We start from the raw sequence: 57,671 nt of genomic DNA on the forward strand, positions 1-57,671 counted from the left end.
CTTGAGCTAACAGTTCCTACTGCCAAGCCTGTAGTGGACTTTCACCACCTAGCATTTGCGCATGCTGGGCGCACAAAAAAGAGGGTCTGGAAAGTAACACTCACCAAACCCTCTTATTTTTTAGAAATTAACTACACGACCGTAGCCTGCAATATATCGTTTCCAATATCCGCTTGAAATATTATCGTATTTTACGCCATTATTCTGTGCATTAATCATTTTGCCACTTCCAACATAAATACCAACATGTGCGATACCACTACCATAACTAAAGAACACCAAATCGCCTTCTTTTAGCTGATTCGCTTTAATTTTAGTTGATGCACTGTATTGTTGCTTCGCTGTACGTGGAATAACTTTATTGATGGACTGTTTGAAAACATAACTTGTATAGCCAGAACAGTCAAATGAAGTTGGGCCAGTTGCGCCCCATTTATATTTTTTCCCTAAATGTTTTTTTGCCTCGGTGTTCAGTGCCGTAAACGATTGCGCTTTGTATGGTGCTAAGCATTTCCCTGATACATAGCCCACCTTGCCTTTGTAAGTAACACGGTACCAATTATTTTTTGTTTTAGCATTGAATGTAACAGTTGTTCCTGCTTTATAATATCCAATAATCGCATATTTCACACTATCCCCAGTTCGAATATTGCTCTCCACAGTTGTCGTCATCTTGTAAGTTGTTGCCGCTTCCCCAGACTTCGGTAATATAAAAACACTTACTGCCAGAACGATTACAAGTAACAAAGCCATACATTTGGTTCTACACTTAAACGTCAAAACATGCACTCCCTTTTCCCCATTTACAACCCATCATACCAGATGCACATTACAGAGAAAATACAATATCGCGACAGTCCCTTTAAATCCAAAAGTTATTTTTCATCAAATTCTAATCTAACTCACAGCAAATTTTTTTCTCCGAAGTTTATTATATATTCATAAGCTAACAACAAGCAATAAATTTTCATACTTTCCCTTAAGAATGAAAATCCCAAACTCCCTTTTTGACCACCGCGGTTACTCCCTTTTCCGCGGTGGTTTTTATTTATGTTTTTTTAGGTCTTCAACCAATTCCCAACCCAGAAGTTGCCACCACGCCTCAGCGTTTGTCGCTTCGCTGAAAGCACAAACTAGCTTTTCCGTGATGTTTTGCGTTTACTTTTCACGAACGATATCTAATTTCTAATTTTTTGTTAAAAATTTTTAATAATAACTTGAAACCGATTACAAAAGATGTTATATTGGAGCTAATAAATTTTTGAATTACATATATCCTTTATGGATTGTTACCGTTTACTCGGGCATAACCTAAATGGATTTGAAGTGGCTTTTTTGATGCCTCCTCGAATTTGTTTGGGTTTCTTTTTTTGAGTAGTGCACCAGTTTTCAACAGTTTCCCTCAACTGTCGAGATAAAATTTTAACAAAAAGGAGCAAAAAGATGAAAAAGCAGATGTTAAAGATTTTAATGTTGGTTTGTAGTTTGTTGCTAGTGGTTGGTTGTAGTAATACGAGCGCTGATACGAAGGACAAGGATACCGCGGCAAAAGATGGAACAGTTACATTTTACGTTGTGAGACACGGAAAAACGATGCTTAACACGACAGATCGTGTGCAAGGTTGGTCTGATGCAGTGCTGACTCCTGCTGGTGAAGAAGTTGTTACAGATGCAGGAAAAGGCTTGAAAGATGTCAAGTTTGGCTCAGCTTACAGTAGTGATAGCGGCCGAGCAATCCAGACGGCTGATATTATTTTGAAAGAAAATAAGAAATCTGACGGTGTGAAACTAAAGACTGATCCGCGCTTCCGTGAGTTTAATTTTGGCACATATGAAGGCGATTTAAACCACAACATGTGGACCGATATTGCAAAAAGCCAGGGCAAAACATTGGAGCAATGGCAAAGTGAAGGCGTCTCACCAAAGAATTTTGCGAACAGCGTAGCCAAGTTGGATAAAGAACGCGTGAAAGACAACACCAACTGGCCGGCCGAAGATTATGCAACAATTACCGCACGATTACAAGATGGCATTAATGAAGTGGCGAAAAAAGAAAGCAAAAAAGGAGATCACAATGTACTCCTAGTATCCCATGGTTTGAGCATTGGCGCTCTACTTGACAGCATTTCACCAGGCTACAAACTACCAGATGGCGGTTTAAAAAATGCGAGTGTCACAAAAATCGAATACAAAGATGGCAAATTCACAATTGGAGATGTTAACGACTTAAGTTATGTCGAAAATGGCGCGAAAGAAAAATAAACCCCAAATAGACTTGGTTCTCACAATGCAATTACGAGCGCCGAGTCTATTTTTCATTAAATTCTAATCTGTATCACAGCTAAATTTCGCCAACGACCGTTATTATATAGTTATAAGCTAACAAATTAAATTTTTATTCTTTCCCCTGAGAATAAAATCCCAAACTCCCTTTTTGACCACCGCGGTTACTCCCTTTTCCGCGGTGGTTTTTATTTGTAGTTTTTTAAGCCTTTAACTAATTCCCAACACAGGAATATTCGCCTTACCTCAGCGATGCGACAAATGCTTAGATGCTAGGCAAAGCTAAGTGTTTATAATATTACACTTTATTCTGTTGCTCCGTTTTATTCCACCACGCTTCTTTTACGAGCTTTTCAATGATATTTTCTTTAAATCTTTTTTTGAGAACTTTAGCTGGAACTCCACCGACGATAGCATATGGCGGGACATCTTTGGTTACTACAGCGCCGGCTGCAAGTATAGCTCCATCACCGATATGTACGCCTTGCATAACGATAACGTTACCGCCTACCCAGACATCATTTCCTATTACTGGCGGATTCTGAAAGTTGTCCCATTCCTCGTTATTATAAGTAAATGGTGATGTTGATACTTTGTCTATTGGATGCTCATTTAAGCCGATTTGGCAGTATGGGGCAATGGAGCAATATTTTCCGATAGTTCCTGAGGCAATAATCGTTCCTTTATTGACATAAGAATAGTCTCCAATACTGACATTGTTACCGATAATGACATCTTTATTAATCCAGCACTCCTTTCCCAACTTCACATTCACGCCAATTTGACTGGAATTAATTTTGTTTTTTGGAAATCTTTTTCTACATTTAATCAAATTTATATATCCTAGTAGGCCTAGTGGCATGTATTGCTTCAAATTCATATAGTAGCTCCCCCAGTATTTTTACACACAATGAGTACGTCTATTCCTATAGATATTATAACGGAGCTTTATTTTCAACACAAATAGGGTTATTAAATATTTTAGACTCCTTTTGTGTTTATATGTGGATTCACAAAAAAACTGAGCTCGATTTTACATTGAGCTCAGTTCTATTTATTTAAACCAACCACTTATTCCATCCACGACATAATTCCAAATTCCTGTGAAAAAGTCGCCAATACTGTATAACATGAGCATAAACCAGTTTGCTTCATCAACATTGTCTTTCGTAACGACATTGATTGTATCAGTTTTTTTGCCATCTACATAGCCTAAAGTGTCACCATCTTTTAGTTGAACTGTCATGATGCCTACCTTTGTGTCTTTTTTCACCGGTGCATCTATTGTTTTTTCGTCCAACATCACTTTTTCAACTAGTTTTGGTTCTGTTGTTGTTTTTGGAACGACAATCTTCACAGCATCTTTTGTGATTAGATTAACGCTGTCTTCTTTGCCTTTGTTAACCGCGATTGTTTCTTTCACCGCTGTATCTGCTTTACGGACTTCCATTACTTTAAAATTATTAAAAGCATAGTCGAGCATTTTATTGGTTTCATTAAAACGCGTTTTGTCATGTGCGCTCGTGCCACCATTGGCATGCATGACTACTGTAATCACTCGCATACCATCTTGAACAGCTGTTGCCGTGAGACATTGTCCTGCATAATCAGTCGTTCCTGTTTTCAAACCATCCACGCCTGCTCTTGCATAGATCAAGCCAGGTAATAACCAATTCCAGTTCGTCATATCGATTTGATCGCTAGTTCCTTCACGGAATTTCTTTTTCGCGATACTCGATGTTTTCAGAACATCTGGATAGTCTTGAATAATGTGCTGTGCTAATTTTGCCATGCCGCGCGCCGTCATTTTGTTCTCATCCGTTGCGCTCCCGACAGAGAATTTACCTTTTAAATCGGAATTATTAAGACCGGTTGCATTGACAAATTGATGTTCACCAAGCTTTAAATCATCTGCTTTTTTGTTCATCATGTCGACAAACTTAGCCTCAGATCCAGCCATTTTCTCAGCGACTGCTATAGCCGCTCCGTTTGCGGAATAAATCGCGATAGCCTGATAGAGTTCTTCAACAGAGTACTCTTCTCCACGTCTTAGTGGCACATTCGATAGTGAACGATCTTGTGAAATCTCGTATGCATAATCAGAAATTTTGACTTTGTCGTCCCATTTCAGCTTACCATTTGCTACGGCTTCCGAAATTAAGTATTCATTCATCATTTTGGTCATTGACGCAATCCCCATTAACTGGTCTGCATTTTTACCGTATAAAATTTTTCCTGTGCCTTCTTCAATTGTAATTGCTGCATTTGCATTGACTGCTGGTGGCGCTACTGCCGCATCTGCCGTCATCGGGCCATGTACTAAACTACTCATTGCCAAAGTTGCCGCTAAAAAGACGACTCCTAATTTCGAAAAAATTCTCACCTTACCGCTCCTTCACGCTCTTTTTTATTATTTAACATTCAAGATTAATCTCCCTTAACCTCTTGAAAGATGATTTACAAGTCATAGACACTTCACTATTCTATCATGAATTAAATAGCGAGTGTAAAATCTTTAGAAATTATTTAACTATTGGGAGCAAAATGTGGGACGGATGTTCTGCATCATGAAAAACGGTTTGATTAGCAATAACACTCTCGGTCGTATCAATAAAGCTAGCTCCAGTATTTGGATTAGCATCAAAACGAGGAAAGTTGCTTGAGGATATCTCAACACGAATAGCGTGCCCTTTTAAAAATACATTACTCGTCGACCATAAATTAATAGTATATTTATGCAACCCGTTTTGTACATTATTACCATGTTGTTTAGAAGCACGGATAATGCCCTCTGTAAGGTTATAGGCCATTCCATCTGGCATAACATCGATTAATTTAGCTGTGAAATCTGTATTTATAGCATCCGTTTTAGCCCATAATACGACTTCCACAGGACCTGTAACCTCGATTTCTTCGCTAAGGGGCGCTGTTGTGTAGCATAAAATGTCCTCTCTCTGCTCTAAATCACGTTGATCACGTGGACCGTCAGCTTGAATAGCTTTATGAAGCGTTCCACCGCCGTGAGATGGAACTGGGTTTTCCGGATCATAAGCAAAATTATCACTTTTTTCAGTTGCTTTAGGACGTTTAAAATCCGCTGTGCCATCGCCATCCATCGTATTCGCCCTACCTTCACTATGGAAATATAATGGTGTGAAATTTGTGTTTTCCAGTGGCCAGTTTTTAGCTCCCTGCCATTTATTAATTCCCATCGTAAAAATTTGAATCGGAGCTGTATGTGGCAGTTCCTCACCTTTTAGCCAGTGATTAAACCATTCAAGGTGGCGCGCATGCATACTAGCCTCTCCCCAAGAATCAGCTGCTGTTCCAAAATTCCGGTCCCCAATCATCGAGATGAAATTGCCATGCGTCCATGGGCCAATCACGAGTTTATCTCCTAAGCCTTGGCGGTGACCTCCTAAGAAGTTCGCAATCGTCTTATCTAAGAAGCAATCATACCACCCCCCAATGTGTAAACCAGGTGTTTTCACTCTGTCGTAATTATCCTTTACACTTGTATTTTTCCAATGCGGATGATCTAGTGGGTAGTCGAGAATCTCTGTGAAATATGGCATAGCTCCAGTATCTTTAATTGGTGGCCAAGCATTAATCGGCTTAAATTTATACCATTCCTCCAAATTATCGAGATCCTTCTCTAATTGCTGAAACGCTTTTTCTTGCTCTTTTGGATCAGTAATATGTCGCGTAATTAAATCTGGCAAAATAGACTCGATGCTCCAAGAAGCCCATGCACCAAGCTCAAGGGTACCATCGTGATCATTAAAAACATCTGTCATATTATTCTGTGACATAGTCGGAACAATTACTTTTAAGCTTGGTGGCTCTGCCATCGCAGCTAATAATTGCGTATAGCCATAATAGGATAATCCAAACATACCCACTTTCCCATTTGCTTGCGGTAGTTTTGCAGCCCATTCTACAGTATCATAGCCATCATTTGCCTCATTGATGTAGGGCACAAACTCCCCTTCTGAACTGAAACGTCCTCGCACGTCCTGCACAACAACAATATAACCATTCTCAGCTAATACATCTGGTCGTAAGAAATGCAACCCAAAAATCTTGCTATATGGAAGTCTTGTTAGTAAGACTGGAAATTCGCCGTCCGCTTCTGGTCTGTAGACATCTGCATACAATGTCACGCCGTCTCTCATTTTTGCTGGGACATCTTTCTCGATCTTAATTTTACAATGTTTCACGTGAAACAGCCTCCTTCTCTATCTATCATTGTTTCGTATTCTGCCTTAAGAGTCAAGAAAAGCGCGCAACAAAAACCAGTGTACTCCTGATTTGGGCGACAGAAATACACTGGTATATTGTTAATTAAGAAAAAAGCGCAACACTAGTTGTCATAATCATGATGGTAATTAATTTGTAACTCTCGTTAATCAAAATCAACCTGAATGGCTTCATTTCAAACATATAATTCTTGATTGCAGATAGAATTGCAATACCCGCAACCAATAGACCTCCCAAATAAATGTTTAAGTCTAAATGAATTAAAACAAAGCTCACGACTACAGCTACAGCCATTTCGGCAATAAGTGTTACAATCATTGGCGTTATCGGTGATGATTTTTGAACTGTTTCTGAATTAATTCCTACAGCCTCCATCCATACCTTCCCAAAAAGTACAGAATACCACAATGCTCCAACGGCAAAGGCTACTAATCCAGCTAATAATGCAATAATGATGTTCATGTATATCCCCCTTCATGTAATAACTATATTAGCATGTTGGGGCGAATTTAACATCATTAATTTATTGGTAAAGCTATTCATGTTCATGCAAAATCAAATCAAGTGGTACTGGTCCAGCAATTCCAATGAATACAAAATCGGTTGTCTCAGTGTTCTTCATCCCATGTTTCTCACCAGGTCTTGCTACGCACACCATTCCTTTTGAAATTTCAACAGATTCGCCACACTCGGGATAGTAGGTGCCTGAATCTCCATCAATACAAATCCAAATATCATCTGCTTGTTCATGGGAATGAAAATATAATTCTTGACCCGGCTTCAAACACCATACAGCACCGACTGTTTGTCCTGTTTCGTAAAAAATATTTTTCTTAGCTTGGTTATTATCGAAAGACTTGATTTCATTTACATCAAAAATACGATTTTGGTAATCTTGTACTTTCTTCGCAAACATCATATGAAGCATCTCCTCTCGAATTTGTGATTATATTCACAAATATTATTTTACACTTGAGGAGCGGATAAATCTTTGTTTCTTTAAGCTAATTTTATGCTACTTTTTTATTTAAATGGAATAAAAAAGTTTATATATTTGCTCACAAGATTGTTTCCAGTGACTAGATTACCTCTGCCTTTCGTTTATAATGACTGACTATCCTTTGTGTCCTCCAACCATTGAAGCACGCCTCAACCCAGTTGCGCCGACTGCTAGGCTACTCGCATGCATCAAAGACTGAAAACCATAACGATCGCGTATCTTGTCGATCGTTCGCTCTAGCTGCTCTTGATTTACCGTTTGAACAGCATTCTCAAATAAGTTCAGTTGAGTACCATCTTTGTAGCGAATTTTACCCAATTGGATAGATAGACTACGAATAGGCTCATTTGCTACATGTTTACGAAATAGATACAATATATACGTATTTATCTTCTTGCTACTATCAGTTGGATGAATTTTCAATTGGGTTCCGAAGCCTTTTAGTGGGCTGTGGCGGCTATAGCCTATAGAAATATGAATAACGGATGTTTCTGCGTGCTCGCGTCGCAACCGCATCGCTATATCCTCTACCATTTCACGGATGACTATTTCGACCTCCTTGTGATTATGGTAATCGCGCTCTAATATTTGGCTCTTCCCGTAGCTCTTTGATAATGGCACGTATTTCTCCGCCAAGTCTGTGTAATCAATACCATTCGCATGATAAAAAAGCTCCTCCCCAACAATTCCCATCGCGTGGCGTAAATAATTTGGTTCTGTGTGTGCTAAATCATATACCGTATAAATGCCTAGGCGGTTCAACTGCACTTCCGTTCTTCTTCCAATTCCCCACATTTCTGTCATTGGCTTTACTTGCCATAGCTTATTTGGAACATCCTTGTAGCGCCATTCCGCAATGCCGCTTGGTTGATGTTTCGCTTCGACATCTAGTGCTACTTTTGCGAGCAGTGGGTTTTCTCCAATTCCGATGGTGACATGTAATCGTAGTTCCTCTAAAATGTCTTGCTGTATTCGTTTCGCGATAGTCATTGTGTCACCAAATAAGCTATGTGAATAGGATACATCCAAAATAGCCTCATCAATAGAATAAATGAGCAAGTGTTCCGGACCTACATACCGCTTGAATATCGAAATAATCATTTCATTGACTTGCAAATAAAGCTTCATTCTTGGTTCTGCGACAACAATTCGCGTATCTTCTGGGATTTCATAGCGCCTCGATCCCGTTTTTATATTAAATGTATCTTTCATTTTCTGAGTTGCTGCGAGAACTAGACCGCCTTGGCTTTCTTGATTACTCATAACAACTAAATAGGCTTCTAATGGGTTTAGCCGCCTTTTCACACATTCAACTGATGCGAAAAAAACTCTTCACATCAATGCATAAAATGTCACGTTTTGGGGCATGTTCATAATCAATTAGCTGTACCATTTCTCAATCCGCCTTTCTTCTACGTGGCGAATATTGGCCAGTTCTACCGCCTGAATCCCGCTACTCGTTCGAATATAGATACTGTCTCCCTCGATGCCAATTAATTGTCCAACGATATCTGATTGTGCGTCAATTCCCACTGCTTGATACTCCTGGATAGCAAGCATGACATGATGCGAAGTTGCGTGAGTTAAGGTAGATTGAATAGTCGCCTCGTCCATTGCCACTTTCCAATGTGGAATTCGATTAGATTGCTCCATATGCGCAGTGTGCTCACTCAATATGAAACCGCCCCATTTCTTTAGTCCTCGATCTTTGTAGGCCATGATAAATCGCCTCCCGTTTATTGACTGGATGAAAACTCGCTACTATTTTCTCCATCATTATATATAACAGTATACAAACATACGTTCTGTTTAGCAAGTCACTAAAGAACTATTTCAAATCAAGAACGAATAGGCTAGCGAATTTCCAATTTAAAACATCAAAAAAGCACATCCTAGTTCAATAAATAGCTGGGATGTGCTTCTAAATCTTATTTTAGTTTCAGTTTTGCCAATGCTTCTGCCATTGGGTTATTGAAGGGTTCTTCTTCTTTTTTGTTTTGTTTCTTCATGTAATTTGCAACTTCGCTTTTGGAGACATTTTTATTTTTTTCATTGCCTCGACGAGCGTTGAATGCCGAAAGTTTTTCGCGGTGCCCACAGGAACATGTGAAGATTTGTTTATCGCCTTCTCCGCGTAATTCCATACGTTTATGGCATTTTGGACAGCGGGCATTGGTTGTTCTAGCGACGGACTCACGATGCCCACATTCGCGGTCTTGACACACGAGCATTGTGCCTTTTTTGCCTTTGACTTTGAGCATGAGTTTGCCGCAATCCGGACATTTTGTAGATGTGATATTATCGTGCTTAAATTTCTTATCGTTTTGCTTGATCTCTGTCACAGCTTTTTTTGCGTAATCGCGCATTTCATTCGTAAATGTATTTTTATCTAGCTGGCCTTTTGCAATTTTAGATAGTTTTTGTTCCCAAATTGCCGTTAGTTCTGGTGATTTTAGGTCAGCTGGAACGAGCTCTAGTAATTGGCGACCTTTTGATGTGATCATGATATCTTTGCCTTGCTTCTCTAGAGAAAAACTGTTGAAAAGTTTCTCAATAATATCAGCACGTGTTGCAACGGTACCGAGTCCGCCTGTTTCTCCGAGTGTTTTCGCCAATTCCTTCTTACCGCTGGATAGACTTGGGTTTTCCATGGCAGATAGTAGCGTCGCCTCATTGTATCTAGCTGGTGGCTTCGTTTTGCCAGTTGTTAGCTGAATATCGCGAACTTTTAGCTGCTCACCTTTTTTCAGTTTGGTCACTGTATCCGTATCGTTGTCTTCATTGTAAACAGCTTTCCAACCAAGTGATTTCACGACTTTGCCTTTAAGTCCAAATGTTTCACTGCCAATTTTGGCCTGAACAGCGGTTTCTTCGTACACAAATGGCGTGGAGAGCACAGCTAAAAAGCGCTTCACTACAAGGTCATAAATTTTGCGTTCACGGTCGTTGAGATCTGATAAGCTAGGCATTTCCTCTGTCGGGATAATCGCGTGATGATCGCTTACCTTGCTGTTATCAACGAATGATTTATTGGCTTTGATTGGTTTTGATGCCACGGCGCGCGCAGGTTTTGCGTAAGGCCCTACACCACACGCTTCAACGCGTTCTTTCAACGTTGGCACGATATCCTCAGAAATAAAACGCGAATCAGTACGCGGATACGTCAAAATTTTATGACGCTCATACAGGGCTTGCATGATATTTAATGTTTCTTTAGCGGAAAAATCAAAGCGTTTATTAGCATCACGTTGCAGTTCTGTCAAATCGTATAAGCCTGGTGCATGCGTTTTCTTCTCCTTAACTGCTACATCTGTAATTACAGCTTCCTTGCCACTCAAACTCCGCGCAATTTTCTCAGCTTCAGCCTCATCGAAAGTTTGGCCCTTACTCCAAGAAAAACTGCCTTGCTCGGTTACCGCGGTTAATTGATAAAATTCTTTCGGTTTAAATTGGCGAATATCATCTTCGCGCTGTGCAATCATAGCAAGCGTTGGCGTTTGCACACGTCCACATGAAAGTTGCGCGTTATATTTTGTCGTTAATGCACGCGTGGCATTGATTCCAACTACCCAGTCAGCTTCAGAACGCGCTTCCGCTGAGCGATATAGGTTTTCGTAGGCTTTTCCTGGTTGAAGACGGTTAAACCCTTCACGAATCGCTTTATCAGTCACAGATGAAATCCAAAGACGTTTAATCGGCTTTCTCACTTTGGCATAGTCGATAATCCACCGAGCTACGAGTTCACCTTCACGTCCCGCGTCTGTCGCGATGACGATAGAATCAACGTCTTTGCGCATCATCAGACTTTTCACAGTTTCGTATTGCTTTCGTGTTTGTTTGATTGGTACGAGCTTCATCTTTTGCGGAAGCATCGGCAAATCTTCCATATTCCACGATTTATATTTGGCATCATAATTTTCTGGATCAGCGAGCGTGATTAAGTGCCCCAGCGCCCAAGTTACAATATATTTCGAACCTTCAAGGTAGCCACTCTTGCCCTGCTTACAGCCAAGAACACGCGCGATATCTTTCCCAACAGAAGGCTTCTCTGCTAAAACTACTGTTTTTGTCATTTTAAAATTCCTTTCTGGATTGCGAGATATGTTTATTTTAACACAGAAATGGATTACATGTTTACTTCATCAAGCCTTCAACAAAACCCGAACAAAAGCCAATTCAAAGCTCCTGTCCGGGTACATCCTTACTTATTCTTTTTTATCCTCATCTTTGTCCTTTTTCGAGCGTTTTCCTAACCAGAATGCGAGAAGTACGAGCAGAATCAGTGCTAACGCGCCACCTGCAATGTACCACCATGTATAGTCTTTTTCAAGATCTATTGCCTTATCATTTAGTTTCTTCGCATCGTCGCCCTTAATAGTGAATTCTTCATCCCATTTCCATGTATGATCCCCTGATGTTGCTACCATTTTCAAACGATATTTTCCGGCTTTGAGCGGCTGATTTTCCCAATCAATTGCATAATTAAAATTGGAATTTGGCGCCATTCTCAAATTATCGCGTTTTGCTTGATGTAAAACCTGATCATCCCCAGATTTGTAAATTTTTGCGTCAATCATTAGTGGTTTAATAATTGTCGCTTCTGTGTTTTGCAAGTTCGCCGTCACCACATTGCGATAATTGATTTGTTGCGGTTTAATTTCGTGCAATTTCATGTCAGGCTCTACAACAGTATCATTTTCCGATAGTTGTACGCCGACCACGTATGCATAACGATTCTTGATTTGTACTCCTTCATCATCTGCTTTTTTCGCATCAGAATTTTCTTTTTCAATGAACTGCAAGCCACCTAAAATAATGCCATCAAATGAAGTATCCGGCATGGTTACTGCAATCTTGATTGTCTTACTGCTATTAGCTGGAAGTACAACCTCATCATCTGTTTTTGCAATCGATGAAAATGGTGTTTTGAGCGATTTATCCAATTTCGGATCAACCTGACTGTAATCGACAATCCCATTATCATTCGTCACCGCTGTATTTGCGTTCGTTTCCACTGTAATTTCTTTATCTGTGTCGTTCTTAAGTACAACCTCTAAATCTTGTTTTTGGCCTAGCTTCATGCGCAAATCAAAATATGTCTTGGATTTATCGATTTGATTATCTGGAATAACTGCTGTCACCGAGAAATTTGCCGCTGCCTCAGGGCTCAACGGATGAAATAAAACCCCTATTAACATAATTGGTAATACTAAAAGTAACGTGACCTTCTTCAAAAAACCCAACTCCTTTCCATTCTCTCTTTTAGCGAAATCTAATTTTACACACCTCACTTACAAATACCCTTTGAGTCTGCTTTAAAAACTTCAACCATAGAAAAAACAGCATTGAGACACAAAAATACTAGTCCCAATACTGCTTTTACGCCCGTTTCTGCAATACTTCCAAAAACTCTGCGCCATATTTTCCCAATTTATTCATACCTACACCTTTAATTTCCAAAAACGCCTCTTCGTCTTTCGGTAGGTACTCACACATTTGCCGTAACGTTTCGTCGGAAAAAATAATATATGGCGGAACTTTGTGCTTCGATGCAAGCTCCCGGCGCACTTCTCGTAATTCGCCGAACAACCCTTCATCCACATCAATCGATACTTTCGTAACTTTTCGCGCTGTTTTCCGCGTGACTTTCTCTTTACCTAGCAAAACGCTAATTGCTTCATTGGTCAGTTTTAGCGATGGAAATTGGCTATCTGTGTAACTCAGATATTTCTCTGCCGCCAAATAATCAATTAGCTGCAAAACATCTTTCTGCGAGCGATCCTTCATCAAACCGTGCGTCGATAACTCTTCCAAATGCCACTGCTGGATTTTCTGATCCTTTGAGCCAGTTAACACTTTAGCAACCATGACTTTTCCGAACCGCTCTTGCATTCTCTTAATACATGAAAAAACTTGCTGTGCCTCAATCGTGATGTCCTGCGCTTCTCGCGTATCAAGGCAATTCCCGCAACGTCCGCAATTCTCGCCTTCTTCGCCAAAATATTGCACAATATATTTCTGCAAACAAATCTCCGTGTAGCCGTAACCTGCCATTTGACGTAGTTTCGCGTACTCGTTCTGCTTGCGCTCTTCGTCCATTTCCGATTGGTCAATCAAAAAATGCTGAATGTGCGTATCTTGTGGACCAAATAACAAAATACAATCACTGGCTACACCGTCACGCCCAGCACGTCCCGCTTCTTGGTAGTAAGCCTCAATATTTCGTGGCAAATTGTAATGCATCACGTAGCGCACATTTGACTTATTGATTCCCATACCGAATGCGTTCGTTGCTATCATTACACGCACATCATCATACAGAAACTTCTCCTGCCAACCGTTGCGTTCCTTATCCGACATACCACCATGATATTTCCCCGTCGGAATCCCCTTCTTGCTCATCATCTCATACAACCGTTCCACTTCTTTACGCGTCGCCGCATACACGATACCCGACTGTTCTGCGTTTGTTTTCACATAATCCAGCAAGTACTTGTCGCGGTTCTGCCCCTTCACGACCTGAAAAACTAGGTTCTCCCGTGCAAAACCCGTCTGAACGATGCTATCCGCGCTAATGTTCAGCAACTTCATAATGTCCTCCGAAACCGTTGGGGTTGCCGTTGCCGTTAGTGCAATAATAAGCGGACGTGGATGAATCCGATCCAGCGTGTTACACAGCGTCAAATAACTCGGACGAAAGTCATGCCCCCAATGCGAAATACAATGCGCCTCATCAATCGCAAATAGCGCAATATCCGTCGTGTCCACTAACCGTTGAAAACTCCCCGTTTCCAAACGTTCTGGCGCGATATAAAGCAGTTTTACCGCCCCATTTTCCGCATCCCAAAGTCGATTATCAATCTCCGTACCCGTCAATGAACTATTCACAAACGTCGCTGGAATTCCTTGCTCATTAAGCGCATCAACCTGATCTTTCATCAACGAAATAAGCGGTGACACCACAATCGTCAAACCATCCAAAACCAGCGCAGGAATCTGATAACAGAGTGACTTCCCGCCCCCAGTTGGCATAATCGCCAGTGTATCCTTACGTCCATATAAATTCCGCAACACATCCTCTTGTCCATCACGAAACGACGAGTAGCCAAAGCTCTCCTGCAAAACCTGTTGCGATTTACTCCAATACTGTTCTATCATTTTGACCTAGCACCTACCTTTATTTCCCGCTCAAAGCTTTTCTATCTATCCAGTATACCGTTTTTCACCAAACAAAAGAAGAGCTTTCGCGAAATCCGTTTTTTCACAGATCTCAAGCCCTTCAAAATTACTTTATCCTCGAGCTGTTGGATGAATACTTCGAAATGATAAACGATATGTTCACATTAATATCTATTTCCTTCTATATTTATCAAAATTTCACATTTTAGACATAATACTTTTCAAATAGGTAGTAAGAAGCTCATATTCTGCCATATTCGAAGTAACAATAACGCTTTTAAGTAAAAACCATCACATCAATTGATTTCATCATCGTTATGTTTCTTACAATAAAAAAAGCTATTTACATAATGACAAAAGCTGGTGTTTAAACAGCCTTTACACCGCTAACTCTCTATGCTAATATTTTACTTTGTAGGAGAATAATAAAGAATTTTATAGTACTTTTTTCAAAAATGTATTACAAAAGGAGGTTCTAATTAAGCTAATCTCTATCAAAATCATGCCTATATACTTAGATAAAAACTACATTGAATATTGGCATTATTCCTATATTTAAATAAATAAGATTTCTTAAAGGAGAAACATAATGAAAAACATAAGAAAATACCTAATAACTTTGATGTGCCTAGTCTTATCCTTGCAATCATTTAGTTTAATTGCAATTGCTCAAACTACGTCTTCTACAGATAGTATCAAGACGACTATTACCGTTCCCTCTGGTTCCATCACAAATCGAGGTGAAGTGACTATTCAAATTGATCTTTCTGGTAGCGCTGGCTCTTTCACTCCTACAAACGGTGATCTTACCGTGACCGTACCGAAAGATATCGTGTATAATGTCACTGATTTCACATCGAAACTTGACTTACCAGTACCATTCAAGTTGAAAACTATTACCTCAGATGCTACAAATTATAAAATCTTAATCTCTGTCGATACTACCTTGATTGCCTCGAATGAAGCCTTTCACGGTATTTTTCAGATTAAATTTGGCGCACCGATACTGACAATTGGCGATGCGCATAACGATACACAGACTTTTTCTGTCGATTACGCGACCAAACACGATGACATAACAGTCGCTGTTTCGAAAAAGAACCCGATTGTAAAACCAATTTTTGATAAGTGGTATAAAGGCGATTTGGATTCTAATAACGTCGCTGTTTTAAATACAACGGCACCTGAGCAAAATAAATTCCAACTCGTCGTAAATTATAAGAGAATAGCTTTGAATGATGTTGTAATTACAGATAAACTGCCTGATGGAACCTCTTTAGTAGCTACTAATAAGAATTCTGTGATTCCTGGCAGCGGTCTAACAATTGATAACATTCGTATTTTAAAAGCGAGTTCATTTGATGAGGATGGCGTCGTTACTGGCTACAAATACGTGACGGACGAATTCCAAGGCAAGATTAGTTACGATACAGTTACGCGTACTTTTACAGTAAATTTAGGTAATATGACAGTCGATGATACGTACTTTATTGAATACGCTTTAAAAGTGGATGACCCTAATATTGGACAACAAGTGAATACAGCCAATTTCACTGCATCCAACGCCGTTTCCATTCAGAAAACGCTCCCTGTTAAGCCCATTCAACACTTTGGTACGAGTTACCTGCTAAGCAAGAGTGTGGATAAGCAAGTCCTCAACTACGATGAAAATACATTAATCTACACGCTGAAACTGATGTCATTAGATGGCGCAAATATTCCAGCAGGTACAATTGTCACAGACCCACTCGACCCAAGAATTCACATTACTTCTATACTTGACTATGATAAGAGCAAATTTGACATTCAATACGATGCAGATTCTGTGACCATAAAAACACTCGTCGACACACCAAAAAACGAGACAAACAGTTGGGCTTTTGAAGCGAATGTTTCTACTCTAAAAGTTGGTGATTCTCTTCTGAACTCCGCGTATCTCGACGTATCGAATAACATTATCCAGTCCAATACCGTAGCAACGAAAAAATATGATGGACGAATTCAGATAGTGAAAAAAGATAATTTCGGAAAACCTGTAGCAGGTGCCGAATATACTATCACAGATACGAACGGCGCGACAATGTTCCAAGGAAAAACGGATAAGGATGGAATTCTTCTATCCGCAGCATTACAAACTGGCACGTACACAATCGTAGAAACGGATGCGCCAGCAGGATATGTTCTTGATAGCACGCCTCAAGTCGCGACGATCACCGAACAAGATACTGATCCAATTATACTTCAAACAAAAAATAACATTAAAACGGGCTCTGTAGAACTTACGAAAGTCGATGCTGCAGACCATACTACTGTCCTAGCTAATGCCGTTTTCAACCTGTTAGATGAAAATGGTGCACTTCTGAAGCAAGGCTTGACTACCGGTGCTGATGGAATTTTAACAGTGGCGAATTTGAATCCTGGGAAATACAGTTTTGTCGAGACCTCAGCACCTACTGGATACGTGCTGGATAGTACACCAATCCCGTTCGAAATCACTTTCGGCGATGATCAAACTCCTGTTGCGCTAGTCAAAGAGAACACCATGAAAAATGGGTCAGTTCAGCTAACAAAAGTTGATTCAGACGACCACACAATCTTGCTTGAAGGAGCCACATTTAACCTACTGAATGAAAATGGCACGATTTTAAAGCAGAACTTAACGACTGATGATGCGGGAATTTTGACAGTTGCTAATTTAAAACCTGGGAAATACAGCTTTGTCGAGACCTCAGCACCAGCTGGCTATATACTGGACAATACGCCTACTGAGTTCGAAATCCCTTTTGGTGATGATCAAACTCCTGTTGCGCTAGTCAAAGAAAATACTATGAAAACCCGCTCTGCGCAACTAACAAAAGTCGATTCGGCTGACCACACAATTCTGCTTGCTGGCGCTACTTTCGACCTTTTAGATGAGCAAGGTACAGTTTTGCAAACAGACCTAACTACTGATAAAAACGGATTTTTAGAAGTTACCAGTCTGAAACCTGGAAAATATAGTTTTGTAGAAACTGCCGCACCTGTTGGCTACACACTAGACAACACGCCCACCGAGTTCGAAATTCCTTTTGGTGATGACCAAAGTCCTGTTGTGCTAGTCAAAGAAAATACTATGAAACATGGCTCTGTTGAACTAACAAAAGTCAATGCGGAGGATCATACAATTCTGCTATCTGGTGCTGTTTTTGATTTATTAGATGAGCAAGGTAACATTTTAAAAGAAGGCCTTACTACTGATGAAAATGGTTTTTTGACGGTGGCTGATTTGAAACCGGGGAGATACAGTTTTGTAGAAATACATGCACCGGCTGGCTATACATTAGATGGCACGCCACTCTCATTCGAAATTCCCTTTGGTGACGATCAGATGCCTATACAAGTGGTGATGGAGAACAGCGTAACTTTCCAACCAACTCCACCAATCGTGCATGATCCACCATTTGAGGAACAACCAACACCGGAACCACCCGCGATATATCATCCAACACCAGTATCGCCGGCCATTCCAACCAAAGAAGCTCCCGTCATTAAAGAACCTGTCAAAAGAGCTCCAACGTTAGAAGAACCTAGCGCACCAACTAAAGAGACATTAGTAAAACTGCCAAAAACCGGTGACAGTTCAGAACGCAACTTAATTTTATTTGGCTTACTTTTATGCACATTCGCTTCCTTAGTATTCATTGTACAAATAAGAACGAAGAGAAATTAGCCAATTTAAAACGTACTAAATTTGATGAGATTAGTTTTCATTAAATCTAGTACGTTTTTAATAGTTATAGACATCAAATTTTATATTTTCCCAACAGTACGCTATAATAGAACAAATGAATCACTTGACTGGAGGTCGTTGCCATGAATCTTCGCCTACAAATTACTCTTTCTGCATACGGTGCCATCTTAGGTGCCTTTGTAGCAATATTATCGTTTCTATTCATTGTTACTATTAACCAACTAATCGGCTTACTTTGGAATAATCCCCATGATGCATTTCCAAATCCCTCTTACTGGCCACTTATTATCTGCCCAATTGGCGGAATTTTCGTCGGTCTTACACAAAAATATATCGGTACATATCCATCCGAAATGGACGAGGTTATGGGAGAGTTTCACAAAAATGGACGCGTAGAATATCGAGGGCGCATTTGGCGAAATATTGCAGCTGCTATAATTATTCTAACATTCGGGGCTAGCTTGGGACCTGAAGCAGCGCTAGTTAGCATTTGTGCGGGCCTAGTGACTTGGGTTGGAGATAGACTTAGCTTTACCTATCAAGAGCGTAAAGATTTCACAGAGTTCGGAATCGGTACCATGCTTTCTATTATTTTTGTAACTCCGTTTTATGGTATTGCTGCTACCCAAGAAAAGCGTCCAAAAATTCAAGATAAGAAATTACATGCACAAAAGATTATTATCTATGTTATATCTATCGCAACAGGTCTTCTCTTACTCCACTACCTTCTTGGACTACGAGGCGATAGCGGACTATTCGTACTACTTGGTCAATCCACCATCTCATGGCCAGAACTGCTACTATTCATCCCGCTCGTCTTTGCCGGAAAATATTTCGGATTGATATATGGTCTATTCGGAAAAATAGTGACGTGGATTACTAAGAGATTACCTCATAACCCTATCATCCTAGCCGTGATCGGAGGGTGCGCGCTTGGTATCGCAGCCTACTTCCTACCATACATGCTATTTTCAGGTGAACACTACTTTCCAGATATCACGAACGCATCAAAAAATATGTCATTCCTACTTTTACTAACAGTCGGTCTGGCAAAGTTATTTATTACAAAAGTCTGCCTGGGTACCGGATGGCGCGGCGGTCACATCTTCCCAGTTATTTTCTCGAGCATTATCACAGGATTTGCGCTTACACATATTTTGCCTTTTGACAGCATTTTCATCGTAGCAGTTTTTGCAACAGCTTCATGTACTAATATTTTAAAACTGCCATTAGCAAGCGCTCTGTTAGTTATGTTCTTTTTCCCGTACATTTTATGGCCGTTCGTATTTGCAGCGGCTTACTTATCGGTCTACAAGCCCAACAAAAAAAAGCTCGCAGTATAAAAAAATATGCTAAGTTTAGTCGTTTCGAAACTAAGCTTAGCATATTTTTAATTTTAGGAAATACTGTAGTTTGGTGCTTCTTTTGTAATTTGGATATCGTGTGGATGCGACTCACGCAAGCCAGCACCAGTCATCCGAATGAATTGCGACTCTTCACGTAGGTGACGCAAATCAGGCGAACCGCAATACCCCATTCCTGAACGAATACCGCCGATTAGTTGAAACAGCACATCGGCAAGAGAGCCCTTATAAGGCACGCGTCCTTCGATACCCTCTGGAACTAACTTCTTCGCATCCGCTTGGAAATAACGATCCTTAGAGCCCTTCTCCATCGCAGCTAGGCTTCCCATTCCACGATATGTTTTAAAGCGACGACCTTGGAAAATTTCTGTTTCGCCAGGACTTTCATCTGTTCCAGCAAACATACTACCAATCATCACCGCATGTCCGCCAGAAGCAAGAGCCTTCACGATGTCTCCGGAATACTTAATTCCACCATCCGCGATAATCGTTTTGCCATACTCACGCGCAACCGTTGCACAATCATAAATTGCCGTAATTTGAGGCACACCAACACCTGCAACCACACGCGTTGTACAAATCGAACCTGGTCCGATACCTACTTTCACGATATCCACCCCAACGTCAAAAAGTTCACGCGTTGCTTCTGCCGTAGCCACATTACCAGCAACAATGTTCACATCTGGGAATGCCGCGCGAATCTCAGCAATTTTGTTTAAAACGCCCTGTGAATGACCGTGTGCCGTATCAATAATAATCGCGTCCGCACCAGCCTTGACTAACTTCTCTGCACGGCTCAGCGTATCATGCGTCACACCCACTGCTGCTGCAACAAGCAATCGACCATGAGAATCCTTCGCCGAATTCGGGAACTCAATCACTTTTTCAATATCTTTTATCGTAATAAGACCTTTCAAAACACCATTATCATCCACGAGTGGAAGTTTCTCAATACGGTGCTTCTGTAGGATATTCTCAGCTTGCTTCAAAGTCGTGCCAACTGGTGCAGTAACTAGGTTTTCCTTCGTCATCACATCAGAAATCACAATCGAATAGTCTGTAATGAAACGCAAATCACGGTTGGTCAAAATCCCAACAAGAATGCGATCTTCTTCATTATTAACAATCGGTACACCCGAAATACGGTATTTCGCCATCAAATGCTCCGCGTCAAATACTTTATGATTTGGCGTCAAGTAGAATGGGTCAATAATAACACCACTTTCCGAACGCTTTACCTTTTCAATTTCTCCAGCTTGCTCTTCGGCTGTCATGTTCTTATGGATAACCCCGATACCTCCCTGACGCGCAATCGCAATCGCCATTTTGGCTTCCGTAATCGTATCCATCCCCGCACTGAAAACCGGTACATTGAGCTTAAGTGTCGGCGTCATTTCAACTTTCAAATCCACTTCATTCGGTAGTACATCCGATTTCGCCGGTACCAATAACACATCATCAAAAGTAAGACCTTCTTTTGCAAACTTAGTCTCCCACATGGGTCGCAACACTCCTTCAAATTTGGTTGACGTCACTGCTTCAAAATTACAAGCCATCCTTGTATTAGTCGAAAGAACCGCTCGCAATATCGCTTCATTTCCGCCGATAGATTTTGCTAATTAGATAAATGCTACAAGAAATTACGCCATATGTCAAGAGGCTGATAATTATCAGTTTTTTCTGAACTGGTTTGGCTTTCAGACTATCCACGAACTATTTTGATATGAAAGGAGTTATAGCAGTTTTTCACACTGACAAGCATAGGTATATAGACTCTATGTTTCACGTGAAACAATTGTTTTGCGTTTCTCTGTAGCATATGAATAATTACCACCATATGAAGAAATATGTCCATCTTCCAACCAAACCGTTCGTTCAAAAATTTGATCCATGAAAAAGCGGTCATGCGAAATAGCAATAATCGTTCCTTCAAAATTTCGAAGTGCTTCCTCCAAAACTTCTCGAGATGCGATATCTAAATGGTTTGTCGGTTCGTCCAAAAGTAACGTATTAACGGGCTGATTCATAAACTGTGCTAAACTAAGCCGCATTCGCTCCCCGCCACTCAAATTTGCTACTCTTCGAAATACCATTTCACCATAAAACAAGAATGTTGCTAACATATGTCTCGCATCCTCCTCCACAACCGAGACTTTATCACGAAATGCCTCGATGACCGTCTGATTCTCATCACCAACATCCATATGTTGCGATAAATAAGCAATATCCACGCTAGGGCCTACGTGTACCGTCCCAATATCAGGTTGCAAATCCCCAAGAATCAGCTTCAAAAGAGTAGACTTGCCAGCACCATTCTCACCAACAATTGCAACTCGCTCCTTCTGCCGCACATGCCAGTCCAAATTATTAAACAAAACACGCGTCCCAAATCCCAATATAACTTGTTCAAAAATCACGACATCTTCCCCACTACGCCTTGACTCTTCGAATTCAAGCTGCATATTCTTCCGCTCTAAAGCCGGTTTTTTCAAGACTTCCATCCGGTCCAGCGCTTTTTCCATGCTTTTCGCCCGTCGGAACAGCGCATCATTCGGTGGATTAGCCTCCGTCGCCCACTGCCTCAAACGCTTAATTGCCTGCTCCATCTTCTTAATCTTCTTCTGTTGATCCTTGTAATCCTTGAACTCTTTAAGCAAACGCTGCTCACGCTCCACCAAATACCCAGAGAAATTTGTATAATACGTAATCAATTCTTTATTCTCGAGCTCCACAATCTTGCGTACGACCTCATCCAAAAAATATCGATCATGTGAAACGACCAACATCGCCCCTGGGTACGCCTTTAAAAACTGTGTCAGCCACTCCACCGCCCTCAAATCCAAATGGTTTGTTGGCTCATCTAACAGTAGCAAATCCGGCTTCTCAAGCAATACCTTGCCAAGTGATACCTTCGTTTGTTCCCCGCCACTCAACTGTTCCCAATACTTATCTGCTAAATGAGAAATTCCCAGCCCATGCAAAATTTTATCCATGTCCATATCCAAATTATAGCCTCCAAGCTCGATAAACCGCGCCTGCTTCTCTCCGTAATTTTGCAATAATTTCTCGTTTGTATCATACGTCATTCGACTTTCCATGCCCTCTAATTCTTCCTGTAAAGCCAGTACATGCGCAAATGCGGTTCTAAGAAAATCGCGCACAACCATTGTTCCTGTAACAACCGGCATCTGATCCAACAGTCCAACTGTCGCGCCCTTTTGAACCGATACAACTCCCTCATCCGGCATTTCCAGCCGAGCAATAATTTTCAAAATCGTACTTTTACCTTCACCATTGCGACCGATAAGCCCCATTCGTTCACCTGACTCTATCTGTAGTCTAACCTTCTCTAAAACCAAATCACCTGTAAATCGTTTTGTTACGTTATTTAAAGCCACTATTGTCATTTATTCCTACTCCTCACTTTTTGAGAAGCATGTTTCCATTATCGTTTTGTGTCGCCCTGATTAAATGTACGACAAAAAAACTCAAGCAAATCCCTAAGAGCCTGAAACTTTGGTCAGGTTCAGCATTCGAGCGAATAAATACTCCGTTTCGAATTTGGGATTAATCCTAAGTTTTTATAACAATCCAATCTAGCGCTAATGAACAGCTCCTCGAAGTCTTCACATCTTTCGCAAAAACCAAAACTAGGTTTTCACTACAGATATTTCCGTTTTCGGAGCTAAGCGATCCATTTTAATATTTCATGTAGGAATCCATGCTTCTCTCAATTTTTTCCGATATTCAGTTATGCAAATTGGACAGACTGGTGTCCTGCAACTGAAAAAATGGAAAAAACGGCACGGATGATACTGCATAAATTGGCTACTAACTTCAAGCGTGCTATTGAGAATTTCATGGATTCCTCACCTCTTTCTGTTTCTAAAATATGCTTTCAGAATACTAGGTTTGGCCGGAATTGTCAAACCTTATTCTTACACCCTTCCTTTCTTTCGGTACAAAATAATACCGGATGTCAATATTGCTAACAATCCAATGACGATTAACCAATTACCAGACGTATCACCGGTTTCAGGTAGCTCGCCAACTTTCTCTGGACTTTTTACAACTTTGGCTACATTTTCCACCTTCACATCTTGCCCATCATCCACAGTCGGCGCTGGAGCCTTGGCCGCCTCGGCTTTTCCGTAAATATAGACTACTTCTTGTGCCATCTCCGAGAATGTACCACTGCTCTCGCCTCTTACCTCTTGTAGTGTATAATCTGGAATATCTTTCTTGGCAGTTTCGTAACTGTCACCGAATTTCCCAGTTAATTGAGCATTTTCAGCAAGCTTCTGACCATTTGTATCTTGATAAATTGCTGTCACTGGCTGAGGAATCGCATCGATGCAGTTTACAAGCTTAGCCACGGCAACATCCACTTCGCTCGCTGTATATTTTTTCCCGCCAAGTAGGCTTACTAACTCGTCTTTTGCTACTTTCAATGCTTCGATACTTGTCGAATTACCCGCCACTTTACTCAAAATCATCGTTGCCTGATCAATCGCCGCAAATGCAGGTGCCAGATCAATACTCATCAACTCTTTCTCCAAAAGAGGGTCGTAAGTCGGGCTAATTGCCGTTTCAAAATTTGCTCCTAAAATTGCCGCGTTCACCTCATAAAGATTGCTCGCCGCATCAATCAAGTTCTCAAGTTCAGCTACCTTCTCAAGGGTTAGCGCTTTACTATGCTTAATACGTTGTAAATGATGCTTGGCGAAACCTTTCGCGCTATCCACAGAATAACCATTTACCTCTAAAATTGCCGTTTTCGTCCACAAAAGATTCGACGGTGTGACGCTACTTATATCAGGTTCATTATACGTTTTCCCATCCCGATCAAAGGCGTACAGAAACATTCCAGACAAATTATTTTCCCGCACATACTTCGCCAATTGATACATATTCGACTCTTCATATGGAAGTTTCGTATCATACCAGCGATTCCGGTCCTGCTCTTCTGGGAACGTGAGCCCTGGTAAAAACTTATCCTTTGCAATATACGGAGCATAGGCATTCGACGACATTTCCGTACGATTTGTGCCACTGCCATATTGCTGATATGCCAGCACATCAAAGCTATCACTCACATTTTTGAATGGAGCCATCGTTTCTGCATTCGTATCATACAAAAACAGCGTCCCGTTATTCGCTTTCGGACCAATATATTTTGACAAAGCCTTGATTACACCATCCGAAATTTTCACATCGTTTGCACTCGGATGTGTTTCCATGTCAATATCCAAACCGTCCAATCCCCATGGCGTCATCAACTCTTCCAATAAAGCCTTCGCGTAAGCATCAAACTCCTGCTCTGTCGGGAATGCACCTGCATAAGGAATCGCTAGCAGTTTAGAATAATCAAAGCCACGAATCAACTTGACACCACGCGCATGTAATTCCGGTCCATATTCTGTTTTTAGCTTATCAAAAAACGGTTTTGCAAGCGCCTCCTGACCCGGTGGCACATAACTGAAAACGTTGACAATATTAATCCCGTATGGAATATCGCTCATACTAATCCAGTTTTCATCTGGCAAACTAGTGTTGACTCCCTTCATCTCAACATCCCGCCAAGCTCGGTAATACACGAGGAAGTTCTTATTCGTGATTTGTTCCTCTGCCTTCACTTTATGGGCTGATATTGAAAAAGCTGGGATTAAACTGAGGCATAAAACAAGGACAAGTAAAACAATAAGACTTTTCTTATACATGAAAAAACCCCTTTTCATTTTTGAAAATATTATTTCTAATTCTACCAAGGACATTTTGAACAGAACCAAAAACCTTAAAAAAGCGCTTTCAAAAACATCTTATCATAGATAGAATTGGATTATATAGACAAATTAAAGGCATTAGTGTACAAATTATTGTTTAGATAGAATACAAGTTCCTAACTAACCTTCTGGACATAACGCAAATAAATCGATCATAAGCGTGGGTAAAGTGAACAATTAGTCCCCTGAACACACACGCTTTCAATCGATTTTAATACATTACTTTCTAATAATTGGTATCCATATTTCACTCTTATAATCGGGTTTGCTCGTATCTGGACTTTCATTCCATAGTATCTCAGGCCCCGGAACAACTTCGTAACCCGATGTTGGAAGCCATTCAGAATAAATTCTTGCCCAAACTTCCTGTAGAGCTTGAGGAAATTCACCGCGTACTGTAAACACTGCCCAGTTTGAAGGGAGTACATTTAAAGCTTCCCACTTAGCTGGTATATTATCTGCTGTTGTAGCGACACCGATATATTGATCCAATTCAGCACCTTCTTGTCGCCCTTCTCCAAAATTCGTTGAAGCGCAAATAATACCCGATGGTTGGGTGTTGGACAATTTTTTAAGTGCCACAAAATCTTCTGGCTTTAAGCGTGCCCACATGTCATCCATTTGCGAATTCACACCTTCATAAACCAACTTAATACGCTTGCTAATTCCTACAATTTTAAATGATTCCTTTGTTTCAATCCGATAATCCATAAGACTTCCTCCTTGAACTTTTAACTGGAAGGTCATAGGAAGAAACGCTTTTAACTGTACCGTATCTTTTCTAGCCTGCGTAGGAGTTACATGGTGCAATGACTGAAATGCTCTTGTAAAAGCATCTGGTGATTCATAACCAAAGCGCATCGCAATATCAATAATTTTTTCATCGCTACCTTTGAGTAATGTTGCTGCAACTGCTAATTTTCTGAGCCGAATATACTCACTGAGTGGCATTCCTGCAAGATATGAAAAAACACGTCTGAAATGATATTCTGAACAGCAAGCTATTTTTGACAACTCTAGGTAATCTAGCTCATCCATCAAGTGAGCTTCAATATACTGCATCGCGAGATTCATCTGTTTGATTGTATCCATATCTATGACCTCCCTTCAAGAAAATTTTATCAAAACTACAATGCGCTTACCCGTCATTATCGTTGCAGATACTAACGATGTTCATATGCCGTGTCGTTATGAAAAGTCTCCATCACAAATATCCAAAATCCAGAAAAAGAAGTGATAGACTGCACCACTAATACTAGACTAGTATGTAATGTATGCCATATCCGAAAAATAACAAACAAAGAGGTTATAAAATGAAAAAAATTGTATGTACACTACTAACTGCAATCATGTTATGTTTTACATTTAGCCAAACTGTCTATGCCGTTGAAATAGTCGAGCGCCCAGGAAGACCGGATCCTAATAATTCTTGGGCCACTTATCTCGGTATCCCTAAACAAGATGAAATAAAAACAACTATCCAAAAAGCGCTAACCAAATCCATCCAGCGACAATTGTCCACTGTCACTTTACCAGCCGAGGTTGGTAGCGAAGTTAGTGTACCTTTGAAGCTTGATACCATTTATGAATATTTTAAGTTCGACAAAGAAAAATTGGTTCAACGGAATTCGTACTTCTGGTATATTCGCAACAATAATCATCGTGTGGTATTGGATGAGGTTAGTCTTAAAGATTTTACTATATCCCATGATGGCGGTTCTGAAATTGAAGTTACAATCACAAGCAACAAACTGTCTTCAAAAGAAAACACTACACTCACGATTAAAAGGTTGCAACCTTCAAAAAGAACAGAATACCAACTAACCATTGCCAATGCCCTTTTTGAAAGTGATGGCTATTTTAATGGTCCATGGGGTTGGTGGGATGGCACTTATGGTAATCGTATTTTAGAACCGGGGCACTGGGATACTACTCCTAACACCAGTCATGGAGGGCTAGAGGAATTTGACGATACGACACCAGTATACCACTATAGAACAACGCCTAATGGACCCACAGATGATATTCAGATGACCCTGACTGCCGAGCCCAAGGAAGAAGGAAAACTATCGCTCACCGCTCCTGAAAAACTCATGTTTAACGATATTGCTATCTCAGATCGAGAACAAATCATTCAACGGAGCATCCGCGAAAACCTTGGTTTAATTGTAACAGATGGGCGCGATATAGATAACCAAGACGATTGGTACCTTACTGCACAAGTTCAAAACCAAGATGGCAGCTTAGCCCCTTATTTAATCTATCGCGAACCCGGACAAAGCGACCAATATTTAATGGACAATGCTCGAGTATATGCACATACGAAACAAGAGAATACCCAAAGCCCTTTAGAAGTTAATATTTCGGATACATGGTCAGACGAAAGTGGTCTCTTGTTGAAAATCCCCGTTAGAAACAGCTTGAGGTCTAATCAAGCATATCAGACAACGATTACTTGGAACCTCGTTAAAGCTCCCTAGATAAACGCAAAGCACCCCAACCATCATGAAAAACTCATCAACTTACAACTGTTTTTCTATCATAATAAAGATAGAGGTATATGTTGTAAGTCGATGAGTTTTTAAGTTTCTCCAAAACCTTGAGGCACGAACTGAATCGCCATGCTTATTTATGCCATTCATTGCGCTCCAAATATGCGTATAAAACGCTACTATTTTTTATGTTAGCAGTGAAGTATAGATTGGCTACCTTCTTGTACTTAGGTTCCTATAGAAGCAGATTTACTTTATCAAGGTTTGTTATTGTTATGGAAAAACCTGTCGCGATCTTTGTTTGACCTGAGGCTGATTGCATCGTTAAGGTGTGAATATTTTCAGGTATATTATCAACTCTAAATTGACCCGTAGTACTATTTTTCCAATTAAAAGTATAGCCAGTACCATTAATGAGAACACTTGGAGCTACAGGAGAATTAATTAGAAAATTAAGGCGTCCATTTTTATCCCGTACAATGTTTTTTGCTGTAAGTACATGATCCTTGAAGTTCCATGAAAGGTCTATTAATTTTCGATCAGCTTCATTTGTTGCATCCAGTACACGACCTATCCCTTGGTTATGGGCGTTGATTCTTTTTATGGCTCCTGGCCCAGAAAGAGCCGTACCAGCCATGTCACCCAATGGCTTGTGATTCAGAATACGGTTGTTGCTAATATCCAAGTATTCTAACTTTCGTAGCGAAGTCAGTGGCATCATACCATCTGTATCAATATGATTGTTATCAACATTGAGCTTCTTGAGATTAACAGCATATTCAAGCCCTTTTAAATTGGAAATACTTGCATTCGTGGCTGTTAAGTCTGTTATATTTTCCAATTCCTCCGCTGTTATGGGAGCATCAATATTTGAATTACTATTTAAATTAAGTGCAATGGCTTTAGCTAGGTTTTGGTCTGGGAAGAAATCACTAATCTTTTTCTCTGCTTCCTTAGGACTTTGTAAACTCTGTGATGCCATTGCTGTTATTTCCCCATTTTATAGCCAGGCGATGTTAAAGTCAGTACTACTATGGTTAATAATAAAATTCCCGAACATTGAAATATTTTCATTTTTTCTCCTTCTTTCTTGTTTATTAATATTAATTTTTGGCGAATTGAAAAATTAGGAAGAGACACATCTTAAATCGATGTTAATTTATGATTTAATTAAATTTTTAATAGTCCTAATAAAACTAATATTACAAAAATGTAAGGTTATTGCCTGATAATGTAACCTTAACAACTTAAATAAATGTTTTTTTGAGGTATAATAAGGTTTATATTAACTTTTAAAAAGGGGGTACGCGTTTGCTAGTAAATGATACGAGAATTTTCTAAAGCTACGAATCCAAAGCGCCACAGCGGTAGAGCAAAGCAGATGTTCTAATCACGGTAACCTACTAAAAACAAATAAGAGAGCTAGGAAGGAAGATGGAGCGTATGAAGAAAATCAAGTATAAAGTGAATTTATTTCTATTGATTACCATAATAAGCGCAGGTTCATTCTCACTTACTTCTCCTGTAGAAGCGAGCGCGCAAAGCATGTTTAATATTAAAGAAATCCCAATTATCACAAATGTCAGTGATACACTCAATCAAGTAGGTTATTCATATTATCAAGCTAATTTAGCTGGCACTAAGCAAAGCGGAATGTATACTCTCAGTAGAGCACCAAAAAGTATAAGCACCAGCATGGACTTAGATATTGACTCTGACAGTGTACATTATGATTTAAGAGCAAATGATGTCGCTCCAGAATATGTTGGCGAAAATGTATTTCACAATGACTCACCTACTGAACAAACTTATTCAACAACAACCTATTCTAAGGCAATAACTGAAACAACGAGTACTACAACAACAAGAGGCTTTACAATTGGTGGTGATGGAAAAACATTCTCGATACCACTAATTTTTAGCGAAGGCTTGAATGCAATGGCTCAATTTAACTCTTCTAAAGCAGAAGCAACCACTAACTCGGTAACCAGAACGCTCACAGTCCCACCACAACAAGTCAAAGTACCGGCACATAAAACCTATGTAGCTGTTGTTAATCTAGAAAGAAAAGTTTTTCGGGGTTCTCTCTCTTATAAAGCGATAGGAACAAATCTTAGAACAAACATTACGGCTACAGGTATGTGGGTATCTTGGTATGGAACACCTAGCACGAGAACTTTTAATTTCAATAATAGAACAGGTGATTTATGGAATAAAATATCTTTCTCCGAGCAAAATAAAGTTCGAGGAATTACAATGAACTCAGGATCTAACTCAATAAAAATTGATGGCCAAGCTAATGTAGAAAGCGTCGTAGGTAGTAAATTGACTGTTCGTATTTATGATAAGGGTACCAAGAAATTGATGAAAACTATGGAGTTGCCAGTTATATCACGCGATAAAAGATAATATCCAATCACCTTATTTTTTAATCAAGTTTCAAAAATGCGTAAAAAGCTATCAATTAAGCTTTTTACGCGTTACTCTTTCTAGCAATTTCCTATGATCTATTGAACTTGCGAATATACAAAGAAATCAAACTCATGATACTCAATAATACTCCAAATCCTGTAGTCACTGAATTCGTGTCGTCTCCTGCTTTTGGGAGCTTATCCTTTTTCACTTTTGCTGGATTATCTGGGGATTGCCTTTCTAGCACCTTTTCATCAGCAACTGCTATTGGATAGCTACTTTTCTTATTTATAGGGATTATTTCTAAGGCCTGGCTTTTTTGAAATTTTATTGGATTATTTGGGACATTTTCAACACTGGTAGTACTATTCTCATTTCCTTTACTTCCCCCAGTAGGTGTGACGGGGTCTTTAATAATAGTTTTTGTTTTATCTTTCTTATAATGGTACGTAACTCGTTGTGCTTGGTCGGTGTAGGTTCCGGTAATCCTATTTCCCTCTTGTATCTGGCCATTTAAATCTACTGCTTGAAGTGTATACCCTGATATATTTTTTGCACTACTCTTAAAAGAATCTCCAAAAACAGCGTCTTTACCTAATATTTCTTCTTGACTTATAATTTCTTGGGAATCATCGTCAATATATTGCACAGATACTGGGGCAGCTTTCTTCCAATCGTAGCTATAGATGACAGTTTGTTCATTCGTATCGTCGAATTGGCCGGCGCCTTCAGAAACTTGGATACCATTTAGCGTAATCCCTTTCAAGTCATATCCTGTAAATGATTTTATATTTGCTTCAAAAACATCGCCCCATTTTGTTTCATCTCCGCCTAATTCTTCTTTCGCTAACACTTTACCTTTCATATCTTGATAGATAACATGTACTGGTTTAGCTTTTGTTTTAGTGTAGGAGTAGTAGACTTTGATTGTTTGATTGGGTAGAGGATATGTTCCTTTAGCATTGCTTGGCGTGTCTACTAATTCATAACGGTTGATTTCTTTAGGTTCAAAATCATAGTCTTGTCCCACTCCGCCATTTTTAACATCCACAGAGCTTATTTCCTCATTTGTATCCTTGTCGATATAGTGGAGTTCGACGGTACCACCAACATCCGGTTCATATAGGTATTTTACTTCGCTACCCGTATCGCCAAAAGTTCCCGATATATTGTCTGGTATATCTACCAAATGATAGCCCTTTATGAATTTGGGGATTGTTGCATAGTGCTCATCGTATCTGCCTGTTAAGATTTCTGCTGGCGCAATTTCTTTTTGGCTATTCTTGTTTATAAAGCGAACGTTGACTTGACCTGGGGCGTTATCTTTTTCTAAGGAGTAAATCAGTTCACTTGAATAGTCAATGTCTTTGCTATCGGAAAACCTCCCATTCTGCTCGCCTTGAATATCTTTAAGCGTAAAGTGACTATCTTTTAGTTTCGTCAAAATAGCTTGAACTGCTTTGTTTTTTTCCGATGCGTCAAATAGCTCATCATGCTTTCCGTACATTAAGTAGCTTTCATGTATGATTTTACCCTTATCGTCTTGGAAACGTGCAATAACAGGTTTACCATCATTCTTTTCATAAACAAATGTGATTTCTTGTTGTTTATCTGTTATTTGACCACTAATTGCATCTTTTTTTTGTCGGTAATGTTGTATATTAATGGCCATCTCTTTAAAACTGGAACCATAGTCTAATCCGGTTAATTTCTTATCCTCATGAATTGTTTTGCCTTCTTCATCAACATAATGAACAACTACTGGAGCACCTTTCGAAACTTTATAATGATAGACAATTTCTTGGTCGTTATCGGTCAAGTACCCCTCCTTCTTCTCACTACTATCTACAAGTGTATAAAAAGGAATTTCTTCTCTAGGAGTAACAGTATATTTATCCCCCCATTTTCCAGATATGATTTTATTATCGACTCCTGGGATAGGGGCTCCGTTTTGATCCACGTATTTTACAGTCAATGGCTTTGCCTGCTTTAGTTTGTAATTAAATGATTTTTGTTGCGGTTTCTCATCTAGTTTTAGTTCCATCTCCTCTTTACCATCTATTGTCTCATAATGTGCAATCGTTTTTGCCTTCGCTGTTATCGTCTCGCCATATTTACCCTTTAGAATATCGGGCGCGGGAGTTCCAAAAGCTTCTCGTTGCTTGTCATTTAAAGAGGATTCTGTGTTAACATGATTTATTGTTGCATTTCCGCCCGGCTCTCTTTCAAATCGATACTCTGCATTAACTTCCTCATTTCGATAGATTCCAGTTGTATTTTTTTCGCTAACATATTGGTAGTGTTGATTTTTGATATATTCTTTTTTGGCTATGTAGTCTTTCTGCACATCTTGAGTATAAGAATTACCAATTTTCCCCTTTAACGTACTTTCATTCATTATCGTTTTACCTGTATCCACATCAACATAGGAAACCTTAACTGCTCCTTCTTCGTTATCTTTTGTGACATGTACTGTGATAGATATTGGCGTGTCTAATACATCTTGAGAATATAAGGTTTGCTCTGAGCTTCCCCAAAAAACTTCTCGTTCCAGCGTGTGGAATACTGTATAGACGCTACGAACCATAAGTAAAAAGCTGGTATCGATTTTTTTATTTGTTTTAGCAGTAATCGATATAGAGCTTGGATCTGTGCTAGTAGTCCCATTACCCGGATGTTTGTAGTCAATTGACAACAGACTGTTATCAACTCCTACTGTGGAATAGATAGGATTCATGCTAATCACGTAAGCTTCTTTTTTCCAAGTGGGTCCTCCTTCACTATACTTTGTTGATTCGCCTGTCTTATAGGAAAATTTATTCGTTAATGGCGTGTCGACTGTACTAATCCTCTGTTCAGAATTATTTTGAAAAATTTGCTTCAAGTTTTTCGTTAGTTCTGCTTTTGATTCATTTTTTGCTGCCTCGATTCTTTGTTCTATAGCGGCATAGGCTATTTTGGGATCTAGAAAAAATGTGAAGAATGGGAGAATCAAAATCACGACAACAAAAATTTTTAGAAACTGCTTCATCTCAAACCTCCAATTATTTTTTATATCTGATTTATAATTTATGTAAAATTAGGAATAATATTATTATTTCTAGTTGCACTGTCACTATCAATAGGAGCGACACAAGGTAAGTTGCCCCCATCAGGTATGTAATAATATTTTTAAAACCAGTGATTATTTTCTTATTCCACTCTGTTATGTTAACATTAGTACGTAAATTTTTGTATGTACAATTAGTATTTAGCGCTAGATATTAATTGTGAATAACAACGAAGGAGGTATTAATTTGATTCCAAGCTATTTGCAAAAAGAACTAAATATTTTATTCTTTGTAATTAAAAAAAAGGATACATCACTAAGAGAAATTTCTTCATATTTAGGTATCTCTATCCAGACCGTAAAATCAAATATACTTAGAATTAATCAATCTTTTGATCAGTATCTAGATATAAAAGATTTTATTACATCAGATAATACTGGGACTATTCGTGTAAATAAGCAATATGAGAAAAAAGCCGTAGAATGTTCTTATATTTTGAAACTAAAACTGCTAAAACTGGTCGCCATATTCAATTATACTGTTTTACTTACAACAAGACCTGCAATCATGAAGCAAGAAGTTCTCGATGCATTATTTATTTCAGAGAGCTATCTCACCAAATTAACATACAAATTAAACACATTTTTGAAACCATATCATATTAAAGTAAAACTCTCCGACAACCACATTTCCCTTGAAGGTAATGAAATATTCATCAGGCTGTTTTCCTACATATTTTTACAAGACTCGTTTCAAGATTTAGAATGGCCTTTCTCCACTATAAGTATTGATGAACTTAAATCCACCCTTCCTCCAGAAGCGCTACCAAACTCTCATAATACATCGAATACGAAAGAAAGATCTTTGTATATTCTCTATGCAGTTCTGTATACTAGAATAGAAGGACACAACTTTATTAAAGAGCTTGATTCTCCTGAGACGCTATCATTCTTTGACCTTTTCCAAAATAACTTTGATATTGCGCTAATTTTTCATGAAAATAGATTTTGTAGCTTAAGTGAAATTAACAAAAAAAACGAAATAATGGTTTTCAATTTTTTTTCTAGACTGTTTCTTTCGGATACGATTCAAAGAGAGCAAGAAATCCAACTAGGAGAAATTTTTTCGATTCAAAAGCATCCTTACTGTACGCTTTCAAAAGAGATTTATACTCGCTTTTCTAGGTTAACTTCCTTGGCTTTACCAAAAGAGAAAGAGTATATTTATATCTATTATTTATCGCTTATACTTTCTTTATGTCATTTAATTGGCGATGCCTTCCATAGTTTTGTTGAACTATACATCCCGAAACTTACCGTTTATTTGCCAAAGAATGATGATTTAGCTGATGCAATAAAAGGAGAGCTTGCTCCCATCATTGAGGATGCGATTCATTTGGAAATGGTATGTAATTTTCTACATTCGTTGTTTAATGCTGAAAAAAATCCTAAAATCTATATTTATTTACAGATGACAAAGGATTTTACAGCTATGTATGTTATTGAAAATCGCTTATATGCGCTATACAATAATAACAATATTTCAATTACTAGTGATTATTCAAAAGCAGATATTGTGGTGACCGATACACTTGAAAAAGCAAAGCCAAATCAGCAAGTATTTTACTTGGATTCTACTAGAAACATGGAAAGATGGGCTGAATTAACTACTGTTATACAAAACAAATTCCGCAAAAAAATAAACATGGAAAACGGCTGGTGATTGATCCATGTTTAGCAAATATACAAGACAAATGAAGAGGGCTAGCAGGTAAAACCACGTATAATTATGGCTTTGCTTACTAGTCCATAGAAATACACCTATTCGCACTGTACGCTAACCTATCTCTCTAAGGGCCCCGTTTATGACCTAACCCCAAGGTATCTACGAAAATCATATTCATTATGTCACTTCTTCATGGTATTCAGTTTTTGTCTATCTTTACTCTGCTTATCGATTTTTCTATTTTGCCATCTCATCCATACGATAATCGGAGTAAAGACACAAAATAACATTAGTTGTATCACATTTTCAGCCGTCTCACCTATTATTGGACTAAGCCATGAAGCTATCATTATGCCTAAAAAGAAAACTAAAGTGTAGATAAAAAAATCATATTTCTTTTGTGGTTTCGTCATATTGTTTCCTTTCATTCAGTTTGTAGTTATGTTTATTAAATTATTTCCGCTTTCTAGCACGTATCAATTGAAAAAAGAACCAAAATGATCCAGATGCAACAATCACGCTACCCGATATTGATATGTAATTATTTTGCATCAAAGCACCTGCTACCTGAACAATACAACCTGTAACTAACAGCGCGGTAAATATAACTAATATTTTATTCTGCCCCATTATAACTTCCCTTACTGCGCTATATTAACAGCTATCTCACATACAACCCTTCCACCGCGCAGATGCTTTCCAAAAATTTTTTCGATCGTTCATCCTCCGCCAAACACGAAACATATAAATCCGTTATAAGTAAAATCAGCTTTAAGTCGCAAAGATAAATCGTGACTTCTGTTTTATCTCGCAAAGCTTTTTTCAAGAGCATTAATAAATCGATTTGCTTTTCTTTGCTTCTTCCTTTAAGACCTAGATTGTTTAACACTATCTTTGCTAAGCTATCCTGGTGTTTCGCTAAATATACATTTCCCATTTCCTCTGTTGGAATCTTAACAACATTGGCTCCATGATTTCGCTCTAAATCTTCACTTTCAATATATAAATCATGACTATAGCCCATTATCGTAAGTATCACTTTTAAAAATCGCTTTTCATACTTCCTATGCTCTCTTATATGTTTGCTGTTGCCATCCCTATAATAAACATTAAAATAGCTGTCATAAATATACGTATTCATCATCGGCTTTGGCAGGAAGTCTATATCAAATGTTAATTCTGTATTTTCTTCAAAAACTTCCGATAAGGCTACCTCATCGTCTGTACCTATTCTCTCAATACCTTTAACATTGTCAAATTCCTTGAAAATTTCTTTTTTTAAATCGAACACTTTTATCCCTCTTAACTTAGTTATAATTTTCAACTACGTAGTCCAGCTATATATACCAATTTCCCCAACCAAAAAGAGTCACCCACATTCTCGGTAGCTCCTTAAAATTATCTATTTTTTGTGCTATACTAGACTTTGCAAGCTTGTTTATGATGTGGTGGCAGCCTTTTTTCAATGAAAGCAGGTGATGCCGATGTTATTCTTGGTTTCTCCTAGAAAGGATTAAACATGACTGTTTTTGAAGCGCTCACACTAATGATTGCATTCGCAGCATTAGTTGTCGGCATTTTAAACAGTAAAAATGACAAAAAATAAAAACCACTCATAAGCTTGATCGGCTAGAAATGAGTAGTTTTTAATCTCATACAAGGCTGTCACCATCTTAAAAGGTGTTTGCACTAGGAAGTCATGTTAGCGCATGGCTTCCTTTTCCATTTTATTATAGCACTTTTTGAAAATATCGTCAAAGACACACTTCTTAAAGCATGCTTCTATAAAAAAGAGCCAACTTTTTTTCAACCTCGTAAAGAATACCTAGCTGTCCCACCAAACAGGATATTTGGCATATGATATTTCTATTTCCAACTACTATTTATCACGACCTCAGAATAAATGCCATCCTATGTACTAGAATATAAAGCCATAGTAACTAATATCCTCATGTGTATACACCCTTAACTACTTCGTTAATGTTTGTTGAACTAGTCCATACTCTTATTTCTTCACAAGTGGGGATATGAATATCATTAGATTTTTAATCGTCATCTTCCACAGTAAACATTAAGTCCAACAATCTATCGAAGTCATCACAAATTTTGTGCACATCACCGTGTTCTGTGTCTATGTATATAATTTCAGGCGATGATGGATTCCTGTTCTTTTATGAATGTGTCAAAAAGCATGCGTTCTGACATCGCCTTATTTCGTTTTATCACAGCAACACAAGTATGTTATAATGAAAACTAATAGCGAGTGAAAGATGGTGGCTATCCCAAACCGAAAGGGGGATGCTTATGCGAATAAGTATCTACTCTAACGAAAGGAGACGCCTTTGTGTCTGTAGCAGAAGCTTTGCAACTAGCAGTCGGTTTCGGAAGTCTTTTGATTTCCCTAATCGCTCTTGTTATTGCATTGATTAAGCTTAATAACGACCAAAAAAATAACCATCAATCGCTTGGTCGGGATTTGATGGTTAAACTATACAATCAGCCGCCGTCTTTTAACGGTACTACTGGAAGGAAGTCGTGTTAGCGCATGGCTTCCTTTTCTTGGTTTCATTATATCATTTTTTGAAGATTTCGTCAAAACCACTTCATTTCATGACGTGTTTCTTATATATTATAGTTCCTCTTTAATTCGATAAATCGTTGGGCGTGTCACACGATTCTTTTCTGCGATTTGCTTGATCGGGAGCCTTTCTTCTAATATTCGAACAATCTGATGATACACTGCCTGTTTTTGCGAATCCTTCGCATCTGCAGCATATAAAATAGGTCGACCTTTATAGACGCCTTTTTCCTTCGCAATCGCAATTCCCTGCGCTTGCCTTCTCTTACTTTCCGTTCTTTCTCGTTCCGCAATCATCGCCAGTAACTGAAGGATTAAATCCTTTACGAAACAACCTAAAAGTGGATCCCCAATTGGCTCACTTAATAACAGCATACTCATCACCATCAAAAAATCTCCTTCGCGGACAAAATCCAATGCTTTTCTAAATTCTTCGCGATTAATAAAATCAGCATAAAGCAATGAATCCAGAGTTTCTATTTAGAGTTTACCCTTATCAGACATATTTTTGGCGCACAAAAAAGCCACCGCGAAAAAGGGAGTAACCGCGACGGCCAAAAAGGGAGTTAACATTTTCACACTTCGGGGGAAAGGATGAAAATGGATTTGCTTGTTGTTAGCTTATATTTTCATATTACATCTTCAAGAAAAAAAGTAGCTGTGATCCAGATTAGAATTTCATGAAAAATAAAGACTTGCTGCCCTTGCCCAATTATTACAATTCACAGGACTTCTATTATAGATTAAAAAAATAGACAAGAACGCCGTTTATTTCAAAGAAAAAACACGCCTATTTCAGACATGTCTATATATCTTAAGTTCTGGACAAAAAAGTGCACTTATTACTTCTACACCTTGTAGAACTATTTTATTGATTTTTTCATTCCCACGATACACACAACAACCAATATAGCAAAAGAAAGTAGATCGATAGCAGTAAAATGCTCATCTTCGAAATATTCAGGTCTAAAAGATAGTATTGTCACTGCAATGTCTGTTATCACTAAGGGTATAAGTATATATTTTGAAATTCCTGCATCCCGAGCCCTTCTGACAAGCTGTGACAGAACTGGAATAAAGAGAATAACATCCACTATTATAACAACGTATGTCGGTACCATTAGAAGTAATATAGATACCATAAATATCCATAAAAATGTGTGCCAAAACTCACTACGTGTTGCCCTTCCGCTAAAATGAAAGGACCTCTTCCAAAATATTATAAATGACTCCCCAAAACTCATCCTATACCTCCTATACGCTCTCTGCTAGATAGTGTTTCAGACACTAACTCTTCTATTTTTTTATTAAACCTCATCTCTAACTCAGCCTTTCTCGCTTCATGTTACTGGTTAATAAATTTTTATCTAGCCTATTTCAAAAAGTATACCACGGAAACGTCTTGTTTCAAAATCCATTTTAGGACATTTTAAGACGTGATTTCTGTTCTTTTCTATGTGTGTCAAAAAGCATGCTTTTTGACACTCTGCTTATACGCAAAGAAAGAGCATCACTTTTCGGTGCGCCCTTTCTTTGTTATTGACACGTCTACTTTACTTACACCTGCCTAAACACTCGTGCATAAATTTTTATTCTCATTATTTTTTCGTTTCGTAGTTATCTTAGAAAATTGCATAGAATCTATAGATAAACAAAATTACGTATGCTGGAAAACATACAAACACAATGACTAAAGTTAAAATAAATTGTATTTTCCAGACTTTTGTTCCGAATTTAAAACTCCCTATAAATACAATTGATAGTATGCCACACAGTAGCAACAATAGTACCCTTAAAGTATCCAGCATATTTCCCCCTCACATTTACTAATTGATTGGCCGATTCTCAGAAAAAGAAAAATGCAAAGAACACAAATAGCAGTTCAACTGAAATCAACGCATAAACAAATGAATTAAATCTACCTTTACCATGCTTATAGGCAATAAGCGCACACACCAGCAATAGAAGCATCAGAATTGATATGACACCATTTAAATACGACATAGTTTATCCCCTTACATAGTTAAAAATAACCCATCAATCAGGTTAAAATTTCCTTTCGACAAATCGTTTAACCTTCTTATACCACTCCTCGAGATATACTTCTGGGAATCTAACTTTGTCAAAATCCAAATTTTGTAGTACTTCGATATCATACGAGTTATCCAGATATAAATCCCATTGCACTGATATCTCTTCCAATAATTCTCTTTCTTCTAATGATAGGTTATCGTTTATTGACTGTTGATTATCGTCGGCATATAGTATCTTTTCCGACCTTTCAACTAGTTCTTTACTTGTAATTACATCAGTAAGCGCTTCGTTGAGATTCGTTTTTATCAAATCCATAATACTATCCTTATCCAAATTACATCCTCCTACCATTTATAAAACAAAGAAAGGGCACCACTTTGAGTCCATGTATATGAGTCCTCACCAATGAAGCTATATTCCATGCTTTTAAATTACCATCAAAGGCATAGCAGAAACCTTCACTTATGCACTAAAATAGTACGTTGGAGTAATGTAACAGTCCCCAGTGTTATTCACTATATTATATTTTAGACAACAGGTTTGATAATCTTCATCCACTTCACGATAATATAAAGATTACCTTCGTCGTCACAACAAAAAGAATTTGCATCAATAATCTTTGCCCTAATATCATCAGGAAGACTTTTTCATTTCTATATTTTTTATAATAAAATCACTTTTATTTGGGTTTGTTTAATACTATTGAGCTAGCTTTCTAATGTTTTTAATCATAAATAGCCATGGCAAAGTCTCTTATGTCTAGACTCAGACAAAGGCTGGGATCTGTAAGAATCCCAGCCTCACTCCTTTCTATTTCATCTTTTGTAATTTTACAATGGTTAACTGTAGTGTACAAAGCTTCCTATTACGTAAAGTACATATACAACTAAAGCTATGCAAACTAAACATACAGACATTAAATTTAGAAACATGGTAAACCCTCTCCGCTTTATATATACGAAATATATGAACGAAAATATCCCCAGAATCATAAGTTGAACAATAGCTGGTATATATACATATGGGCTAAAAGTCAAACTACCACTAATGTAAATTCCAACTCCAACAATCACTATTCCAATGACACACAGCATTCCAACAGCGTTATTTAGCTTCTTACTACTAAATTTCACTGTAAATCCTGGTGCCAAAACAATAGTTAACGTTATAAAACTAATAGCTATATCAACTACAGTTATCAACAAAACTTACCACATCCTCAGTTGTCATTTAATGCCTCCTTATGGCATTAGAGCTACGCCTTAAAGCATTACTATGCTTAAGTGTATATTTTTTATTAAATTTCATTATTTTCTTCTTAGCTTTCTTAATGCCATTGTACCTTTTGCCTACAGTTTTTTGAAGATATTTTTTAGGAGACTTTACCAGCCTTTGTACATTACGACCATATTGTTTGATATTTTGCCAAGGTTTTCTTGATATAACAACTCTTCCAGCCGCTTTTCCTTTAGAAAGGAATCCCACAATTCTACCACCTGCGGTCCAAGATAATCCATTTATAGCCCCTTTCACCCCTAATTTACCTGCAGTCTTCCAAGAAAATTTCTTTCCGCTTTTTCTTGTATCTAAATAATATTTTCCTATAGATAACCCCGCACCTAAACCAGCTGCAGTTGCGTATTGCCAGAACTGTCCATCCGGATCAGTCATCATAACAGGGTTGTTACCTGCATAATTATATCCATTCATCGTTTGTGGATCGTCTTCATCGCCTGGATCTGGATCAACACTAATGAAAATACCTTGTTCTGGTTCATAGTAACGGGCTATCAGATAATACATACCAATTTCTTTGTCATACATATACCCAGCATAGCCGAATGGGTTCTGTTTTGCTTCACCAGTAATTTCATTAGCTTGTAATACATTTCCCCACGCATCATAGCTATACTCTGCAACAATATCTCCTGATTCATTCGTCAGTGCAGTAACATCTCCATGCACATTATAGTGATAGAAGACTGTTTTCGTACCAATTTTCATTGCCATTCGAATATTACTGTCGGAATAGACATATTGACGCTGAACTGTTCCCACACCGTCTGTTTCGTATAAAACATCGATACTGTCGCCATCATAATAATACTTCGTGATGCTACCATTAACTTTTTTTTCAATACGCCGATTATTATTATCATACGTATACGTTACAAAAGGTGACGTTTCACCTTTCTTCGTGATAGCTACGAGTTGGTCTGCCATATTCCATGTGTACGTGTATTTACCATCGCTGAGACGGTTGCCATTCGTGTCGTAGGTTAGTTTGTCACCATTCCATGTGGTTAACTGGTTACCATCATTATAACTCGCTTCGATGGCTTTTGTCTTGCTGGAATCCGTCACTTTTGTACGATTACCGAATCCATCGTACGTATAGGCTTTCACTGTGCCATCTGGTAATGTCTCTTTCGTGAGTTGGTTGATGGCATCATAGTCGTAACTCGTTTTACCTACTTTCTTATTGTCAATCGTGGTTCGGTTACTCGCCGCGTCATACGTGTAGCTTTCTTCAAATAAGCTATCGCCCAGCTTGTTTCCAATTTGAATCTCGCTTACTTTTTGTGTCGCATCATAGTTGAAATTGGTACCAACACCATTGCCGTTGATATACTGGTCCACATTGCCGAACTCATCGTAATCTAAGAAATAGTTTCGAGAACCATCGTTGAATTTCGTATTTTGATCTAACGCATTATAATCGTACGTTGCTTTGTAATTGTGTGCGCCGTGTGAAACAATGACTTCATTGGTTTTGTCAGTCTTCCCTTTGTTGTCTTTGCTTGGCTTATCTTTGTATGTCCAGGAGACACTGCCACCACGTTCTGTTTGTTTTGTGATACGGTCGGCGTCATCGTAGGCTTTATCGCGCACCAATCCTGTCGTTGCGTCGGTCACTTTTGTTTCATTGCCATTCGGGTCAAACTGGAAATTGAACGCGGTTTGACCATTCCATTTCACACCTGTGGCACGATCTGCAGAATCATAGATGCTTTCAATGGTGTCGCCGTTCGGTTTCGTGACTTTAGTTTGGTTCGCATTGGCGTCGTATTCGTAGCTGATTTTGCGCCCTAAGGCATCCGTGAATTGGGTGACTTTGTTGTCGCTATCGTAGGTGTAACTATTTTGTTGTTCTTTGCCATCTGCAGTGACGAATTTCTCGGTGGTATTGCTGTTGTCATCGTACTTATAGGCTACAGCTGTACCATTTGCCAAGGTCGTTTTCGTTAGTTGATTATCGGTATTATACTCGAGCTTCTTCGTATTGCCTTTTTCATCGGTTTCCGTGAGTTTGTTGCCGTAGACATCATACGTGAAGGCAGATTTCCGGTGTTCTTCGTCATAGGACGCGACCACATAATTCCCCGCGCTATCATACGTGTTCTCCGTCAACACTTCTCCGTCTATCACACGCATGTTATCAAACCAGGCCTTCCCTGTATGCTTACCGCGGAACAGCGTCCAGATTTTCAAGCGCGTAATCGGTTTATCGACGTTCACCGTCACCGCACTACGATTCCACTCATTCGTTCCGGTTGGGAATGGCGCGTAGAAAGATTTTGTCACACCGTCATTTAAGACTGCTTCGGCTAGAATCGCGTAATCGTTCGATAACTTCTCGCCGCCTGTTGTGGAACCTCTCCACCAGCTCGTCGCCATCAATTCCGTGCCATTTTCAAAACTACTGTTCAGGACAGGGTTAAAGGTTGCCGATGCTTCCCCTTTTTCGAGTTGGATATTATCAAACCACGCCGTTCCTGTCCCGCCAGTGTCTTTATTTTGCTCCACTTCTAGGAAAATATAGGCTTTTGCGGTCGTTTTCGTTGTCTTAATCGTCAACTGGCGCTTCGTCCATGGACGGTTCGCCTTGATATCACTGTAACGATTACTCTGCCATGCTTCCCCATCGGTGACACGCTTCCCTGTCGCATTCTGCAACTCGACATTAAAGAACACGTTTGTCTTTCATCTAATTATTTTACCTATGTAGAGCAGGGCTAAATTTCAGCCCTGCAATAATATTATTACTCCATAAATTTTAAAATTTCTTTCTTAGTTCTGGCGTCATGTAAAACGGATACGGTGATTCCATTATTGCTACCACAATTACTTATTCAGCTCCTAATTATCCCTCATAAAGACACTGTAAACTATATCTTTGCATTGGTTGTGTTCTAGCACGACATTGACATTATCATTATCCAGCCATTTTAGTTTATCTAAATGCTGAGAAAATATGAACGGATTAGGTATTTCGCTAACAATTTTTTCTTTCTTAACAATCTCGTTCACTTTATTGAATACCACGATAAATATTTCTGCTTCATACATAATCCATGCTCTATATAAATTTGTGCTTTATACTTCCTATTAGGCTTAGATTTAGGCTTCTTATAGTATAATAATCTAAGCGTTTAACAGTTTCATATGCTTTTATAAATCGCTCTTCTTCTAAACTTAAATCGCTACATGCTTGCATCACACCTATATGAAGGAGTTCCAAGATAATTTTTTTCTTTTCTAAATCACTATTATCATTAAATCTCCCTAAGTCAGAGAATGTATTCTCAAAATATGCTCTGTAGACATCATCAATATGATGAGAGCGGCCAACCTTCTTGCCAACAGGGACACTATTTATGTCGAGACACGAAGTTTCTTTTCTGCTTACTGGCTGGAATGCTCCTGAATACATCTCTGCAACACAGTGGCCTTGGCTATCAAATGTCATTAGATGATTTTTCTCAGTATCGTAATCAGACCCAACAGAAAAATTCACGATCTACCTCCAATGATGCCACTAATCATTACTAGCATATGCGCTGTACATTATCTATTAAAGTGCTATAAAAAATATGCATATTAAATTAAGCTTTCAAATTTACAACTATTAATCTCAATTTCATCAGCCTCAATAAGCAATAAACCCTCCATAAATTCCACTGTGAAATTAAACTTAGAATCAAATCCAATATAAAAACTGCCTTTGGCTTTTATTAAAAGGTTCTGCTTTTCTGAATTATTGTAAGTTATTGATAATAGCTCCCTTTTTTCACCATATTCATAATCGCTTGTAGCATAACGACTATCCTCATATCCATTTACAAAATAAAACGTACTAACTTTCCTAAAAATAACATCTACTTTCTCACCATCATCAGGGTATACAAGGTTCAGTTGGATTTTGTTCGATTGTATATCGATATCATGACTTTCAATTAGGGCTTCTTCTATATTACCCAATACTTTCAACAGTTCCATTTCCTATCTCCACCTTTTAATTATCTTAGAGATGTTTCTATGAGAGCCTCTTCTTAAATTAATATGTGTCACATCTCTATTGTTACTATAATTACCATATCTGTCTACACTCCCTTTGTCTTGATGGGATATCCGATAGTAGGGCTTCTTCCTTCTACCTGAACCGCCGTTCATAAAGCGTGTAGTGACTGTCTTATTATTGCTGACCCTGGTGTGTAATCTCCACCCTTTTCCAGACTTAGCTTTTGAAAGAGCTCCTCCAACTGCTTTTTGAACTTTCTTCGCACTTCTATACGATTGCTTATACCTTCCCGACCTAAACTTAACTGCCACTTTTATTGCTTTCCTACCGAGTTTAAATCTACTTCCTCCAATGAAGCCTATAACCCCAGCTGCTACAACGCCTTTCCATTTCTTCCCTTTCTTATGAGCTTTATACATATCGTATGCTGCAAACCCTGCGTTAAACGCTAACCAGAAAACATGCCCATCTGGATCCACGTGCATCACAGGATTATCGTTGGCATAGTTGTAGCTATTCGCCATCATGGGAAAAATAAAGAGACTGAGATTAAACTCTCATTCTCTTTCTTCATGACGGTTTATCTATTACTAATCTCCTTTAATAGATTATAGCGAATAATTTGACCACATCTCCATTACAATCCTACAGTTAGGCTTCACTCAGAAACATCATTTCTTAGCCCATTTTTAAAAAATCAAAAATATCATTATTGTCAATGTACCTTATCAATTTTTCCCCAACCACAATTATTGATTTCTCTTTGAAATTACTTATCCATGCTTGGTCTAGTCGTCTGGAAACAAATATTGATGTATCACTTTCTGGAATAAAATTAACTCTCCAGACTCCTTCATCATCGACTGGTGGAAAAGATGTGAATGTATCGAAATAGTAGCATTCATGTTCACGCTCTAACACATATAGCCCATCACTAAAATATGTCTCGAAAAAATGTGCCATAAATTCACTAGATTCTAAATAGCACTGAGCTAGATTATCATCATCATCACCATATATATAGTCTATACAACCTACTTTCAGCGGGTACTCTTTATAAGTAATATCATGTCCAACCCTCACATTCTGATACTCAATAGTAATCTTTAACTTTCTTCTCAGCTCTTCCCATAGGAATTCACGCTCTTCTCCACTCAATAACTGATAATCCTTAATTTCTACCATCTCCTCACTCGTGTAAACGTTTTATAATGATCATTACTGTAATACCACTTCCCATTAGCCCCCCTTACAAGCCTCTTGTTCCCTCTATCACCACGAACTTTATTAGTCCGTCCTCTTGTTCGATAGATATCATATTCCTTATACTTGGTGTTCTTAGGCAACACCCCTTCATCATTGTAAAATCTTCTGTTTCCTGCGAAACCTCTTGGTTTTTTGCCTTTCCCTTCAATGATACGAATAGTTCTCTTAGCTCTTAATGGAATTTTAGTTGGTAAATATTTTCTTATTTTTCTTTTTCCGATTACCCTAATTGTCCTAAAAGCATATTTGACAGCTTTTATCTTTCCACCACCAACGGCGCCTTTTGCTGCAGCTATACCTGCTTTTTTCCAACTTTTTGTTTTTTTGTATGCTTTATAACCATCATATGCTGCGAATCCTGCATTAATAGCTAACCATACCCAGTGACCATCTGGATCAATATGCATAACAGGATTATTTTGGGCATAGTTATAGCTATTCATAGTTAATGGGTCATCTTCATCGCCTGGGTCTGGATCAACACTGATAAAAATGCCTTGTTCTGGCTCGTAGTAACGAGCCATCAAATAATACATGCCGATTTCTTTGTCATATGTGTATCCAGCATAGGCAAATGGGTTTTGCTTGGCTTCGTTCGTTGTTTCTGTTGCTTGTAGGACATTACCCCATGCGTCGTAGCTGTATTCTGCCACCGTATCGCCCGCCTCATTCGTTAGGGCAACCACATCTCCATGCGCGTTATAGTGATAGAATACGGTTTTTGTCCCGACTTTCATTGCCATGCGAACATTGCTATCGGAATAGACATATTGGCGTTGCACGGTTCCTGCGCCGTCTGTTTCGTACAAGACATCGATACTATCGCCATCGTAGTAATACTTGGTCGTTTGTCCATTCACTGTTTTTTCAATACGGCGATTATCATCATCGTATTTATAGGTTGCGAATGGGGTTGACTCGCCTTTTTTCGTGATGGCTGTCAGTTGGTCTGCGGTGTCCCATGTGTACGTGTATTTACCATCGCTTAGACGGTTGCCATTCGTGTCATAGGTCAGTTTGTCGCCATTCCAAGTCGTTAGTTGGTTCCCATCATTATAACTCGCTTCGATGGCTTTTGTCTTGCTCGAATCGGTTACTTTTGTACGATTACCGAATCCATCGTACGTATAGGCTTTCACTGTGCCATCTGGTAGTGTCTCTTTCGTGAGTTGGTTGATGGCATCGTAGTCGTAAGCCGTTTTACCTGCTTTCTTATTATCAATCGTGGTTCGGTTACTCGCCGCATCATACGTGTAGCTTTCTTCAAATAGACTATCGCCAGCCTTATTCCCAATTTGGATTTCACGTACTTTTTGTGTCGCATCATAATTGAAGTTCGTCCCAACGCCATTGCCGTTGATATACTGATCCACATTGCCAAACTCATCATAATCCAAGAAATAGTTTCGAGAACCGTCGTTGAATTTTGTATTTTGATCTAATGCATTGTAATCATAGGTTGCTTTGTAGTTGTGTGCCCCTTGCGAAACAACGACTTCATTGATTTTGTCCGTTTTTCCCTTGTTGTCTTTGCTTGGTTTATCTTTGTATGTCCAAGAAACATTTCCACCGCGTTCGGTTTGTTTCGTGATACGGTCGGCATCATCGTAGGCTTTATCGCGCACCAATCCTGTTGTTGCGTCCGTCACTTTTGTTTCGTTATCATTGGCGTCAAACTGGAAACTGAAAGCCGTTTGACCATTCCATTTCACGCCTGTGGCACGATCTGCGGAATCATAGATGCTTTCGATGGTATCACCGTTGGGTTTCGTGACTTTGGTTTGGTTCGCATTGGCGTCGTATTCATAGCTGATTTTGCGCCCTAAGGCATCCGTGAATTGGGTGACTTTATTGTCGCTATCGTACGTATAACTATTTTGTTGTTCTTTACCGTCTGCAGTTACGAATTTTTCCGTGGTATTGCTGTTGTCATCGTACTTGTAGGCAACAGCTGTCCCATTTGCCAAGGTTGTTTTCGTTAATTGATTATCGACGTTATACTCGAGCTTCTTCGTATTGCCTTTTTCATCGGTTTCGGTGAGCTTATTGCCGTAAACATCATACGTGAAGGAGGTTTTACGATTTTCTTCGTCATACGAAGCGACCACATAATTCCCCGCGCTATCATACGTGTTCTCCGTCAACACTTCCCCGTCCATCACACGCATGTTGTCAAACCAGGCCTTCCCTGTATGCTTGCCACGGAATAGCGTCCAGATTTTCAATCGCGTAATCGGTTTATCGACGTTCACCGTCACCGCACTACGATTCCACTCATTCGTGCCGGTTGGGAATGGCGCGTAGAAAGATTTTGTCACACCATCATTTAAGACGGCCTCGGCCAAAATCGCGTAATCGTTTGATAACTTCTCGCCACCAGCTGTATTGACCACGTTTTCCGATTTCGACATCGCAGTCACCGTCACATTTTTCGCTGTCGTTTGGTTTAGTACGATTTCTTGTCCATACTTGCTGTCCACGTCCGTCACGGCTGTCCGCACAATGCGTGCTGAGGAGCTATCCGCAAAACCTTCCGTGTCGTCAATCGCCAGTTTGTCCGTACCTGCTGTGGAGCCGCGATACCAGCCTGTAGCTGCTAATTCACTACTCGCCGTTTCAAAACTACTGTTCAGGACAGGGTTAAAGGTTGCCGATGCTTCCCCTTTTTCCAATTGAAGATTATCAAACCACGCTGTTCCCGTTCCACCAGTATCTTTATTCTGCTCCACTTCTAGGAAAATGTAGGCTTTCGCTGTCGTTTTCGTTGTCTTAATCGTTAACTGGCGTTTTGTCCAAGGTCGATTGGCCTTCAAGTCGCTGTAACGGTTACTCTGCCATGCTTCTCCATCGGTGACACGCTTCCCTGTTGCATCCTGCAGCTCGACATTAAAGAACACATTCGTATCCTTCATATCGCTCGTTTTAATGAGTGCACTCAGTGTATACGTGCTATCTGGTTCCAACTCCACGATTTGTTTCCCAGCTGTAAACCCACGTCCTGTCGATTTCCCGGTAATCTTCAAGGAAGCTGCGCCACTCACGCCACCCGGTGCCGATGTCGTTTTATCGATTGCTACCGTCCCCGTCGCTGTTTGGTACACTTGCGAGAACCATTCCGTCGCTACTAAATCCTTCTCAAAACTTGGATTGGCTAAAATGTTCGTTCCCGTGCTTAGTTCTGCGGTTCCTTTGATGACATTTCCATATTTGTCGTATTGAGAAACCGTCGATGTCGCACCGCCTGATTGATTCGTTTCTGATACCGCATCGGCATCGTCATACGCGACCGTCGTGGTTTTATTCTCCGTATCCGTCATTGATGTCACATCGTTATTCTCATTATACGTGTAATTCTCCGTCCCATATGGATCGGTTACCGACGTCACATTCCCGTCTGCGTCATACGTATACGTCTCTTCTTGCCCTTTTGGACTCACTTCTTTGATCAGGTTATTCGCTTCATAGCTCGTCGTCGTGCTCAACTTCAAGCCATCCGCGTCTACCACCACTTTCTCAGGGTTTCCTGCCTGATTGTAGGTATACACGGTTTTCTTGCCTTTCGCGTTGATGAGCGTCGCTTCCCGCTTTTCAGGTGCATAGCTCAGCGTCGTCGCTTTACCAACGGGGTCCGTCACCTTCACCAGTTTCTTATCCATATAGTCATACGATGTTTTGTATGGTTTCTCTTCCGTATGCTTCGGATCATAAATCGCTGTCAACAAGCCATCTGTGTAGCCATAACGATACGCTTTTCCTCTCGGTGTCGTCGATGCCGTCAATTGTTTCGCGGCATCGTACGTAAAGGTCACCTCGCGATTTTCCGGTCCGGTAACTTTCGAAACCTGCGCACCGTTGTATGTCACGCTTACTTTCCGACCAGACGCATCCGTGATCCCAGTCAGTTTCCCACTGGTATAAGCATACGTCAACACATTGCCATTCGGATCCTTCTCCGTCAACAATTGTCCTGCCGTGTTAAACGCGACTTCCGATTTATCTTGCTCTACCATCAAATAGCCTGTCGCTGTTTTCGTCAGTTCGCTATACACGCCAGCTGGCGCTTCGTAACCCGTTCCTTTTTTCGTAAACAATTGCGTTTTATTATCCGATTCAAACAGCATCACATCACCGTTCGCCTGCTCTGCCACACGCGTTTCCAGTGAACTCGTCCAACCTTTACCAAACATCCCAACTTGCTCATTCTGGCTATTAAACGTTCGGCTAATGTTGATGCTTGGTCCGCGTCCTTCTAGTTCAAAATCTGTCTCGCTGAACAAGAAATTCCCGTTTGTCGCGTTGACTTCGCCGCCAATCACCGGAATGGATGTCCAATAATCCACCATGCCTTGTTGTAAACCAACGGTTGGAATCACTGGTGTATAGACATCCGACATCTTACTTTCCGCTTGTTGCCCTGTTTTCGTATACGACATGACACGGAACCAGTAATTTTTACGCTCGCCGTACACACCTTCTGAATTACGATACACTGGCGACGGATCTTGCGCTAACTCTGCCCCTTTTCCATCCGTATGCAACGTCCAACCACCAGCAGCAACCTCGGCTTGTGTTGGCCAAATGCCTTTATTTTGCGTCGTCCACGTTGTTTTATTCCCAACATCAAACCAAATATACTTCTTCCCATCAAAAAGCCCTACTTTGTAGCCTTCCGCGTTCGCATTCGGCAACCAATTCACCTGTACGTAACCCGTATTGCTTCCTGCCAAATTGGCATACGCTTTTCCGGTTGGTGGTGCCATGGTTTCTAGTGGCATGTAGACATCTGTTATATCGGACGTCGGGCTGTCCCCACCTGGGAATGTCGCTACAATCCGCACAATATATTTCAGCTGATTGCGCAATCCAAACGTACTACCATATTGGAATCCATTCTCATACAATTCCCGTGGATCATTCGCAAACTCCACACCTTTACCGTCTGTATGAAAATCGAATTCCCCTTCGTCCAATTCCGCCTGGGTCGGGAACATTTTCTTGCCCTTAGACGTCCAGGTTGTCACGTTTCCAACTGGGAACTGCTGATAATTGTACCCGTTTGAAATAATCACTTTATATCCTGTCGCGCCTGGTACCGCATTCCACGCTAAATCCATATAACCAGTACCCGTTCCTGGTCCATTCGACGTCGTCGTTACCGTCGCCTTCGCCGGTTTCGCATACGTATACGTCACTTCCAAATACGGCACGTTCGTCCCGCTTTCTGTCGCGGTGAACTTTTTCCAAAAACCTTGCGTGTTCGTCGTATGCAGCATGAAACCGTAGTTCACCCGCGTGCCCTGCGCCCATGCTTGCACCGTATCTTTCACGTTAAAACTCGCCCATTGATCACGCCCGACATTCGTTTCCGCTATATTCGTCGCTGTTGGCTTCGTATTCCACGTCACCCCAGCTGGCGTCCAAGCGCTCTTCACCTCATCTAGTTTCACCAAGTTCGGCGTGGCTGGGTAGTAATGCCAGGTGGCATACGCTTTAAACGTCGCCGATTCAATCGAAGCCTTCGCGAGCGACGACACATCCGGCTTGATATACGCATAATTAATCCCCGTCGTGCCATCATATTGACCAACCGACATCGTATATTCGCCTTGACCCGCATCCCACAACTTACTTCCGGAGTAGTTCGTCGTTGGATAAGCACTCGCGATATGCGCATCCGTCACCTTTTTCAGCTGCACACTCGGATCAATATACACAGGGTACACGCGGTCTTCCGCTTTCAACCAGTCCGCATCCGCCACCACACGCAGCGCATACACCGTACTCGTCAACTTCTCCAGCTCGAATTTCACTGCATCCGAATTCACCGCGATGCCCGATGTCTCATCCATTTTCGAGTCCGACATCACTGGCTTCGGCAATTCAAACACCACCGCGCCCTTGCGATTCGTAAAGCTGATCGAACCATCCTCCTGCAATTCCGGTACGAGCTTCGTATTCAATGTAAAATGATACGTGTTAAATCCATTATATGCCTTGACCACGATGTCTTCCTTCACAGACGTGTTAAAATGCAAATTCCGCAAATCTGTGTTCGGTAACACCTCTTTAAATCGCGCTTCATTGCCGTCGACGCTCGCTTCCACGTCCGTCACAGCTGTTTTTTCTTTTTCCCCTTCTGCCGAGTCAAAGCCAAACGTAATCGCTTCATTTCCCTCGCCAAACGTACTGTATTTCCCATTTTCCATCTTCGGCAAGAACTGCGCCTGAATCTCCGTCCGTTCCGCCTCAATGACATCCTCATCCGTTGTCACCAAGTCGTTGGAAACCCGCTCCCACTCGCCATCTTCCTTCACATTCACCGGTTCCGTAAAAATCTGTTTCGTGAAAGAACCATTCTGATTATCATAGACAATCTCATTCTCTGTGCGTTCGGCCACCACTTCCACCGGCTTTGCTTGCGCCGTTGTTTTTGGTGTTGGCACCACGTCTTCCTTTGCTTCCTCCGCGCGTGGTTCCAATGCTGGCAACGTCGAAACGACCAACGCAAAAACCAACCACACGAGCAACCCTTTTTTAAGCCATGTCTTCATGTAAAAACGCCTCCGCTTTTTGTATTTTTTCTTACCCTCTTTCTTCAGTGAACGCTTTCACTGAACTACTAAAATAACATAGCCAGTATTGGAAAACAATACTTTTTTGTTTTTTCTAATAAATTCTTTTTTTCTTGCATTTCTAAATAGAATGCTATTCCATCCCGCTATATCATGCATAAACGACTCCAAATGGCATCTCCACCTTTCTTTATCTCTTATTTATTATACGAATATATGTTCGCTTTGTAAATAGCAAAAGTCTCCCAAGTTTGAAAAGCTGAAACGGCCCGTTCAACTCCGAAAAAAACTGGAGCGGCCGCAGTAAAAAGCCGCTCTTGCTTTTTATGTAGGGCGTGAAGTTTTCGAGGAGTTGGCCGTTGAAGCTGGATCCGGAGACGCCAAACAAGATACAACACATGGATTACATGCTCGCTACGCTCTCATGCATATTATGGTTCTAATTCAGCACAAAACGCTTCATAAGCACCACAACAACCCACCATCTATCTTTTATCTCTTTTTACCTTTCTCGAAGCAATGAACATCCATATAGTGCAAAAAAACAATGCACCATAAACTCCCGAGTATATGAAGTCACCATTAACGATATATTCCATTGAAATACCTATCACACTACCTACAATAGCTGCTATTAAAACACTCCAAACAGGGTGCTCCTTATCAAATTTCTTCAATTTCTGATACAATATCTTCGCCTCCATTGTCTACTATCCATGTATTGCTCGCTCACTTCTTAAGAATCTCCAACAATCTTAACACAAAAATTCGCCCAAAAACCATTTCCGTCTTAAACGCTTGATTTTTAATCCTGAACGCTTAATTTACCCTTACAAATCTGAGTTTTTAGCGGTCTTGTATGAATGTTGTTCTTGGTTTAGCGTTCAACCATACTGAGGCTATTCTTGTTTGCTGGCTGCTCGTTTATTCACTGCTATTCCTGATTTGGCGCATAAGAGCCTTTTATGGATTACATGCTCGCTTCGCTCTCATGCATACTGAGACTCTAATTCAGCACAAGACGCTTCATAAGAGTCTCAGCAAAACATCATGTTTCACAAGTGAAACATGTTCCAACCGACTGAAACATCAACCCAAATCACCAAATTTTATTTACATTCCACTCGAAACCGTTTACATTTAATTTATACAGAAAGCCCGCAACAACGCTTTCTATCCAAGCTCGATAATTTTTCGGAGGTGCATTATGCAACACAAAACGTTGAAACCATTCCCAAAGGATTTTCTTTGGGGCTCAGCATCCGCGGCTTATCAGGTCGAAGGTGCTTGGGACACAGAGGGTAAAGGCCCGTCTGTCTGGGATGAGTTTGTTCGCATTCCTGGCAAAACTTTTAAAGGAACGAATGGCGATGTGGCGGTCGATCATTATCATCGCTTTAAAGAGGATGTTGCGTTGATGGCTGAGCAAGGCTTGAAGGCTTACCGGTTTTCGATTGCGTGGAGTCGTGTTTTCCCAAAAGGGCATGGCGAAGTGAATGAGGCTGGTCTCGCGTTTTATGACGCTCTTGTTGATGAACTGGTAGCGAACAACATTACGCCAATTATCACGCTTTACCATTGGGATATCCCGCAAGCGATTCAAGATGAGTACGGCGGCTGGGAATCGCGTCGCATTATCAAAGATTTCACGGATTACGCGGAGGTTTGCTTCAAGCGTTACGGCGATCGTGTCAAATACTGGGTAACGCTCAATGAACAGAATGTTTTTATCTCGCATGGCTACAAGTTGGCGCTACACCCGCCTGGCTTGACCGACGACAAACGGATGTTCCAAGCGAATCATATCGCCAATCTTTCCAATGCCTCTGCAATAGCAAAATTCCGTGAGCTAGGTATGGACGGCAAAATCGGCCCAAGTTTTGCATATGGACCGAATTATGCGATTGACGGCAAGCCTGAGAACGCGCTAGCAGCTGATAACAGCGAGGAATTCAATGCGCATCTTTGGATGGACGTCTACACTTGGGGCGAATATCCGATTGCGGTTTGGAATTGGCTCGAGGAGAACGGCTTCGCACCGGACTTAGAACCAGGCGACACCGAACTTCTCAAAAAAGGAAAGCCTGATTTCATGGGGGTCAATTATTATCGTACAATGACGAATGCGGCAAACCCGCTAGATGGCGTTGGCGTTGGTAAAATGAATACAACCGGTGAAAAAGGTTCCACACAAGAAAGTGGGCTTCCGGGCGTTTATCGTCATGTGAATAATCCTTATTTGGAGAAAACGAACTGGGATTGGGATATTGATCCTACAGGTCTGCGCGTTGGCCTTCGCCGTATTGCAAGTCGTTACCGTTTGCCGATACTTATTACGGAGAACGGGCTTGGCGAATATGATACATTAGAAGAAGGAAACGAAATCCATGATGAGTACCGCATCGACTACATTCGCGCTCATTCTATTGCGATTCAAGAAGCAATTACCGATGGCGTGGAAATGCTTGGTTACTGCACATGGTCGTTCACTGATTTACTAAGCTGGCTCAATGGCTATCAAAAACGTTACGGTTTCGTGTACGTAGATCGTGATGAAAATGATGAAAAAGAGTTAGCACGTTACAAAAAAGATAGTTTCTATTGGTATAAGAAAACGATTGAAGAAAATGGAGCAAATTTAATCAAAGAGTAAGGGAGTCAAGTTTGCGAAACGTATCTAAATGCGTTTTGTGAACTTGGTTTAATAGTTAATTAAAGAAAGCGTTAACAAGTTTGGGTCATGTGAGGCGTCGGGTTTGGCGCCTTCGGATCCAGCTTCAGAAGCCAGATCCTCGAAATTTTCGTGGCCTCCGTAAAAGTCAAAAGAGGACTTTCACTGCGCCACCCTATGTTGTGGCTCTTATGAGGCATCGCTTGCCGATTTAGAGCCTCAATATGCATGAGAACGCAGTGACCATGTAATCCATCGAGGCTAAACGGGCTTCTTCAGCTTTTCAAATTGGGAGGTATTCAAATGAGTTTAATGACAAAGTTCGAACATGGAATGGAGAAAGCGCTAGTACCGGTTGCCAACAAATTGAATTCACAGCGGCACATTGCTGCTATTCGTGATGCATTTATTTTAGTTTTTCCTTTAATCATGGCAGGGTCGATTATTCTTTTAATCAACTTCGCAGTGCTTAGTCCAGATGGTTTTATCGCTAAAATCCTATTCTTAGGTAAGATTTTCCCGAACCTCGCGGAAGCTCAAGCAATTTTTGCACCAGTTTTGCAAGGTTCTACCAATATTATGGCCATACTCATCACCTTTTTAGTCGCGCGGAATCTCGCTATCTTTTTCCAGCAAGATGATCTTTTGTGCGGCTTGACGGCGATTGGCTCGTTTTTCATTATCTACACACCGTATCTCGTTGTCGATAACCAAGCTTACATGACTACAAAATTCCTAGGAGCGCAAGGCCTGTTTGTAGCGCTGATCGTTGGTATTATTACTGGGGAAGTTTTCAGCCGTCTTGCACGTGCGCCGAGACTGACAATCAAAATGCCAGCTCAAGTGCCACCAGCAGTTTCTCGTTCTTTTAAAGTTCTGATTCCAGTTATTATCGTGATGATCTTGTTCTCTGTTTTGAACTACTTAATCACATTAATCGCTCCAGAAGGCTTACATGACCTTGTTTATAAAGTTATTCAATCGCCACTTAAAGACATGGGTACGAATATTTTCTCTGTCCTACTACTTGGCTTTATCTCTAACTTACTATGGGTGCTTGGGATTCATGGTCCTAACACAATCGCAGCAATCCGCGATACCATTTTCACAGAACCTAACTTGGCAAACTTGAACTATGTAGCAGAGCACGGTTCAGCATGGGGCGCGCCTTACCCAACAACTTGGGCAGGTTTAAATGACGCTTTTGCAAACTATGGTGGTTCTGGAATGACGCTCGGCCTTCTAATCGCAATTTTCTTTGCTTCTAAACGTGCCGATCACCGTGATATCGCGAAACTCTCGATTGCGCCTGGTTTGTTCAACATTAACGAACCCGTTATTTTCGGTCTTCCAATCGTGCTAAATCCGATCATGGTTATTCCGTTCATCTTTGTTCCAGCAATCAACACGCTTATCGGATACTTCTTTATTCACTTCAAAATCATTCCGCCAATCGCATATCAAGTGCCTTGGACAACACCAGGTCCACTGATTCCGTTCCTTGGTACTGGTGGGAACTGGATAGCGCTACTTGTCGGACTACTCTGTTTGGCTGTCGCGACTATCTGCTACTTACCATTCGTACTCGTATCCAATAAAGTAGCCGCAAGTGACGCACAAATGGATGCAAACGCAACTGAATCAGCAATAGCAACTGAAAAATAGGAGTTGAAAAAATTGAAAACCATTGCAGCTTTTGATATCGGCGGAACAACCTTGAAAATGGGACTTGTTTCGAGTGAGGGCGATATTCTTCAACACGAAAAAATGACAATCCCTAATTTTGATGGTGAACTGATATTAGCAGGGATTTCAGAGTATACGAAAAAACACGATGTGGCAGGCGTTGCAATCAGCGCGCCTGGCTACATCAATCCAAAAACAGGTTTTATCACGATGGGCGGCGCGATTCGAGCTTTCGATAACTTTCCCCTTCGCGAATACTTAGAAGAAAAAACAGGTCTTCCCGT

37 protein-coding genes and 2 pseudogenes (1 of these 39 running past the window's edge) are annotated in these 57,671 nt (G+C 40.0%); 11 read left to right on the forward strand and 28 right to left on the reverse strand.

From position 1 onward, the window contains the following. Positions 1-120: 120 nt before the first annotated feature. Positions 121-753 (reverse strand): SH3 domain-containing protein, encoded by a 633-nt coding sequence (locus R8925_RS05450; RefSeq protein WP_430534971.1) that lies wholly within the window; start codon positions 751-753, stop codon positions 121-123. Positions 754-1,443: 690 nt separating this feature from the next. Between R8925_RS05450 and R8925_RS05455 the strand changes: the two genes are divergently transcribed. After that, positions 1,444-2,262 carry a histidine phosphatase family protein gene (locus R8925_RS05455; protein ID WP_430534900.1) on the forward strand — a complete coding sequence of 273 codons (819 nt, stop codon included), beginning with the start codon at positions 1,444-1,446 and terminating at the stop codon, positions 2,260-2,262. 319 nt (positions 2,263-2,581) lie between these two features. Here R8925_RS05455 and R8925_RS05460 read toward each other — a convergent pair whose 3' ends face one another. The 10 genes and pseudogenes from R8925_RS05460 to recQ all read right to left on the reverse strand — a co-directional run bounded on the left by R8925_RS05460 (position 2,582) and on the right by recQ (position 14,701). Continuing rightward, the gene (locus R8925_RS05460) at positions 2,582-3,163 is read right to left on the reverse strand and encodes a CatB-related O-acetyltransferase (protein ID WP_430534901.1); all 582 of its coding nucleotides are present in this window, start codon (positions 3,161-3,163) and stop codon (positions 2,582-2,584) included. A gap of 174 nt (positions 3,164-3,337) precedes the next feature. Further along, entirely contained in the window at positions 3,338-4,615 is a 1,278-nt protein-coding gene (gene pbpD1 / locus R8925_RS05465) for a D-alanyl-D-alanine carboxypeptidase PBPD1 (protein ID WP_430534972.1), read from the reverse strand. 190 nt (positions 4,616-4,805) lie between these two features. Then, a complete protein-coding gene (locus tag R8925_RS05470; protein WP_430534902.1) occupies positions 4,806-6,503 on the reverse strand; it encodes a CocE/NonD family hydrolase in 1,698 nt (565 codons plus the stop codon). A gap of 124 nt (positions 6,504-6,627) precedes the next feature. Beyond that, positions 6,628-7,005: a DUF1761 domain-containing protein gene (locus tag R8925_RS05475; protein ID WP_430534903.1), complete on the reverse strand. Its 378-nt coding sequence runs from the start codon at positions 7,003-7,005 to the stop codon at positions 6,628-6,630. Positions 7,006-7,078: 73 nt separating this feature from the next. Further along, entirely contained in the window at positions 7,079-7,462 is a 384-nt protein-coding gene (locus R8925_RS05480) for a cupin domain-containing protein (RefSeq protein ID WP_430534904.1), read from the reverse strand. A 195-nt stretch (positions 7,463-7,657) separates the two neighbouring features. Next, a pseudogene (locus R8925_RS05485) lies at positions 7,658-8,936 on the reverse strand (Y-family DNA polymerase). Then, on the reverse strand, positions 8,924-9,262 hold the full coding sequence (locus R8925_RS05490; protein WP_430534906.1) for a hypothetical protein: 339 nt from the start codon (positions 9,260-9,262) through the stop codon (positions 8,924-8,926). The pseudogene R8925_RS05485 and the gene R8925_RS05490 overlap by 13 nt, the downstream one beginning before the upstream one ends. A 209-nt stretch (positions 9,263-9,471) precedes the next feature. Continuing rightward, positions 9,472-11,616: a DNA topoisomerase III gene (locus R8925_RS05495; protein ID WP_430534907.1), complete on the reverse strand. Its 2,145-nt coding sequence runs from the start codon at positions 11,614-11,616 to the stop codon at positions 9,472-9,474. Positions 11,617-11,748: 132 nt separating this feature from the next. Further along, positions 11,749-12,741, reverse strand: coding sequence for a WxLIP family cell surface protein (locus R8925_RS05500; protein ID WP_430539410.1), 993 nt, complete (start codon positions 12,739-12,741; stop codon positions 11,749-11,751). Between the two features lie 181 nt (positions 12,742-12,922). Continuing rightward, complete coding sequence (gene recQ, locus R8925_RS05505) at positions 12,923-14,701, reverse strand: DNA helicase RecQ (protein WP_430534909.1); 1,779 nt, start codon at positions 14,699-14,701, stop codon at positions 12,923-12,925. 610 nt (positions 14,702-15,311) lie between these two features. Here recQ and R8925_RS05510 point away from each other — a divergent pair. Continuing rightward, a complete protein-coding gene (locus R8925_RS05510; RefSeq protein WP_430534910.1) occupies positions 15,312-18,431 on the forward strand; it encodes a SpaA isopeptide-forming pilin-related protein in 3,120 nt (1,039 codons plus the stop codon). A gap of 143 nt (positions 18,432-18,574) precedes the next feature. Continuing rightward, positions 18,575-19,795, forward strand: a complete 1,221-nt coding sequence (locus R8925_RS05515) for a chloride channel protein (protein WP_430534911.1) — start codon at positions 18,575-18,577, stop codon at positions 19,793-19,795. Between the two features lie 53 nt (positions 19,796-19,848). On the opposite strand, the gene guaB is transcribed toward R8925_RS05515, so the two are convergent. From guaB to R8925_RS05535, 4 genes are all read right to left on the reverse strand, one after another. After that, positions 19,849-21,315, reverse strand: a complete 1,467-nt coding sequence (gene guaB, locus R8925_RS05520) for an IMP dehydrogenase (protein WP_430534912.1) — start codon at positions 21,313-21,315, stop codon at positions 19,849-19,851. A 276-nt stretch (positions 21,316-21,591) separates the two neighbouring features. Continuing rightward, positions 21,592-23,223: a ribosomal protection-like ABC-F family protein gene (gene abc-f / locus R8925_RS05525; protein ID WP_430534913.1), complete on the reverse strand. Its 1,632-nt coding sequence runs from the start codon at positions 23,221-23,223 to the stop codon at positions 21,592-21,594. A gap of 531 nt (positions 23,224-23,754) precedes the next feature. Further along, positions 23,755-25,536, reverse strand: coding sequence for an EndoS/ChiA family endoglycosidase (locus R8925_RS05530; protein ID WP_430534914.1), 1,782 nt, complete (start codon positions 25,534-25,536; stop codon positions 23,755-23,757). A gap of 282 nt (positions 25,537-25,818) precedes the next feature. Then, positions 25,819-26,691: an AraC family transcriptional regulator gene (locus tag R8925_RS05535; RefSeq protein WP_430534915.1), complete on the reverse strand. Its 873-nt coding sequence runs from the start codon at positions 26,689-26,691 to the stop codon at positions 25,819-25,821. Positions 26,692-26,912: 221 nt separating this feature from the next. Between R8925_RS05535 and R8925_RS05540 the strand changes: the two genes are divergently transcribed. Next, positions 26,913-28,079, forward strand: a complete 1,167-nt coding sequence (locus tag R8925_RS05540; protein WP_430534916.1) for a hypothetical protein — start codon at positions 26,913-26,915, stop codon at positions 28,077-28,079. 247 nt (positions 28,080-28,326) lie between these two features. Here the strand turns inward: R8925_RS05540 and R8925_RS05545 are convergent, their stop codons facing one another. Then, positions 28,327-29,073, reverse strand: a complete 747-nt coding sequence (locus tag R8925_RS05545; protein WP_430534917.1) for a leucine-rich repeat domain-containing protein — start codon at positions 29,071-29,073, stop codon at positions 28,327-28,329. 461 nt (positions 29,074-29,534) lie between these two features. Here R8925_RS05545 and R8925_RS05550 point away from each other — a divergent pair, with 461 nt between their 5' ends. Further along, positions 29,535-30,500 (forward strand): ETX/MTX2 family pore-forming toxin, encoded by a 966-nt coding sequence (locus R8925_RS05550; protein WP_430534918.1) that lies wholly within the window; start codon positions 29,535-29,537, stop codon positions 30,498-30,500. Between the two features lie 91 nt (positions 30,501-30,591). Here R8925_RS05550 and R8925_RS05555 read toward each other — a convergent pair whose 3' ends face one another. Continuing rightward, complete coding sequence (locus tag R8925_RS05555; RefSeq protein WP_430534919.1) at positions 30,592-33,534, reverse strand: MucBP domain-containing protein; 2,943 nt, start codon at positions 33,532-33,534, stop codon at positions 30,592-30,594. Between the two features lie 265 nt (positions 33,535-33,799). On the opposite strand from R8925_RS05555, the gene R8925_RS05560 reads away from it, so the two are divergent. Further along, positions 33,800-35,275 carry a helix-turn-helix domain-containing protein gene (locus tag R8925_RS05560; protein WP_430534920.1) on the forward strand — a complete coding sequence of 492 codons (1,476 nt, stop codon included), beginning with the start codon at positions 33,800-33,802 and terminating at the stop codon, positions 35,273-35,275. A 664-nt stretch (positions 35,276-35,939) separates the two neighbouring features. On the opposite strand, the gene R8925_RS05565 is transcribed toward R8925_RS05560, so the two are convergent. Then, a complete protein-coding gene (locus R8925_RS05565; protein ID WP_430534921.1) occupies positions 35,940-36,569 on the reverse strand; it encodes a hypothetical protein in 630 nt (209 codons plus the stop codon). Positions 36,570-36,824: 255 nt separating this feature from the next. Here R8925_RS05565 and R8925_RS05570 point away from each other — a divergent pair, with 255 nt between their 5' ends. After that, positions 36,825-36,884 carry a hypothetical protein gene (locus R8925_RS05570; protein ID WP_241481005.1) on the forward strand — a complete coding sequence of 20 codons (60 nt, stop codon included), beginning with the start codon at positions 36,825-36,827 and terminating at the stop codon, positions 36,882-36,884. A 738-nt stretch (positions 36,885-37,622) separates the two neighbouring features. Further along, positions 37,623-37,820 (forward strand): putative holin-like toxin, encoded by a 198-nt coding sequence (locus R8925_RS05575; protein ID WP_430534922.1) that lies wholly within the window; start codon positions 37,623-37,625, stop codon positions 37,818-37,820. Positions 37,821-37,907: 87 nt separating this feature from the next. On the opposite strand, the gene R8925_RS05580 is transcribed toward R8925_RS05575, so the two are convergent. The 10 genes and pseudogenes from R8925_RS05580 to R8925_RS05625 all read right to left on the reverse strand — a co-directional run bounded on the left by R8925_RS05580 (position 37,908) and on the right by R8925_RS05625 (position 53,719). Next, positions 37,908-38,243 carry a helix-turn-helix domain-containing protein gene (locus tag R8925_RS05580; RefSeq protein WP_430534923.1) on the reverse strand — a complete coding sequence of 112 codons (336 nt, stop codon included), beginning with the start codon at positions 38,241-38,243 and terminating at the stop codon, positions 37,908-37,910. Positions 38,244-38,719: 476 nt separating this feature from the next. Continuing rightward, complete coding sequence (locus R8925_RS05585) at positions 38,720-39,100, reverse strand: DUF805 domain-containing protein (protein WP_430534924.1); 381 nt, start codon at positions 39,098-39,100, stop codon at positions 38,720-38,722. Between the two features lie 802 nt (positions 39,101-39,902). Continuing rightward, on the reverse strand, positions 39,903-40,223 hold the full coding sequence (locus R8925_RS05590) for a hypothetical protein (RefSeq protein ID WP_430534925.1): 321 nt from the start codon (positions 40,221-40,223) through the stop codon (positions 39,903-39,905). Between the two features lie 897 nt (positions 40,224-41,120). Next, positions 41,121-43,847 (reverse strand): annotated as a pseudogene (locus R8925_RS05595) (RHS repeat domain-containing protein); the annotation flags it as partial. A 403-nt stretch (positions 43,848-44,250) separates the two neighbouring features. Further along, positions 44,251-44,688: a hypothetical protein gene (locus R8925_RS05600; RefSeq protein WP_430534926.1), complete on the reverse strand. Its 438-nt coding sequence runs from the start codon at positions 44,686-44,688 to the stop codon at positions 44,251-44,253. Between the two features lie 83 nt (positions 44,689-44,771). Further along, positions 44,772-45,170, reverse strand: a complete 399-nt coding sequence (locus R8925_RS05605) for a YxiG family protein (RefSeq protein ID WP_430534927.1) — start codon at positions 45,168-45,170, stop codon at positions 44,772-44,774. 3 nt (positions 45,171-45,173) lie between these two features. Next, a complete protein-coding gene (locus tag R8925_RS05610) occupies positions 45,174-45,677 on the reverse strand; it encodes a hypothetical protein (protein ID WP_430534928.1) in 504 nt (167 codons plus the stop codon). Positions 45,678-45,870: 193 nt separating this feature from the next. Beyond that, positions 45,871-46,377 (reverse strand): DUF2716 domain-containing protein, encoded by a 507-nt coding sequence (locus tag R8925_RS05615; protein WP_430534929.1) that lies wholly within the window; start codon positions 46,375-46,377, stop codon positions 45,871-45,873. Further along, positions 46,371-53,009 carry a DNRLRE domain-containing protein gene (locus tag R8925_RS05620; RefSeq protein WP_430534930.1) on the reverse strand — a complete coding sequence of 2,213 codons (6,639 nt, stop codon included), beginning with the start codon at positions 53,007-53,009 and terminating at the stop codon, positions 46,371-46,373. The genes R8925_RS05615 and R8925_RS05620 overlap by 7 nt, the downstream gene beginning before the upstream one ends. A 506-nt stretch (positions 53,010-53,515) precedes the next feature. Beyond that, positions 53,516-53,719 carry a hypothetical protein gene (locus R8925_RS05625; protein ID WP_430534931.1) on the reverse strand — a complete coding sequence of 68 codons (204 nt, stop codon included), beginning with the start codon at positions 53,717-53,719 and terminating at the stop codon, positions 53,516-53,518. Between the two features lie 518 nt (positions 53,720-54,237). On the opposite strand from R8925_RS05625, the gene R8925_RS05630 reads away from it, so the two are divergent. The 3 genes from R8925_RS05630 to R8925_RS05640 form a co-directional block, all read left to right on the forward strand. Further along, positions 54,238-55,683 carry a glycoside hydrolase family 1 protein gene (locus R8925_RS05630; protein ID WP_430534932.1) on the forward strand — a complete coding sequence of 482 codons (1,446 nt, stop codon included), beginning with the start codon at positions 54,238-54,240 and terminating at the stop codon, positions 55,681-55,683. Between the two features lie 321 nt (positions 55,684-56,004). Next, the gene (locus R8925_RS05635; RefSeq protein WP_430534933.1) at positions 56,005-57,366 is read left to right on the forward strand and encodes a PTS sugar transporter subunit IIC; all 1,362 of its coding nucleotides are present in this window, start codon (positions 56,005-56,007) and stop codon (positions 57,364-57,366) included. A gap of 12 nt (positions 57,367-57,378) precedes the next feature. Then, on the forward strand, positions 57,379-57,671 hold the 5' portion of the coding sequence (locus tag R8925_RS05640; protein ID WP_430539408.1) for an ROK family protein. It continues 586 nt past the right edge of the window; 293 of the gene's 879 nt are visible here — the first part of the coding sequence; the start codon lies at positions 57,379-57,381; its stop codon lies off the right edge, out of view.

Source organism: Listeria rocourtiae subsp. hofi, assembly GCF_963575615.1.
Classification (GTDB): Bacteria; Bacillota; Bacilli; order Lactobacillales; family Listeriaceae; genus Listeria_A; species Listeria_A hofi.

Bases quoted from the DNA above. Each gene is read 5' to 3' on its own strand.
- R8925_RS05450 (WP_430534971.1), bottom strand. From the start codon at position 753: ATGGCTTTGTTACTTGTAATCGTTCTGGCAGTAAGTGTTTTTATATTA.
- R8925_RS05455 (WP_430534900.1), top strand. From the start codon at position 1,444: ATGAAAAAGCAGATGTTAAAGATTTTAATGTTGGTTTGTAGTTTGTTG.
- R8925_RS05460 (WP_430534901.1), bottom strand. From the start codon at position 3,163: ATGAATTTGAAGCAATACATGCCACTAGGCCTACTAGGATATATAAAT.
- pbpD1 (WP_430534972.1), bottom strand. From the start codon at position 4,615: ATGAGTAGTTTAGTACATGGCCCGATGACGGCAGATGCGGCAGTAGCG.
- R8925_RS05475 (WP_430534903.1), bottom strand. From the start codon at position 7,005: ATGAACATCATTATTGCATTATTAGCTGGATTAGTAGCCTTTGCCGTT.
- R8925_RS05480 (WP_430534904.1), bottom strand. From the start codon at position 7,462: ATGATGTTTGCGAAGAAAGTACAAGATTACCAAAATCGTATTTTTGAT.
- R8925_RS05490 (WP_430534906.1), bottom strand. From the start codon at position 9,262: ATGGCCTACAAAGATCGAGGACTAAAGAAATGGGGCGGTTTCATATTG.
- R8925_RS05495 (WP_430534907.1), bottom strand. From the start codon at position 11,616: ATGACAAAAACAGTAGTTTTAGCAGAGAAGCCTTCTGTTGGGAAAGAT.
- R8925_RS05500 (WP_430539410.1), bottom strand. From the start codon at position 12,741: ATGTTAATAGGGGTTTTATTTCATCCGTTGAGCCCTGAGGCAGCGGCA.
- recQ (WP_430534909.1), bottom strand. From the start codon at position 14,701: ATGATAGAACAGTATTGGAGTAAATCGCAACAGGTTTTGCAGGAGAGC.
- R8925_RS05510 (WP_430534910.1), top strand. From the start codon at position 15,312: ATGAAAAACATAAGAAAATACCTAATAACTTTGATGTGCCTAGTCTTA.
- R8925_RS05515 (WP_430534911.1), top strand. From the start codon at position 18,575: ATGAATCTTCGCCTACAAATTACTCTTTCTGCATACGGTGCCATCTTA.
- guaB (WP_430534912.1), bottom strand. From the start codon at position 21,315: ATGTGGGAGACTAAGTTTGCAAAAGAAGGTCTTACTTTTGATGATGTG.
- abc-f (WP_430534913.1), bottom strand. From the start codon at position 23,223: ATGACAATAGTGGCTTTAAATAACGTAACAAAACGATTTACAGGTGAT.
- R8925_RS05530 (WP_430534914.1), bottom strand. From the start codon at position 25,536: ATGTATAAGAAAAGTCTTATTGTTTTACTTGTCCTTGTTTTATGCCTC.
- R8925_RS05535 (WP_430534915.1), bottom strand. From the start codon at position 26,691: ATGGATACAATCAAACAGATGAATCTCGCGATGCAGTATATTGAAGCT.
- R8925_RS05540 (WP_430534916.1), top strand. From the start codon at position 26,913: ATGAAAAAAATTGTATGTACACTACTAACTGCAATCATGTTATGTTTT.
- R8925_RS05545 (WP_430534917.1), bottom strand. From the start codon at position 29,073: ATGGCATCACAGAGTTTACAAAGTCCTAAGGAAGCAGAGAAAAAGATT.
- R8925_RS05550 (WP_430534918.1), top strand. From the start codon at position 29,535: ATGAAGAAAATCAAGTATAAAGTGAATTTATTTCTATTGATTACCATA.
- R8925_RS05555 (WP_430534919.1), bottom strand. From the start codon at position 33,534: ATGAAGCAGTTTCTAAAAATTTTTGTTGTCGTGATTTTGATTCTCCCA.
- R8925_RS05580 (WP_430534923.1), bottom strand. From the start codon at position 38,243: ATGGTGATGAGTATGCTGTTATTAAGTGAGCCAATTGGGGATCCACTT.
- R8925_RS05585 (WP_430534924.1), bottom strand. From the start codon at position 39,100: ATGAGTTTTGGGGAGTCATTTATAATATTTTGGAAGAGGTCCTTTCAT.
- R8925_RS05605 (WP_430534927.1), bottom strand. From the start codon at position 45,170: ATGGAACTGTTGAAAGTATTGGGTAATATAGAAGAAGCCCTAATTGAA.
- R8925_RS05610 (WP_430534928.1), bottom strand. From the start codon at position 45,677: ATGCACGTGGATCCAGATGGGCATGTTTTCTGGTTAGCGTTTAACGCA.
- R8925_RS05615 (WP_430534929.1), bottom strand. From the start codon at position 46,377: ATGGTAGAAATTAAGGATTATCAGTTATTGAGTGGAGAAGAGCGTGAA.
- R8925_RS05620 (WP_430534930.1), bottom strand. From the start codon at position 53,009: ATGAAGACATGGCTTAAAAAAGGGTTGCTCGTGTGGTTGGTTTTTGCG.
- R8925_RS05630 (WP_430534932.1), top strand. From the start codon at position 54,238: ATGCAACACAAAACGTTGAAACCATTCCCAAAGGATTTTCTTTGGGGC.
- R8925_RS05635 (WP_430534933.1), top strand. From the start codon at position 56,005: ATGAGTTTAATGACAAAGTTCGAACATGGAATGGAGAAAGCGCTAGTA.